The following is a 57671-nucleotide window of genomic DNA, read 5'->3' on the forward strand; positions in this document are numbered from 1 at the left end:
TGAGTATTCCGCTCCGCAGAGCCAGGTCAATCTCCTATTGAGAGCCACCTGTTACGCTGCACGGAGCCGCCCCTAAAATTAAATCCAATACGCTCTAGAGAGCCACTCAGTGTCGCGGTACAATGGACACGTGGAATGGTCCACGAATTCATTGTATAAGGAGTGTGGTTTTTCATGTCCAAGGAAAAAGAGATTCTTCATCGCTTTTTCAAAGGTGAGAGTCAGCGGTCTATTGCCGCTGTTCTCCGGGTATCCCGCAACACGGTGGCTAAAGTCGTCAAGGCTTGCCACGAGCATCCGCTGGATGCGGCTGCTTTGGATGGTATGGATTTGGCAGCATTGCATCATCACCTCTTTCCTGCTGAAGCAGATTTGCCTGGTCAGGTTCAGCCAGACTATGAATTCATTCATAAGGAGCTCTTGAAAAGCGGTGTAACGCTAAAACTCCTATGGGAAGAATATGCAGCAGACTGCCGGCAGGCTAATAAGCTATATTTCATGTATTCCCAATTTTGTAAGCGGTATCGTGATTTTGTCGACCATCACCACCTTACCATGCATATTCATCACAAGCCAGCTGAGCGGCTTATGGTAGATTGGGCTGGTACTACGCTTAAGTTGTATAATCCTGAAACTGGTGCGGTTACGAAAGCGTACTTGTTTGTCGCCACCTTGCCGTTCAGCATGTATTGCTATGCAGAGGCATGCCGTGATATGAAAGAACATTCGTGGATTCAGGCCCATATTCATCTCATGGAGTTTCTTGGCGGCAGCGCCAGATTACTCGTGTCAGATAATCTCCGCACCGGTATCATTTCGCATCGAAAACATGAGGATCCCATTGCCAATCGCTCTTATCAAGAATTTGCAGACCATTACGGGATGGCATTGTTGCCAGCACGTGTGCTGGCTCCAAAGGATAAAGCTGCTGTTGAGGGAAGCGTCGGCCAAGTAACGACTCATATCATTGCCAAACTCCGCAATCGAAAGTTTTTCGACCTTTACGAGATGAATCAGGCAATTCAGGAGGAACTGTACCGGTTCAACGAAGCCCCCTTCCAGAAAAAAGATGGCTCACGCAGTTCTATATTCCATATGGAGGAGTGTCCATTTCTTCGTCCGTTACCGCAGTGCCCATATGAGTACGCAGACTGGAAAAAGGCAACGGTTCAACTCAACTACCATATCACGGTAGACCATCAGAACTACTCAGTTCCTTACGAATATGTCCGCAAGCGTGTGGATGTGCGGCTTACCAGCCATGTTGTAGAGATTTATACAGAAGGGAGGCGGATCGCCAATCACAAAAGAATCGTTGGCAAACGCGGACAGTATTCAACTGTGGAAGAACATATGCCGAAAAATCATCAGCTATACAGCCAATGGGATGGCAATCGCTTCCGTCGGTGGTCAGAAAAATGTGGCGAACATGTCCACACAGTCATCGAGCGGCTGCTGGCCAGCTACCGCGTAGAAGAACAAGCCTACAAGGGCTGCCTTGCTCTCCTGAAACTGTCAGATCAATACGGCATTCCACGATTGAATACTGCCTGTGAGCTTGCACTGCGGCAGGTTCCATCACCTCGCTATAAACTCATCCAAAACATCTTAGTGACTCAGCAGGATATCAAGATTGAGCAGCCTGCGGCGCATTCTCAGAATGCATTTGTCAGAGGAGCAGCTTATTACGGAGGTGAGTACCATGGTAAATGAAACTGTCCGTAAGCTGCAGGAGATGCGTCTCTCTGTTATGGCAAAAACTTATATGGATCAGATGGAACATCCGGAGGAATTTGAATCCATGACATTCAATGAGCGCTTTTCACTCATTGTTGACCGTGAATCTGACGTTCGTTTGAATACCAAGCTGAAAAAGCTCATCACCAGTGCGAAATTCCCCAGCAACACAGCTGATATGGAAGATATCTTGTACTGGCCGGACCGTCACTTGGATCGGGACCTAATTCAGATGCTCCGTACCAATGCTTACATTGACAAAAAGCGGAATGTCATGTTTCTAGGACCGACTGGCAGCGGCAAGACGTTCCTAGCCAATGCGCTTGGAATCAACGCATGTCGTGATGGTTATAAAGTTCTCTATTTGCGCCTGCCGGATTTCTTCGCAGAATATGCAGAAGCAGAAGCCAAAACAGCTCAATTGGATCTTATGAAAAAGTATCAGAAAATCAAAATGCTGATTCTCGATGAGTTTTTGCTAATCCCAATCAATGAGCTTCAGCAACGGATGCTTCTGGAACTTCTGGAGCGCCGCTGGGGGCAATCGGCCACAATCTTCTGCTCACAGTTTGACATTCCTGGCTGGCATAGCCAACTTGGCGGCGGAGCTGTGGCAGATGCCATCATGGACCGTATCATCCCTGGTTCTTATAAAATGAAACTGGAAGGCGATGTATCCATGCGGCAGCGTATGGCTGAAATGGAAGAAGCATAAACCATGGCGGAGTCATCCGTGTCCATCGGAGATGGATGGCTCTGTCTATCATATCGGATGGCTAACGCCATCTATATTAAGTGGCTCTGAGAAGCATATTGATATGCTCTCAAGCGCCGCAGTATTCACCCGGCGATTACATGATCCGCCTTATTTCTCTTGTTATAAAGATTGTACCATAAAAAAGAAAATCAAGCAACTTTTCCCTATCCAATGGCTATACGGGATTACAACAATAACACAAAGGAGCCGCCCTCAATAAGAGAGCGGCTCCTTTGTGTCTGATATGCGTACTCCATGCGTTATGGTGAGTCAAACGATAACGCTACTTAGCATGTTGCATATAGAAATGCGATACTCATTCGCTTATCCGAAATAATCCTGCATCAGCTTTGCCTTTAGCGTTTGCAAAGTTTCTATGCTTTGCTGAATAGACAATTTCGATTTGTCGGTGATGGCTACGAAGTCGGCGAATTGTCCAATATATCCACCAACATTGATTACGAATATTTAATCCGCCATATCGATCTTGCGTTTGTGCATATCATCAAGCATTTCCTTAGTTTTGGTAAGGGTTCCTTCATCCATATTCTCCCAAACTTCAGAATCTCCAGAATGCCCAAAGAGGCCAACACTGCGAACAATATTGCCATCTAATGTAAGTCTCTTCTGTACTTCTATATATTCATTTTTAAATCGCGTGCTGCCGCATAGAGTAATTACCTTAAAATTCCCATGCATTATTTGACCTCTTATCTATCCTTACCATATTTTGAATATAGTCGTTTCCAGTACCTTGACGGATAAAACTTTTCTCTCCGAGGACCATTTTTTGTATAAACAGTATAATACTTTGAACGCATTAATACACAAACACGTTTTGCTCGGCTCACACAGACAAAGCATAAACGATTAGCCTCTGCTAATAATCTAGAATCATTTTTTGCATAATATCTTGGAAAACGGTCTTCTTCCATTCCCATCATGACTATAGCTTCAAACTCCAGTCCTTTTGAACTGTGCCGTGTTGAAATAACAATTTGATTTTCTGGCTTTCCAATTTTAGAAAACTTATCTATTCCATATTCCTGATATTCACTACCAGACATTTCTTTCACCAAATTATCAATATTATCTTTTTCATCCTGAAAATACGTATTTTGTTCAAGATACTTATCAAAGCATAGTGCTTTCCTTACATAATCAAACCACTGTGTCAATGATTTTTCATAGACTTTGCTTCCCACAAGAATCTTATACAGACGTTCCCTGATAATCAATTTTTCTTCATCTGTCAAATATGTTGCGCCATTTACTGTTATCAAAGATATCCAAAAATCCCCTATATCAGAAAACACGATATCTCTATCCCCTTCAATCCACGAAGCACAGTTCTCAACCCACTTAACAAAATCACTTCGATTAAATTGATGTTTTACAATATAGTATGGAATATTCTCTTTCTGACATCTCAATGCAATACTATTACATTCCGAATTATTTTCAACTAGTACTGCTATCTCTTCATAGGGAATATGGTTTTCTACAAGTCCCGGAACAATTCTTTTAACAAAATATTCTATTTGGTCATCCAACTCTTCGCTTACTTCTATAAATTTGTAAACTGCATTTTCATTTTCTCTTGTTTTTGCAACATAACCACGCTGTTGATTTAACACAAGTTCTGATCCGTCAATAATGTCTTGGTTGCTTCTATAGTTATTTAATAAAGTTATTTTCTTAACATCAGGTCTGTCAGCTAGTTCAATTAAATAATCAGGAACTGCTCCCTGAAATCCATATATTGATTGATCCGGATCACCAACAGCAAAGAATTTAATTTTTGTTTTATCTATAAGCGCAAGAACCATTTCATGAAGTGGTCGCCCCAAATCCTGATATTCATCAATTAACAACCACGGATATTTTGCTGCTATACACTCTCTAACATAAGGTTTTTCCTGCAGTAACTTTGTAGACTCTATAATAATTGTTTCATAATCAATGACACCGGCCTGATTTAAAAGTTTTTCATATTCGTCAGCTATTATCTCTGCGATTTTATCTCTGTCAACACTAATATTACTTACTCCAGAAACACTTAGCATTCTTGTACAATTCATTCTCCCAATTTTAAAATATTTGTTATCACACTCAACATTTTTCTTTGCTGTCTCAAATAATTGTGTTCTTTGTTTTTCTGAAGCAATTCTTATCGGCGTTGGGATATTTAATGAATATACATCACTAAATTTGCCAAGTATCTCCGTGAGACAAAATGAATGTACAGTACCAAGAAATATGTTATTCCCCCTTACTAAGCCTAATTCTTTTAGTCTCTCTGTAAATTCTCTTGCAGCCTCTCTACTATATGTTAAACATGCTAAACCACGAGGTTCAGCAATTACACTATTTAACAAATGCATGGCTTTTAAAGTCAATACAGTTGTTTTTCCACTTCCCGGACCAGCTAATACAACTGTATTACTTTGACTTTCAAAAGCAGCCTTCTGGTATTCATCTTTTTCAATTCTACTTAATTTTTCAATATAGGTCGTCGTACTCATTCATCTACTTTCGTATAAATATATTCAATGGCATTCTTTACATAATCCGGACAGTTATCAGCAACACATTTTCCTGAGAAAATCTGAGCAAATCTTCCCTTTCCAACACTCTGGTCTTCGATTCGTCTTAAGCAGAACTCATAATCTTGATTCCTCAATCTATTTTTAAAGTTATTCTGCTTTCGATTGCTTTCAACTAACTGATTAAAAGTGTCGGTAAAAGCTCTTTCACCATCTTCTGTAGACGTGCATTCCATCATGTCAACCTCAAACGTATATTTACCAATAAAATATCCACGTTCTGAAAAATGTAAATCTAAATCAGTATTTTCCGGCACACTATCATTCAAAGCTTCAAACGTTTTAATGGCATTTTCCATTCCGAGTGATCCATATGTATCATTATCTTTTACATCTTTTTCCATTACATGATAGTTTCTAGTCGACTCCTCTCCATCCTCAGTATTTTCAATATAGAAATCACCATCTGTTATAACAGAATACGGTATACTAAGAGACTTTAGCATCTTCATATACGGTTTGAAATTTGTACAATTAATATTACAAACTACTATTCCCTTCTCATCCAGCGGTTTGCCTATTAATTCAGCAAATTTAGGAATAATGTATTCTTCCGCAATACCTTCGACAAGTATCACGCCTTTTCCTAAAAATATTTCACCACGTTTAACGTCGAGATAACGCTCAACGTCTAAAAATTCTCCGTCTATCATAGGCATACTTGCTGTAGAATGAGCAACTGTGCTCCCTGACTCTTGATGCAAATGTACCAATGACTTAATTGGAGCTACCGAAGTAATATGCGTTGAATGTGTAGTCAAGAGAATAGGAAATCCGTTTCGATTAATAACATCTTTATATATTAACCGCTGATAAACTGGATGAAGATGTGCTTCAGGCTCCTCGATGGCTAACAGAGTAACTGCATTATTTCCATGTCCATTGTCTGTCATAAATGTATACAATGCAGCATAATTCTCTTCGCTTATGTCAGTTCTTAACACATAATTTCCGCCTGCATTTGGAATATAGCATTCACCTAATATTTCACTATTTTCCTTTGTTAACAGTTCCGAATATTCTATACCAGAAACAAAAGTTGGCACCGTTTTGTCCTTCAGCATCTGAAGAACCAGCGAAATATATAAAATATTATCTAGTCCCAAACTAGAATCTGATACAGAGCGATTTGCCATCAACATTTTCAGGGAGCCTAATACCCTTGTTGGGTCCACCTCCATAGCCTGTAACGAAATATCATAGTCATGATTTCCAAGAATTTCCGAAAAACGTTCATTGATATGCATTGTCATATCATTGATTTCATCTAAGTTTAAAACACGATCGCCACATTCTTTATATTCACTTGCTATATTTTCAAGAACTTCTTTACTGATTTTATAATCATCAAGCATCTTTTTTACTGGAGATTTTTTGCTATTTCGTAAATCTACTTCTACATCTCTTAGTGCCTTAATAACTTTTATATTAAGATACTTTCTTTCTCTCGAACCAAATTTTCTCGACATATTATCACGCATATATACTTCATATTGGTATTCTTTATTTCCAAAATCATCAATATGTGGAAAGAACTTATAGCTTAATAACAGGGCCTCATTTCCTTCGTCATCCAAAACAGTTGCATCAGATAACATTGTCATTACTGCAACATTTCTTCTGTAATTACTAATATAAATCTGAATTAAAATCTCCTGGTTGTTCTCCATAGGATTTTCAAGAGAATCATTAAAATCACTTTCAGACAGCATTCTATCTTCATCTGAAAGTGAAGGATCTAAAATCAGCTGCAAAGCTCTGATAAAATTAGTTTTACCAATATTATTCTCACCAACGATTACTGACTTGTGCTGCAAATTAACATCTAAGTCCTTAAAGTTTCTATAATTCTTTATGACCACTCTAGATATATATAAACTGTCCATTATCATCCCTCAATTCGTCGTTATATTTAGGTTAAATATCTTCTTATGCGCATATATTACACAATCAATTCACTCAATCCGCCATAGCATGTCACGCATGCGCTTTTTCTTGCTCTTATAAGCGCAACATAAAGCAGACACTTCTCTCCTGTTCTGAATTCCTCAAGAGAAATATCATCTTCAAAGTCTGCTCTTGTTCCAAAAGGAAGTACCTTTTTGTTTACTGCTACCGCAAAGACATGATCGAACTCAAGGCCCTTTACTCTATGCATGGTTGCAATTCTTACACCTCCAAGAGAGCGATCATCAGTCTTGTTTGCCTTGATTTCAAAGGACTTAATTCCAGCCCTCTGCAATCCTGCAATATAGTTATCAAGCAATTTGTGAGTTCTTGCTACGATACAGATATTTTTCTGCTCTACGCCAGTAGATTCCAATTCATGGATTCTTTTTACCAAGTAATCGAGTTCTTCCTCCGGAGTTGCAAACTCCTTAATCTCAGGTTTATCTCCATGCGTAAGAGACTGTCATCCCTTACTGTTATCATAATCCTCATCTAAATCATCAAAAGAAACTCCATTAAGCAATCCAAATGCAAACTTACGGATTTCTTCTGTAGTTCTATAATTGATTCTCAAATAGCTACTTCTTCCACGGACATTGATTCCACATTTTGAAAGAACAGCCTTATTTCTATAGATTCTCTGATGTGAGTCACCAACAATGAAAATATCATTCTGGTGTTCATCTCCTGCAAGCGCTATGAGCAATCTATATGCACTTGGGCTAAGATCCTGACCTTCGTCCACGATAATAGATGTATACTGGCCTGTAAGTTTTTTGTTTTCAAGAATCTTTCGACACTCATACATAGCAGTCTCTACGTCACGCTGCAGCTTTTCGTTCATGATATTTTGATATTCATCAAATACATCCCATATCTGCATACGAACTTTTCTATCGAGACGCACTCCTCTGCCAATTTTAGGAGCTTTGCAGTATGATACTTTGTCATATACTTCCTGAGCTTGAACTACCTTAACCCACTCATCTTTATAGAAGTTTTCTACAAAGCTTAGGTCTCCAATGCCTTGACTATGGTGGACTGATAGTATTTTAAGGTTCGTTCACTACAACCTTCTACCTTTTTAGCCGCAATAAACATTTCCACAAACTCATCATTGCTTGTCCCCGTATCATTATCTACCATACTACCATCTGTGACTACTTTATTCGACAGGCATTCGGTCAATTTTTCACGGAGGCGCATCAACTGTGCATTATCCAAATAGGGAAGCATCCCCTGCACAATTTCGGTGATAAGGTAATCTTTCATATAGACTTTTCCTTTCCACCAACCTCCGGCACCTCTTAATCCGTTACAATCATGATATTCAATTAGCCAAAATAATCTTGCATAAGTTTTGCCTTTAGCGTCTGTAACGTTTCAATACTCTGCTGAATAGCAAGTTTCGATTTGTCGGTGAGTTCGACAAAGGAAATATATTCGTTTTGAAGTTCACGAGGCGGTACTAACACTTTGAGGCTCTTAATAGCATCAAAGTTTAACCCTGCTTTTACAGCCGATTGATTTTTTGTATCAAATTGCCGTTTTCCTGCATCGCTTTCCATAAAATAAGAAACATATCCCGGATTGATTTCTTCTTTCTTCAATCGTATGCACGTGAGATGCTGATTGATGTATGCTCCGCGTTCTTCAAGCTCTTTAGATACAACTCCAGTTCTCCCTAAATCTGCCGTAATGCTTATAAGCAAGTCACCTTCACGAACCTTTGTCCGTTTCGCCTCAGCATTGTCTGGTGGAGTCACATATTGCACATTTTCCAAGGTAATACGATTATTTTTCACATTCTTGATGGTAATGAATATCTCCCCGTTATCAGAGAAATATTTTGACCAGCCTCGTGAACCAGAGGTTAGAAATTCTATATATTCATCGAGAGTGTGCTCTGCCCATCCCATCGGATTTGTCACCGGGTCACCAAACATCTCAACAAACCGTGATTTGACAATATCTTCCATCAAGGCCTGTTTTAGCTGATATTTACATATTAAAGCATCAACTCTATCTAAGATGTTAACTTTTTCCCGTTGTTCATCTAATGTGCAGATATGAATATCAGCGTCAGTAATATTCGATAGTTTTATATACTTAATAACTCCGCCGATAGCATCACTTCTAAGCCTCTCAACATACTTTTCCATAAATCTATACAGATATGGCACCAAAAGAACATTTTTGTCATTGCTTTCAATAATATATGTTCGTTGGTAGGCATTGAATTTACCATCATAATATTTTACATTTAAGTCACCATTTCCTGCAACCAATACACATTCACAATCGTAATCATATCTATTAATTCTCAGACTATTAACAGAGCAAGTAAAAAAGGGATATTCCCCATTTTCATCAGCTGCATTGGCATCCAATTTGCCTGTTTTTACTGATACATAATCTCCTAAACGCATTTCTTCTCCTCTATCATTACATCTGGCTATGGTTCCCTACTCTACAGAAATGCCACCTTGCCAAAAGTATTATCACGCTGGGTGCACCCCCGAGCGTGGCAGGCGACAACTGACTGTAGCGTGGAGCACAGGGCGTTAAGAAACTGTTTTTTGCCATACCTCTGCTCTAGCGGGAAAAGTCTACTGTTTGAGCATAGCGAGTTTTGACTTTTCACGCTAATTAATTAAGGGCAAAAAACAGTTTTAGCCAAGGGCTCAAGCGAAAGGCAGATGCCGCCTGCCACGCGCCCAACTGCCTCGAACCAGTCCCGCGTACTATTTCAGCATCTCCCGCAGCTTTTCCATATCCTCACTGATGGACAAACTAAGCTCGTCCAACTTCGTCATCAATTCCAACGTACTGGGATATTCCACCGGCACATACTCAATTTCCTTATACTTATTGATGGACAAGTCATATCCATTCTGCCGGATCTCCTCCACCGGCACAAAGAAACTCTGCTCCGTGCGCTTGCGGCCTTCTTCCTGTTCCAGATTCTTGAACCGGGCGATAATGTCAGGAATATCGTTCTCCTCAATCTCCTGCCGCTTGTCATCAAGGCTGTAGCCGTCTGCCTGCATATCGTAGAACCAAACCTTGTCCGTACCGCCTGCATTTGTCTTGGTAAAGAAGAGTATTGCCGTGGATACCCCTGCATAAGGCTTGAACACGCCGCTGGGCATGGAGACCACTGCCGTCAATTTGTTGTTATCCACCAGTTCCTTGCGCAGAGCCTGATGAGCCTTGGACGAACCAAAGAGCACGCCATCGGGGACAATAACCGCCGCTCTGCCGCCCAGCTTCAGGATACGCAGGAACAGGGCGAGAAAGAGCAGCTCTGTTTTCTTGGTCTTGGTAACGCGCAGCAGACTTTCCTCCACGGTTTCATTGTCCAGAGAGCCTTTAAATGGAGGATTGGCCAGACAAAGGGTATAGAGTTCCTTATCGGGATTATGCTTGGAAAGGCTGTCTTTATAGTCAATGCTGGGATTTTGCACACCATGAAGCATCATGTTCATAGTACCGATGCGCAGCATGGTGGGGTCCGTATCAAAGCCATTGAACATGGTCGTATTGAAATGCTGGGCCTGTTCATCATCCAGCAGCATATCCCCATGATGTTTACGGATAAATTCTTCTGCGGCTACTAAAAATCCTGCCGTGCCCATCGCCGGATCTACCACAATATCCGAAGGCTGCGGCGCCGCCATCTCCACCATCATCTTGATGATATGGCGCGGCGTGCGGAACTGGCCGTTGATTTTGGAAGAAGCCAGCTTGGACAACATGTACTCATACAGGTCACCCTTGCTGTCTTCTTCATTCAGTTCCAGCTTATCGATGCCCTCAATGATCTTCGCCAGTTTGTCCGGTGCAGAAATCTGGAAGGTCGCATCCTTCATAAAACGGGTGTAGGAAGCATCATCATCGGGATGCAGATTCTTGATAAAAGGGAAAATCTCATCCTGCATGAGCTGAAACTGTACGGCCGGCGCTAAATTCTTAAACTTGCTCCAACGATAATTCTGCTGCTCCGGGCCAAAGATTTTCTCCTCATGCTCAAAGCCCAACAGCGCCGCATTTGCTTCGTTCTCTGTCTCTATATCATCAAGCTGCTTGATAAACAGCAGGTAAGTAAACTGCTCGATAACCAACAGCGGATTCGTCAGTCCTCCCGTCCAGAAGGTATCCCAAATCTGGTCTACTTTATTTCGCTCTTCGCCTACTAACATTTCTTATCCTCCCACGTTCATACCAATCTCTTTTTATTGTATAGTTTATGAGCATAGATGTCAAAAACAGCCTTGCCAAAGACGATTGTCCCAGTAAGGCTGTTCTTTAATATTTGACATGTCAATTTTTGACTGGTCAGATTTGCTGACAGGTCAACTTTGTATTACTTTCTTTCTCGGCCGCAATCAGTTCCTGTGCCGCTTCGAGCTGGCGTTCTACCTGCTTATCGGAAGTGCCGCCCAAAGAGTTGCGCTGGTTGACGCAGGTCTCGGGCTTCAAAGCTTCGGCAATATCGGATTCGAACAGCGGCGAAAGCTTCTGCAGCTCGGGCAAGGTCATATCGGCCAGGTACTTGCCCTGGGCAATGCACTCATGAACAGCCGTACCAGCCACCGCATGGGCCTGACGGAAGGGCAGGCCCTTCTTGACCAGGTAATCGGCCAAATCCGTAGCGTTGGAGAAGTCCTCCTCGACGGCCTTGCGCATGACGTCTTTCTTGACCTTCATGCCGCGAATCAGCTGGGCATAAACACCTAAGCTGAATTTCACCGTATCGATGGCATCGAAGATGCCTTCCTTGTCCTCCTGCAAATCCTTGTTATAAGCCAAGGGCAGGCCTTTTACGGTGGTCAGCATAGCCATCAGGTGGCCGATAACCCGGCCGGTCTTGCCGCGTACCAGTTCGGATACATCGGGGTTCTTCTTCTGCGGCATCATGGACGAGCCCGTGCAATGGGCATCGTCAAGTTCCACAAAGGAGAACTCCCGGCTGCACCAGAGGATGGTCTCTTCCGACAGGCGGGAGAGATGCACCATTAGAATGCTGGCTGCGGACAGGAATTCCATGATGTAGTCACGGTCGCTGACCGCATCGAGGCTGTTGCCGTAAATCTGCTCGAAGTTCAGCTGCTTAGCCACCAGTTCCCGATCAATCGGGAAGGTAGTGCCAGCCAAGGCACCTGCGCCCAAAGGCATAATATCCGCCCGTTTGTATACGCCCTCGAAGCGGGCATAGTCACGGGAGAGCATGCCGAAATAGGCCAGCAGATGATGCGCAAAGAGAATGGGCTGTGCCCGCTGGAGATGGGTGTAACCAGGCATGATGACATCCTGATTTTTCTTGGCCAGCTCCACGAGGGCTTCCTGCAGGTTGATGATTTCCTGCTGGACAGCCACGACTTCCCGGCGCACATACATATGGGTATCGAGGGCCACCTGGTCATTGCGGCTGCGGGCGGTATGGAGCCGCCCGCCAGCTTCGCCAATGGCCTCGGTAAGCCGTTTTTCGATATTCATATGGATATCTTCAAGATCCACGGAGAAGTCGAAGTCCCCCGCTTCAATCTGCGCTTCGATATCCTTGAGGCCCTGCAGGATTGCCCCGCAGTCGTCCTCAGAGATGATGCCGCACTTGGAGAGCATGATGGCATGGGCGATGGAGCCCGCAATGTCCTCATGGTACATGCGCTTGTCAAAATTTATGGAGGCCTGGAATTCATTGACCATTTCATCTACGGTCTTGGTGAAACGGCCTCCCCACATGGCCTCGCTCATTTACCCGTCTTCTCCTGCATCAGGGCACGAACCTTGAGCGGCAGGCCGAACAGGTTGATGAAGCCCGTAGCATCTGCCTGGTTGTATACGTCATCATGCTCGAAGGTCACAAATTCCTGGCTGTACAGGGAGTACGGGGAAGTGGAACCAGCGGAGATGATGTTGCCCTTGTAGAGTTTCAGTTTGACCTGACCAGTCACGGTCTGCTGGGTGCTGTTGACGAATGCATCCAGTGCTTCGCGCAGCTGGCAGAACCACATGCCATCGTAAACGAGTTCGGCATAACGGATGCCAACCTGCTGCTTGTAGTGATAGGTGTTGCGGTCAAGGCAGAGGTATTCCAGTTCACGGTGTGCATAGTAGAGCAGAGCTCCGCCCGGGTTCTCATAGACACCGCGGGACTTCATGCCCACGAGACGGTTTTCGCAGATATCCACGATACCAACGCCGTTGCGGGCACCAATCTTGTTGAGTTCTTCGAGCAGTTCCACAGCGCCCATTTTCTTGCCGTTTACGCCTACCGGTTCGCCCTTTTCAAAGTCGATGGTCACGTATTCCGGTTCGTCCGGAGCATCCTTCGGAGCCTTGGAAATCAGGAACATGCTGTCATGCGGCTCGTTGGCCGGATCTTCGAGGTCTGCGCCTTCATGGGACAGATGCCAGATGTTACGGTCCATGGAATAGGTCTTGTTTTCCGTAGCGATGGGAATATCATGCTTCTTGGCATATTCGATTTCAGCGGAGCGGGAATCGAGGTCCCATTCACGCCAGGGAGCAATCAGAGTGATGTTCGGAGCCAGAGCCTTGACTGTCAGCTCGAAACGAACCTGGTCATTGCCCTTGCCGGTAGCGCCATGAGCGATGGCATCCGCGCCTTCCTGCTTGGCGATTTCCACCAGTTTTTTGGCAATGATCGGGCGGGCAAAGGAAGTGCCTAAGAGGTACTTGTCTTCGTAAACAGCACCGGCCTTCAACGTGGGCCATACATATTCCTTGAGGAATTCTTCCTTGAGGTCTGCAATATAAACCTTGGAAGCACCGGATTTCAGCGCCTTATCATGAACGGCATCCAGCTCATCGCCCTGCCCTACATCGGCGCAGCAGGCGATAACTTCGCAGCCATCATAGTTTTCCTTGAGCCAGGGAATGATAACGGAGGTATCCAGACCGCCGGAGTAAGCCAGAACTACTTTTTTAATCTGTTTAGCCATAATATTACTTCCTTTCTATTGTAAAAAATTACACCTCATCCGCCCCTGACGGGGCACCTTTCCCTCAAGGGGAAGGCTTTTTAACCCATAGTCAAAGCCATAATGGCCTTCTGGGTATGGAGGCGGTTTTCTGCTTCGTCAAAAATCACATGGGCATTGGCTTCGAGGACTTCCTCGGTGATTTCCTCGCCGCGGTAAGCCGGCAGGCAGTGCATCACGATAGCCCGCTTGTCTGCATGAGCTAGAAGTTCCTTGTTGACCTGATAAGGCGCGAAGATCTTCTTGCGCGCATCATGCTCCTCTTCCTGCCCCATGCTGGCCCAAGTGTCCGTGACCACGATATCGGCGCCCTTGACCGCTTCCACCGGATCTGTCACGAGTTCAATGCTGGCGCCCGTGAGCTTGGCATCTTCTTTGGCCAGCTTGGTCACGGTAGCATCAGGCTTGTAATCTGCCGGCGTAGCTGCCACAAAGGTCATGCCCGCTTTGGCACAGCCATACATGTAGGAATTGGTCATATTGTTGCCATCCCCCACATAGGCCATCTTGAGCCCCTTGAGGTTCTTGCCCTTATGCTCCTGAATGGTCAGCAAATCCGTCAATACCTGACAGGGATGGAGCAAATCGGTCAGGGCATTGATTACGGGAATATCCGCGTATTTAGCCAGTTCCTCTACTCTATCGTGCCCGTAGGTACGGATCATAATGCCGTCCAGATAACGGGAGAGCACCCGGGCCGTATCCTTGATGGGTTCGCCGCGGCCCAGCTGCAAATCGCGGTTGGACAGGAACAATGCCTGACCGCCCAGTTGGTACATGCCCACTTCGAAGGAAACTCTGGTTCGCGTGGAGGATTTTTCAAATATCATGCCCAAGGTCTTGCCTTTAAGCAGATGATGTTCGATCCCCGCCTTCTGCTTGGCCTTGAGTTCATGCGCCAAAGCCAGGATTTCCTGCACTTCATCCACGGAAAGTTCGTGGATGGATAACATATCGCGTCCTTTTAACATCCAAAGCCCCCTTATTCGGCATATTTGCCGATTACTTCGTCCATTACTGCAAATGCTTCATCAATCTGTGCCGTGGTGATGATCAGTGGCGGGATAAAGCGCAAAACCTTGCCAGCCGTGCAGTTGATAATCAGACCTTGCGCCAGGCAGTCATTGACAATATCCCGGCCATGGTCGGCCTCTTTGAGTTCTGCACCGAGAATCAGGCCCTCGCCACGCACATCCACGATATAGTTTGGATATTTGTTGGCTAATTCCTGCAATTTATCCTTAAAATATTTGCCCACAGACTGAATATTTTTAAGGAAGCTTTCCTGCGGCACCGTATCAAGTACCACATTGGCTGCGGCACAGGCCAGCGGATTGCCGCCGAAGGTCGTGCCATGGTCGCCGGGCTTAAAGGCCTTGGCTACCTTGTCGGTAACGATGAAGGCACCGATGGGCACGCCGCCCGCCAAACCTTTGGCCAAGGTTACGATATCGGGTTTGATGCCGTAGTTCTCATAGGCGAAGAACTTGCCGCTGCGGCCGATACCCGCCTGAATCTCATCGAGGATCAGCAGAGCGCCGTGCTTGTCACAAAGGGACCGTACCTGTTTGAGGTAATCTGCATCCGGCGTATGCACGCCGCCTTCCCCCTGAATGGTTTCGAGCATCACTGCCGCAGTCTTGTCGCTAATCTTTTCTTCGAGCTCGGCAATGTCATTGTAATGCACATAGCTGAACCCCTCAGGCAGTGGCCCGAGGCCCTCATGGTAATGGGGCTGGCCCGTAGCCGTCAGCGTGGCGATGGTACGGCCATGGAAGCTGTCCCAGGCGGAGATAATTTCCGTCTTTTCGGGATTGATGCTATAGCCATACTTGCGGGCAATCTTGATGGCCCCTTCGTTTGCCTCCGCGCCGGAGTTGCCGAAGAAGGCTTTATCCAGGCCGCTGAGTTTCACAAGCTTGGCCGCCGCATCGGCCTGTGGCTGGGTGTAGTAGAGGTTCGAGCAATGGATGAGTTTTCCTGCCTGCTCCGCTACGGCATCAACCAGAGCCTTATTGTTATGGCCCAGCACATTTACCGCAATGCCCCCCAAGAAGTCCAGATACTTCCTACCGTTAATATCCCAGACATAGGCGCCATCGCCATGGTCGAGGACGATCTTATAGCGGTTAAAGACCGGCAGGTAACTTGCCTGGTCCTCCGCAAAAATTTCCTGTTCCTGCATAATTTCTCCCTTTTATTCAACGCACCACCTGGGTGCCAATGCCCCGGGAGGTAAAGATTTCCAAAATGATGGAGTGCGGCAGGCGCCCATCGATGATATGCGTCTTGCCCGTGCCCTGCTCCAGTGAAGTCAGGCAGGCTTCCACCTTCGGAATCATGCCTCCAGCGATGATGCCTTCTTTGATATACTGGCGGGCATCCGGCAGATGCAGTGTGGAGATGAAGCTTGACTTGTCGTTGAAGTCCTTATAGATGCCTTCAATATCCGTCAGCAGCAGTAATTTCTCCGCCTGCAGGGCGCCGGCAATCTCGGCCGCCACATAGTCAGCATTGATATTGTAGCTCTCGCCGTTATCCCCTACACCAATCGGTGCGATAACGGGCACATAGCCCTGCTTCAGTAAGTCTTCGAGGATGCCTGTATCCACCTGCTCCACTTCGCCTACATAGCCGATATCCACAGATTTAGTGTCCTCGCCCTCGTAGACTGTGGCCAGTTTCTTACGGGCCTTTATAAGACCTGCATCCTTGCCGCTGAGCCCCACGGCCCTTACGCCGCGGCGGTTCAGCAGGTTGACGATTTCGGAGTTGACCTTGCCATCGAGCACCATTTCCGCAATCTCGATGGTTTCCTCATCGGTCACCCGGAGGCCGGCTACGAAATCCGACTCCTTGCCCACCTTCTTGAGAAAGCCCGTGATATCCGGGCCACCGCCATGGACGATGACCGGGCGGATGCCCACGTATTTCATCAGGGCAATATCCTGCATGACCTTTTCCTTGAGGTCATCGTTAATCATGGCGTTGCCGCCGTATTTGATGACGATGGTCTTGCCGTAGAACTGCTGGATATAGGGCAGGGCCTCCACCAGGATGGCCGCTTTGTCCTCTGCTGTAAACATCGCCCTGCCTCCTTAGGTGTGGTATTCGCCGTTGATCTTCACGTATTCGTAAGAGAAGTCGCAGCTCCAGATGTCAGCTTTAGCATCGCCCTCGCCCATGTCGATACCAATCACGATATCGTGGGCTTCCATGACCTTGCGAAGTTCTGCTTCATCATATTTTGCGCCGACACCGTTGGCATAAACGGGAATGCCACCGAACTTCACCACGGTCTTATTAGGATCCATGGGCACGCCGGCATACCCCACGGCACAGATAACTCGCCCCCAGTTGGGGTCCTCGCCGAAGAAGGCCGTCTTTACCAGCGGGCTCTTGGCTACGCTCATGCCAATGGTCTTGGCATCGGCAAAGCTCTTGGCGCCGCTTACGGAAATGGTCAGGAACTTGGTTGCGCCTTCGCCATCGGCCGCAATCTTCTTAGAAAGTTCCTGGCAGATATCCTTGAGCGTGCTCTTGAAGAGTTCATAGTCTTCATTTTCCTCGGTGATCTTGGCATTGCCAGCGGCACCGTTAGCCAGTACGATGACCATATCGTTGGTGCTCATATCGCCGTCAATGGAAATCATGTTGAAGGAAACTTCCACGATTTCCGACAGGGCTTTCTGCAGAAGCTTGCTGTCAATGGCTGCATCCGTCGTGATAAAGCAGAGCATGGTGGCCATATTGGGCTGGATCATGCCGGAACCCTTGGCGATGGCACCGAAGCGCACTTCCTTGCCGCCCAACGTGATTTCCGTAGCGCAGGCCTTGGAATAGGTATCCGTCGTGATGATGGCCTTGCCGGCATTCTCGCTGCCCTCGCTGGACAGTTCCTTGATGGCCTGCTTGATGCCCGTTTCCATCTTGTCCATGGGCAGGTTCACGCCGATAACGCCCGTGGATGCCACAACTACATCATCGGCCTTGCAGCCCAGAGCCGTAGCCGTGATATCCTGCATGGCTGCAGCGTCTTTCTCGCCCTGCTCCCCCGTGCAGGCATTGGCGCAGCCTGCATTAGCCGTGATGGCATGGGCCATGCCCGTAGCCACAACCTTCTTGGAAGCGCGGACCGGCGCCGAAGCTACCGCATTTTGCGTGAAGGTGCCGGCAACTGCCGCTTCCTTCTCCGTATAGATAACGGCTACATCGAGATTACCGCTCTTCTTGATGCCGGCCTTGACGCCAGCAGCCTGGAATCCCTGCGGGTAGGTAACCCCCGCTTTTTTATGTGCATCACTAAACATGAATATTCCTCCCAAAAATTCTTATCTATTGCTTCAATCAGGGATAAAGGGGTACGAAATCCAATCCCATACGTTCCTCAAAGCCGCAGGCGATATTGAAATTCTGTACTGCCTGTCCCGCTGCTCCCTTCACGAGGTTGTCGATGGCCGAGAGCACGATCACGCGGCCCGTGCGCTCATCCACATGCCAGGCGATATCGCAGAAGTTGGAACCGCGCACTTCCTTGGTCGAAGGATAGGCCCCCGCTCCGAGCAGGCGGATGAAGTATTCCTTGCCATAAAGCTTTTCAAAGGCGGCGCTGACCAGATCAGCCGTTACGCCCTCTTTGAGATTGGCATAGCAGGTGGAGAGAATCCCGCGGGACATGGGCACGAGATGCGGCGTAAAGTTCAGCAGAACCTTTTCCCCGGAAAGATCCGTCAGCGCCTGCTCAATCTCCGGCGTATGTCGGTGCTTGGCCACATTATAAGCCCGGAAGTTATCATAAAGCTCCGGGAAGTGGTTGGCCTGCTTGGCGCCGCGCCCTGCTCCGGACACGCCGGACTTGGCATCGACGATGATGGTGTTGACATCGATCAGATGCTGCTTGGCCAATGGCGCCAGAGCTAAGATGCTGGCCGTTGTGAAGCAGCCGGCATTGCCGATGATCTTGGCGGATTTTATCTGCTCCCGATAGAGCTCTGCCAGACCATAAACCCGTTCGGCGTCCTGATGGGTATGCGGCACATGATACCAGGCCTCATAGATTTCCGTATCAGCGAACCGGTAATCCGCACCTAAGTCGATGATGCGCACCGGCATCCCTGCCAGTGCCCGTCCGACTTCCATGGCATGGCCATGGGGCAGGCCGATAAAGACGAAATCGCTATCCCTGCCAATGCGCTCGATATCCTTCATGCTCTCCAGCTCCATATCATAGAGCCCGCGCAGATGCGGATAAAGACTGGCAATCTTTTCGCCGGTATGGCTTTCGGAAGTGATATGGACCACTTCCGCCTGCGGATGCTGATAGAGCAAGCGCAGCAGTTCAGCTCCGGCATAACCGGTAGCTCCGATAACGCTGACCTTCATAGAGAAATCCTCCTCTGGTATCATTTTGACCTGTCAACACGGATTGACTTTCCGTTATTTTCGATTTATCAACTGTACCCTGTAAACTATGTTTATAATTATACAACTATCATGCATAAAATTGCAACCCCTATTTATAAAAAAACATGCTATACTGTAATTGAATGTTTTACTAGAGGTGCATTATGAAAAAACATAAAAAACGACGAATTTACCGAAAATTTTTCCGCTTTATTTTTCTTTTAGCGTTGGTCTTCTTCCTGGCCTTTTTCCTCGCGGGCGGTTTCACCTTCTTTGCGCCGCGTACCTGGCAGCATGTAGGTGATTTCCTGCCCAGACTCGAAGCCGTGCTGCCTGCCAATCAACAGACGGATGCTCCCCAGGAAATCTCCACCATCGACCGCCTCAGCCGCATGATTTTCCTCAAGCGGGCGGTAGACGCGCGAATTGACAAAGAACACTATGTCAAACTGCGGGATATTCCCGAGGATATGCAGAATGCCATCATCGCCGTGGAAGACAACCGCTTCTACAGCCATTATGGCTTTGACGTGCAGGGCATCATGCGGGCCACCCTCGTCAATCTGCAATATGGCGAAGTCACCGAAGGAGCCAGCACCATCACGCAACAACTAGTCAAGAATCTCTTTCTCTCACATGAGCAGTCCTTTGGCCGCAAAGCCGAGGAACTTTTGCTTTCGCTGGATATGGAAGCGAACTACAGCAAGAGCGAGATCCTTGAGCTCTACCTCAACACCATCTACTACGGTTCCAACTTCTATGGCATCGGCCCGGCAGCCAAAGGCTACTTCGACAAGAAGCCCAGCGATCTCAAACTGCCGGAAGCGGCTATGCTGGCGGGCACGCCCAATGCCCCCTCACTCTACTCACCCTATGTGGATTTCATGCTGGCCAAGAAACGGCAGTTCATCGTGATTGACGCCATGGTGCGCAATGGCTATATTGATAAATCCACTGCCGAATCCGCCAAGATAAAGCCCATCTATCTGGCTAAGCCAAGTGAATAAACGAAAAAAGGAGACAAAGCCCCAAAAATCTGGAGCCTGTCTCCTTTATTTTATTTCTTTTTGCTTTCGGCTTTAACCTGTTCCTCAGCGCTGCGGTCTAAATGTTTATAGAACTGTTCGCAGAGATTGTTGAAGGTATTCACCGTATCGCCTTCGCTCTTGTTAGCACGGATCTCATAAGTGTAGAGGAGTTCGTTCGTGCCGGATTTGAACACGTCAAAAAAGAAGGCCGTGCGGCTATTATTGGCTACCGTCAGTACCACATAAGCATCGGCATAATTTGCTACATTTTCCTTGTAGACCTTGGCTGCCTGACGGCGGTCCAAAGACTTGATGTCCACATTGGTAGCCGTCTTGATGCCCTCAGCCACTGCATCATAAGAAATCACATAGCTGCGGGACACGCGGCTGGCGTCCGACACAATCTGCGTCAGCATATCCTTGTTGGGAGCCTTGTCATCTCGCGGCATATACAACGGCGCTGCTACAGCAATACGCTTCACAGCCGTGATATCTGCACCTTCCTGTACCGTCACCTTATCGGCATTGGCAAAAGCAACCTGAGCACTCAGCACAACCATGCAAAGAGTGAGCAACATCTGAACAATTTTTTTCATGGATTGTTTCCCTCCACACATATAAAATTTCGCGAAAAAATCGCACCTCTAATATTGTACACTATTTCGGATAATTCTGCTAGTGTTAAACCAGCAAAAACTATAACAAATACAACAAATGCCAGACTTAGAAAAAGCCTGGCATTTGTCATGAAGTCTGTTATTTATTGTCAGCTACGACCTTGCGTACCACTTCAGTCACATGGTCAACCGTGAAACCGAACTTCTCGAAGAGAACACCAGCCGGTGCGGAAGCGCCGAAGCCCTTCATGGAAACCGTAGCACCATCAAGGCCTACGTATTTGCCCCAGCCAAAGTCACCGAGAGCTTCCACGGCTACGCGGGCACGGACATTTTTCGGCAGGATGCTGGCCTTGTATTCAGCACTCTGCTGTTCGAAGAGATCCATGCAGGGCATGGAAACGACGCGGACATCCACGCCTTCACCAGCCAGTTTGGCCTGAGCTTCCACAGCCAGGGAAACTTCAGAACCCGTAGCGATGATGATGCCATCCATGTTCGCAGCATCTTTTGCTTCGGATACGACATAAGCACCCTTGAGTGCTTCTTTGGAGGAACCAGCCAGCTGCGGCAGATTCTGACGCGTCAGTACCAGAGCCGTCGGCGTCTTTTCGCTGGTCACAGCCAGATACCAGCCAGCAGCCGTTTCCGTAGCATCAGCCGGACGGAATACGTTGACATTCGGGGTGGAACGCAGCATAGCCAGCTGTTCGATGGGCTCATGCGTTGGGCCGTCTTCGCCAACACCGATACTATCGTGCGTGAGGACATAGGTCACAGGCAGGCCCATCAGTGCAGCCAGGCGTACCATCGGCTTGATATAATCGCTGAACACGAAGAAGGTAGCCACATAGTTACGCAGACCACCATGCAGCGTGATGCCGTTCGCCATAGCGGCCATAGCCAGCTCACGCACACCGAAGTGCAGGTTGCGGCCAGCATAGTTATCCTTGGAGAAGTCGCCGGCATCCTTCATATCCGTCTTGTTGGACGGAGCCAGGTCAGCACTGCCGCCGAAGAGGTTCGGCAGGATGTCCTTGAGGCGATTGATCATGGTGCCGGAAACAGCACGGGTTGCCTGTGCTTTATCTTCATAAGCCCAGAATTCTTCGTTGTCCAGCAGAGCCTTGGCATCAACCGGTGCATGGAATTCATCCCATTTCGCCTTGAGTTCCGGGAACTTCGCGCAGTAGTCAGCAAAGAGCTTGTTCCAAGCTTCTTCTGCAGCAGCACCTTTGGCAGCCAGTTCCTTATAATGGTCATAAACATCCTGCGGGATGTTGAAGCTCTTGTCCGGTTCCGGCCAGCCCAGGTTTTCCTTGAGTGCCTTAACGTTGTCCACGCCCAGCGGCTCACCATGGGCGCTGGCTTTGCCCTGCTTAGCCGGGCAGCCATAGCCGATCTGCGTCTTGACCGTGATGAAGGACGGATGCTCTTTATCAGCCTTGGCTGCTTCGATAGCCTTGCCGATGGCTGCCAGGTCATTGCCGTCTTCAACCGTCAGCGTCTGGAAGCCGAAAGCCTGCATGCGTTTTTCCACATTTTCCGTGAAGGCGATATCCGTGCTGCCTTCGATGGAGATGTTGTTGGAATCGTAGAGGATGATGAGTTTGGAGAGACCGAGAGTACCTGCCAGAGAGAACGCCTCGGAGGAAATGCCTTCCATCATGCAGCCATCGCCGCCCAGTGCGAAGGTGTAATGGTCAACCACATCATAGCCCGGCTGATTGAACTCAGCAGCCAGATGTGCTTCAGCCATAGCCATACCTACAGCCATGCCCATGCCAGCGCCCAGCGGGCCAGTCGTAGCTTCAACACCTACCGTATGGCCGTATTCCGGATGACCAGGAGTCAGCGAACCATCCTGACGGAAGTTCTTCATGTCGTCCATGGTCAGGCCATAACCAAAGTAATGGAGCAAGGAATAGAGCAGCGTAGAACCATGTCCGCCGGACAGGATGAAGCGGTCGCGGTTAGCCCACTGGGGGTTCTGCGGATTGTGGTTCATATGGTTAGCCCACAGCTCATAAGCCATAGGAGCACTGCCCAGGGGCAGGCCCGGATGACCGGAATTTGCTTTCTGTACAGCGTCAGCTGCCAGAACGCGGATAGCATTTACACAAGTAGTATCGATGTTACTCAATGTGTCTCTCTCCTTACCTGTAACAAGATTGTTTATTCACAAACATCATTCTACAAAAAATAACGGAAAATGTACAGTCCCTTTGCGCATTTTCCATTAATTTTTTTTATGATGTTTTAAGAAACGATTATATATAATTACGTTTTCTCAAAATGAAGCTCAGAAGTTTCGCAAATCCGGGCGCAGCTCCTGTGCTTTGCCCATATAAACATGCTGGATGTCCGCCTGCTTGATATCCGTATCCACCAACAGCAGTACACGGATGCAGCGTTCCATAGCATCGTCTACGTCCGGCACACGGGTATCAAACAGTGGCACCTTGTCAAATCCCTCCATCTGGCGGGCTCCCGTTGCCGGAAAACCTGCCGTAAGGTCACTGGTGCAGCTGAAGATGCAAGCTCCGATATCCTCCGGCTTCACCTTATTGCGCCGCAGGATCTGGGACAGCAGCATCTTTGCCGCCTGCCAGATCTCTTCCTTCTTGTTCTCACCTACACCAATTGCTCCACGAATTCCTCTCATAAGTCATTCCTCCTATGCGCCCCTGTGAATTTCCCATATAATCCTCAGACTAAGTATAAAGGCTATCAAATATCCCAAGAATCCCAATAAGGGAATCTCCATGATCTTTGGTGTCATCTGCGTCGTGCAGATCGTGCTTGAACCCAAAAGCAATGCCGCCACCAAAAGTGCCAGGATCAGCTTGTTGATCATGCGATCCAGATGCCGCAGCGGCTCTTCTGAACCCGTCACATCCAGATTCACCTTGGTCTGGCCGCTCATGGTCATCTTGAGGATGTCCGAAATCTGCTCTGGCAGCTGGGCTGATTTCTTCAAGAGCATCAGCCCTTCCTGCTTGGCCTTTTCCAGCTCATCCTTCCAGTCAAAATTCTTCTTGTAATCCACCGCGAGACTGCGGGCAAAGATTTCCACGAAACTAACCTTCGGACAGCAGAGGCGCATAACGCCTTCCACTGTCAGCACGCCCCGGGCGAACATGGACAATCCCTGCGGGCAGACAATATGATGCACCCGCATCAGATTCATGATCTGACGTGTCAGCACCCCCATCTGCAATTCACTGAAATCCAGGGAACTATACTGCGCCAGCATGGCATCGATATCCTGATAAAGGGCCGTATGATTGATCTTTCCCCTGACAACCCCCAGGGAAAGCACTGCGGCCTTCATCTCAAAGGTATCGTGATGCGCTAGCGAGTAGACTGCCTTGCGGATAGCTGCCCGATCCCGGCCAGAAAGGCGTCCCATCATGCCCAAGTCCAGCCACACGATCCGTCCATTGCGAATCCAGATATTCCCCGGATGGGGATCGGCATGAAAAAAGCCATCCTCAATGATCTGCCGCACGTAGTTTTCGCCCAGGCGCCGGCCTAAGGTGTTGATATCATAGCCCCGCTCCCGGAGTTTGGCAAAATCATCGATGCAGATGCCATCCACATATTCCATGACCAATATATGCTGCATGGACAAGTTGCGGTAGACCTTCGGACAGGTAACATAGTCCACATCCTGATTGAGGTGTGCAAATTCCTCGATATGGTCAGCCTCCATGAGGAAATCCATTTCCTGCTTGGCAATGGTCCACATTTCATCGAGCACCATATTGAAGTCAATGACATCCTGGGAGCGGCTGACCACCTTCAGGAGGGTGGCCGCCCGCTTCAGCAGGACGATGTCCTTGCTCATGATCTCATAAATGCCCGGCCGTTGTACCTTCACCACCACTTTCTCCCCGGTGGTCAGCACAGCCTTATGCACCTGCGCGATGCTGGCTGAACCGATGGCCTCCTCATCGATATAGGAGAAAACCTGATTCCAGCGCCGGTTATACTCCTTCTCGATCACCCCGAGGATCGTGCTGTAAGGCATGGGCTTGGCTTCGGATTGCAGCTTCATGAGTTCATCGCAGTACTCCGGTGGCAAAAAGTCTGGACGCATGCTCATGACCTGGCCGAGTTTTACAAAGGTCGGGCCAAGGTCTTCGAGGATCTGCCGCAGTTTCTCCGGCGTCATCCCCTTGACCACTTCCCGCTTGCGGAGCACTGCCACCATTTCCTTCAGCCGATCCGCAGTCCCGGCATCTTCCGTTTGCGTGTTAAAGAATTTTCCCAGCATAGCACTGGCTCCTTTATCTTTGTCCGATTCTGAGTTTATTTCTTGCCGTATTTCTCTGCTAATTGCTGTTTGACCGTTTCATTGGCCAGGAAGTCATCATATGTGGTCACACGGTCTACTACACCATCCGGCGTGATATCGATGATGCGGTTGGCAATGGTCTGCACGAACTCATGGTCATGGGAAACGAACAGGGCCGTACCGCCAAAGGAAATCAAGCCGTTATTGAGCGCCGTGATGGATTCCAGATCCAGGTGGTTGGTGGGCTCATCCATCAGGAGGACGTTGGCACCGGAAAGCATCATCTTGGAGAGCATGCAGCGCACGCGCTCGCCACCGGAGAGCACCGAAGCCTTTTTGAGGCTCTCCTCACCGGAGAACAGCATGCGGCCTAAGAAACCGCGCACAAAGGTCTCATCCGGATCCTTGGAATACTGGCGCAGCCAGTCCACGAGGGACAGGGACACGCCATCGAAATAAGCGGAGTTGTCTGCAGGCAGATAAGCCTGCGTCGTCGTCACGCCCCACTTGAAGGTACCTTCATCCGGTTCTTCCTCGCCCATGAGGATCTTGAACAGCATGGTCTTGCCGATGCCGTTGGGGCCGACAAAGGCCACCTTATCGCCGCGCTTCAGCGTGAAGCTGACGTTCTTGAGTACCTGTTCGCCATCGACGGTCTTGGAAATGCCATCCACCTGCAGCAGCTGGTCGCCAGCTTCGCGGTCCGGCGTAAAGGCAATATAGGGATAACGGCGGGAAGACGGTTTGATATCTTCCACCTTGATCTTATCGAGGAGTTTCTTGCGGCTCGTAGCCTGCTTGGACTTAGCAGCGTTAGCCGCGAAACGAGCGATGAAGTTCTGCAGTTCCTTGATCTTTTCTTCGGCCTTCTTGTTCTGCTCTTTCTGCAGCTGCAGAGCCAGCTGGCTGGACTGATACCAGAAGTCGTAGTTGCCGGCATAGAGCTGGATTGCACCGAAGTCTACATCGCAGATATAGGTGCAGACCTGATTCAGGAAGTGACGGTCATGAGATACCACGATAACCGTATTCTCAAACCCGGCCAGGAAGTCTTCCAGCCAATTGATGGACTCCACATCGAGATGGTTGGTCGGCTCGTCCAAGAGCAGGATATCAGGATTGCCGAACAGGGCCTGCGCCAGCAGGACGCGTACCTTTTCCTTGGCCGTGAGCTCGGCCATCTTCATCGTGTGCTCATTTTCCGGAATGCCCAGACCATTGAGCAGGCGGGCTGCTTCGGATTCTGCATCCCAGCCATTGAGCTCAGCAAATTCGGCTTCCAGTTCCGAAGCCTTCATGCCATCCTCTTCGGAGAAATCCGGCTTGGCATAGAGCGCATCCTTCTCGTCCATGATTTCCACCAGGCGCTTGTGCCCCATGATAACCGTGCGCAGCACTTCATAGTCATCATAAGCATAATGGTCCTGCTGCAGCACAGCCAGACGCTCACCCGGCGTAATCTCGATGTTGCCCCCGGTCGGCTCGATCTCCCCGGACAGAAGCTTCAAGAACGTAGACTTACCCGCACCATTGGCGCCGATAATACCATAGCAGTTCCCCGGCGTAAACTTTAAGTTTACGTCCTTATACAAAACACGCTTACCAAATTGCAAACTAACATTATTAGTCGTAATCATAGATAAAATAAAATCCTCTCTCTATAATATCGAATCCATACCGGCCTAGCGCCCAAGGACGGGCGCTCTGCGGACGTAAATTCCCGAAAGGAATTTCAGTCCGCTGTTTCTTTTGGTACTTTTCTTTGCACCAAAGAAAAGTACATCACCACGCATTAACGGGAAAGCATCTCCCTAAACATACTCATAATGCTCTGTCCATAGGAGTACCCCGGCACTGCCCATCTGCCATTGAGGTCAGACCAGCTGCTGAGCGTCCGCGAACCATAAGAGCTGCGTACCAAAGAATACCGCGGATCTACCACTGGTTCTGACGGCTGACGGGTGGACGCATAGGCCAGCAAATGCTGGATTTGCGCACGCACGCCAAGCTTCGCCGAGCTGAAATATGCCCCTTTTACCTCGCTGCTGGTCGTCCCGAGCCCGCAGTAATTGTTCTGGTCCGCCGTCACGGTTCCCCCATAACGGAAGAAACCCGTTTCCTTCAAAGCCTGGGCAAAGGCCACATCCGGGCGGATGCCCTCTCTGGCACCTTCTTCATAATAGTAGGAAACCAGCTCTTGCGGCGAAACCGAAATATCCGGACGCGGGTTGACACTCAACAGATATTTCACGCACTGTTCCTGACTGGCAAGCGCCGTACCGATAATGGAATCATCAAAAGCGGACACCGTCTGCGGGACTTTCATCCCGATTTCCTTTTTCTCCACAGGCGGATGCAGGATTGCATCCACGCGGTTCTCCAGGCTGTTATGGCTGCCGCGCTCTACTACGCGGGAGCCGCCGCCTATACGCAGGGAATGATTGGTATCCACCTTGGTTTCCATCTCTGGCTGTACCGCCATATGCCGGGCCTCTGCCGCATTAGACCATCCTAAGGCAAAACCTCCCGCCAACAAACCAGCCAGCACAAATCTCGAATAACGGTTAAACAACACGAACAGTACACTCCTAACTTACTCTCTACTTACAATCCTGCACAGTGCATAGATGATGGCCGCAGTCCCTATCGCAGCCGCAAAATCCCCCGTCAGGGAGAGTATCATCACCATTACCAGCACCGTCAACAAATCTCTCCGCTGCAGGGTATCCCCCGCAGTCATAGGACAATCGCGCAGCGCCTCCAGCAAGAGCAGGAAGCCACCGCCCACCAACACGGGCACCACCATCGCCGGAAAATCAGCAATAGCAGCCAGCACCGGCTCACAAAACAAGGCCAACGCCAGCACTGCGGCTGCCACAAGGCCAGCCCACTTCGCACGCACAGCCTCGCGATTCGCCGCCACCACCGGGGAAAGTACCAAAGGCGTCATACCCAGCAAGGCCCCCAGCGCATTGAAAAGCAGCAGCCGCTTCACGCCAGCAGCAACCTGCTGCCCCTTGAGGAAAGCTGTCCAACTGCTGGCATGAATGGCACTCAGCATGACAGCAAGGCTGAATACCGTCAGCCCATAGAAAGCTGCATCTGCTCCTGCCGACGGCAGGGCTAGCATGCCAGACACCTTCTGCAGGCCTTCCGGCTGGAAAAACGGCGCCGCCGGAATAATCCAAAAGCCTTCCGCTAAAGTGGCCACCGCCGTGACCAGCATGCCGGCGAAAAGTGCATACTGTCTCCTGCCAGCTAACAAGACCACGGTCACCGCCAGACCTGCCATGCTCCAAAAAAACAAAGGATCTGCCATATCTCCCAGCATGGTGACCTGCCAGGGCGAGGTGATGATGATCCGTCCCAGCTTCAACCCCAGGAAGACCAGGAACACCGCCAACGACAGTTTGATTCCCCAAGGAAAGATCTGCGGTACAGGCGGGAACCCCAACCTGTGCCCTGCCTGCCAAAAGACAAAGCCCAGCAGGGAAGCGAAGAAGCAGATCCCTAAGATAACCTGCCAGCCCATGCCATGGGATATGGCCACGATAAAGACAAGATAACCCGTTACCGTAAGCGAAGGGGAAAACACGGCCGCCTGTCCACGCCAGACCAGCCACAAGGTACCCAGCAGGGCAAGGAGCACGCTGGCCGTAAAACAGCCGGCAAAGTCCATGCCAGCCATCGATAGCATACTGGCCGCTGCCGTAAAAGATGCCAACGCACATACGGCCATCGTCACACCAGTAAAAATATCCCGGCCTAAATCCATGCCTTTTCCAACCTCCACACAGTATATCAATTCTATTTTACCACAGGAATATGAAAATTGACAGGTCAGAACCCGATTTTTAATCCGCCTTTGTTGAACAAATCACTGGCCCCCTGATACCAGGTAATGGCCTCGTTTTCCAGTTGCTCATCCTCCGGCACCGTCTTGTAGATACTGTTTTGCCAATCGGTTATCTCATAGGTGACCGCCCGGCGCCCCGGCTCCAGGATTACCAACTTATCCCCACGGATATAGCCCATGCTCTGATAGGTACTGATAAAGATGCGGTCGGCCTCCGGCGGCGTATGGAAGATATCGCGCCCCATAAAGCGGGAATCATAGGACAGCCCCAGCATTCCCATAAGGGTGGGTGCCAAATCCATCTGACTGATCAACCGGTCATTCTGTCCGGGTGCAATCATGCCAGGAGCATAAATCATACAGGGAATATGATAGCGGTTCACCGGCAATTCGGTCTTACCGGCCGCCCGGGCCTGATGGTCCGCCACAATGACAAAGACCGTGTCCTTGAACCAAGGCTTTTCCTGCGCCCGCCGCAGAAAGTCGGCAATGGCCCAGTCCGTGTAACGCACCGCACCTTCCCGTTCACCCTGCTGGGCCTCCACTCGGCCCTCAGGGAAAGTATAGGGGCTATGGTTGCTCGTGGTCATCACCATTTCCATGGCCCGCTCCCCTTTGGCCGCATGTTCATCCATAGATTTCAATACCTGGTTGAAGAGCACTTCATCGGCTACCCCCCAGGCCGTTTCCTGCACGATCTCTTCGCTGGGGATCTCCACGCGATCTTTGATGGTATAACCATTGCTGCCAAAGAACTCATTCATATTGTCAAAATAGCCATAGCCGCCATAGACGAAATCCGTCTGGTAGCCATTCTGCCGCAGGGCATCTCCCAGCGTGGCCAGATTATCACAGTTCTGCCGCCGCAGGATGGACTGCCCCGGTGTCGGCGGCACCGACAAGGAAATCGCCTCCAAGCCGCGCACCGTCCGGGTGCCCGTGGCATACATGCGGGAAAAGACATAGGAATCAGCAGCCAGCTTATCCAATTCCGGCGTCCAGGAATCCTGCGCGCCAAAAGCGCCGCAGTAATCAGAGCTGAGGCTTTCCACGGTAATCAGCACGACATTGGGTTTACGGGCAGTGAGTTCATTTCCGTTCTGCACCCGTCGCCCAATGCCGTTATCTTCCTTGAAGCTGACATTATCTGCGGCAAGCAGGCCGCGCAGGTTCAAAAGCACGGTATTTTCACCGGCTTCCTTGTAGAACTGATGGTAGTTCAGTTCATTGCTGAAGAACGCATGCACAAAACCATAAGGACCATTGCCCGCCAGTTCGATATTGTATTGATTAGGGCTGACCTTTTCCCGCCATTCATCCCGGCTGCTGGATGTGATCAGCGACAGCACGACGACCGTCAGGACGATTTCCAGCAGGAGCCGTCCCTTCTGCTTGGGATTGAAAGGCGGGCAGAGGAAGCGGCTCTGCCCATAGGTCATAGCCCCTGCTGCCAGCAGCAGGGCAGGAATGATGACCCACATGGGATAGGCTTCCACGATATTGCCAATCATTTCCGTGGTATAGATCAGGTAATCCACGGCGATGAAATTGAAATTGGTATGGAACTCCTGCCAGAAAAAAAACTGGGCCGCCGTAGAGAAGGCCAGCAGGAAATTCATCAGGAACGCCGCCGCCAGTACCACCCACTGTCCCCATTTCCGATTCAGCCAACGGGTAGGCAATATCAACAATAACAAGGCTAGCGGCAGACAGAAAAAAAACGCCGCGCAGGCATCGTAAAAAGCCCCCAGTGCAAAGGTACGCAACACATCCAGTACCCCCAAAGACACTGTTGACAGCGTAATGGTAAACAAGAGCAGGCGCAGGGCTGATTGCGTCCCCATAAAGGTCGCAAACAGACTGCCCAGATAGCGCATCCGATGAAACTTCATAATTCGGCCCCCAAAACTTCTAAATTCTCACAAGTACCATCCATTATACAAGAAAAAATGAGCCGTGACAATCAAAAGAGGGAGCACCCCCCGCCCGGGCTGCTCCCTCCTGCAACGTCATGCCTGTTTATTTTTCTGCTGTTCTTCGATGATCTTTACGGCTTCCCGTTCCGGCACCGGCTCATAGCGGGTGAATTCCAGGCTGTAGGCGCCGCGCCCCTGCGTCAGGCTGCGCAGGTCCGTCGCGAAACGGTAAAGCTCAGCCTCCGGAATCAAGGCGGAAATCTCGCTCATGTCCTTGCCCTTACTGTCTACCCCCAGGATATGGGCTCGCTTGCTGTTGAGCTTCCCCATCACATCGCCCATATAGTATTCCGGCGTGGTCACGCGGATGGTATCAATCGGTTCCAAAAGGATTGGCGATGCGTCCATGATTCCCTTGCGGATGGCAATGCCGGCTGCCGTCTTGAAGGCCGCTTCTGAAGAATCCACCGAATGATAGGAACCATCATAGAGATTGACCTTGACATCCACCACGGGGAAACCGGCCATCACACCTGCCGCCAAAGCCTCTTCCGTGCCCTTCTCCACCGCCGGGATATACTGCCGGGGCACGCTGCCGCCGAAGATATTCTCCGTAAAGACATTGCCCTCGCCAGCCGGCTGCGGACTGATCTCGAGCCAGACATCGCCAAACTGGCCATGGCCGCCGCTCTGCTTCTTGTGGCGACCCTGTACCTGCACGCTCTTGCGGATGGTTTCCCGATAAGCCACCTTAGGCTGGGACAGCACCATTTCCGCCCCGAATTTCCGCTGCAGCTGTTCGGCGAGGATTTCCAGGTGCACCTCGCCTACGCCCTTGACCAAAGTCTCCTTGGTCTCCGGACGTTTCTGCACGACGATGGTGGGATCTTCATCCTGCTGCTTGGCCAGCGCCCCGAAGACCTTGTCCTCCTCGCCCTTTTTCTTCGATGTCACCGCCATCTCCAGCATGGGCTCAGGGTAAGTGATGGCTTCGTACTGGATAGGATTGTTCTTGTCACAGAGGGTATCACCGGTACGCACCTGCTGCAGCTTGGTCGTGACCACGATATCCCCGGCAGCCACCTGCGAGAGGTTCTCCTGCCGCTTGCCCTGCATGGTGAACAGCGTGCCAATGCGTTCCTCGTCGTTCTTGTTCACATGGAGATAGCTGGCATCGCCTTTCATCTCCCCGGACAGCACGCGAATAAAGCTCTGCCGTCCCACGAAGGGATCCACGGTAGTCTTGAACACCTGCGCCGAAAAGGCATCTTCCGTATGACGCTCCTTGATCTCGCCGCTGGCCGGATCCGTACCGATGGATACCTTGAAATACGGTGTCGGCATGTATTCCACGAGATCGTTCATAAGCTGGCGGATGCCGATATTCTGTTTGGCCGATGCACAGAACACCGGGAAAATCTTGCCTGCCTGAATGCCTTCAATCAGGGCAGCGGCCACTTCCAGCTCAGTGATTTCCTCGCCTTCGATATATTTTTCCAGAAGTTCGTTGTTGAATTCAGCCACGGCCTCAATCAATTTCTGTCGGGCAATCTCCACATCGCCCTTGATGTATTCCGGCACTTCATCCTTCACCACTTCATTGTCATGGGTGACGATCTTCATATGCAGGGCCAGCAGGTCAACCACACCCTGGAAGGCTGCTTCCTTGCCGATGGGAATCTGTACCGGCACGACGCCATCACCAAAACGTACCCGCAGTTCTTCCACGACGCCATCGAAATCGGCGTGTTCCCGGTCCATCTTGTTGATCAGGAAGGCCCGGGGCAGTTCATTCTCCTCGGCGCAGAGCCAGGCACTTTCCGTCCCCGATTTGATGCCGGACGAGGCCGAAATCACGATCAAGGCACTATCGGCTGCCACCATGGCGCCCTTTACATCACCCACAAAATCGGGATAGCCCGGTGTGTCGATGAAGTTCAGCTTGAAGTCCCGCCATTCGCAGGCCACCAGTTTGTCACCAATGGTCATCTTGCGCTTGCTTTCCTCGGGATCATAATCCAAAGCACTGGTGCCGTCTTCCACGCTGCCCAGCCGCTTCACCACGCCTGTATTGAACAAGCAGGCGTCCAACAGACTAGTCTTGCCAGTTTTGCCATGTCCAGCTACTGCAATATTGCGGATATTGGTACTCTTGTAGTTCTTCATCGACAGTCCCTCCATTTCATGTACTGTTTTCTTTATTCTCTGAAAACATTGTAAATCCTGCAAGAAGATAAAAAAACCGCCCCCACTTTCGTGAGGGCGGTCCTGCCGTCAAATTAGTATTTAACGCTGGATTTGAATGCGAGGCTGTCGCTGGCAGCGATCTCGATGGTCTCACCCGTCTGCGGGTTGCGGCCAGAGCGTGCATTGCGATGAGCCTTCTTGAACGTACCAAAGCCGATCAGACGGATCTCTGCATCAGCCTTTACGCTTTCTTTTACCGTTTCGAGCAGTGCGTCAACAACGGCTTTCGTGTCTTTCTTGGATACACCGGCAGCTTCAGCAACTTTGTCAACTAAAGCAGTCTTGCTAATAACTTCTTTTGCCATAGTAGTAATCCCCTTTCTCGTTCTTACACGACGTATTATAGCGGATAAGCACGGGTTCGTCAACAATTTACGCAGATTCTCTGTCTATCCGGCCGCTCAGCCATACAATTTCTGCTCTATTGCCTGCGCCGTTTTCGTCACGGCCAAGCCGCCTTCACTGGTTTCCCGCAGGCTCTTGGGCAGAGCCTTGCCGATGCGGTTCATGGCATCGATCACTTCATCCACGGGGATAACGGAGTCAATGCCTGCCAGCGTCATGTCCGCCGCCAGCATGGCCACGATGGCCGCAAAGCCATTGCGCTTGACGCAGGGAACTTCGACCAGGCCTGCCACCGGATCACAGACCAAGCCCAAAAGATTCTTGATGGCCAAAGCCACGGCATTGCCGACCTGCGCCGGCGTGCCACCGGCAAGTTCCACCAATGCGCCTGCCGCCATGCCTGCCGCCGTGCCGCATTCAGCCTGACAGCCGCCTTCGGCTCCGGCAATCGAGGCATTCTGGTCGATGACCATGCCAATGCCCGCCGCCGTAAATAGTGCCCTGACCATCTGCTCATCGGTCAGCTTTCGTTCCTGCTGGGCCGCATAGAGGGCCGCCGGCACGATGCCGCAGGAACCGGCCGTAGGACAGGCTACGATCCGCCCCATCACCGCATTGACCTCACTGATGCCCACCGCATAGGCCGCAGCCGCGAGCACCTGTTCGCCCATATAGCCCTGCCGGCGGTAGGCAAACAATTTCTTGGCATCGCCGCCTGTAAGACCGCTCAGGGATTTTTCCGTATTGCTGATACCGCGCTCAATGGACGCCTTCATCGTCGCCCAATTCTGCCCCATACTTTCCATGATTTCATTCCGCGGTGTTTGACTGACATGACATTCACGCTGGATGACAATCTCATGGATAGGCTGCTGTGCCTCTGCTGCCAAAGCCGCCAGTTCACCGATCGTATTAAAATTTACCATGCTTTCCTTATCTCCCCTTGTAGATCTCAAATAGCCGGAATGGCAAAGGCATACTGCACTGCAGCGGCCTGCTGGCATTCAGCAATGACCTCCGGTGCCGGCTGCTCATCGAGCTCCATGATCATCATGGCCGTTTCGCCGCGGTTCTGCCGCGATACCCGCATGAAGGCGATGTTCACCTCGGCATGAGCCAGTATCTGCGTAACCTTGGTGATCACGCCGGGGCAGTCATGGTGAATGGTGATCAGTGCCGGATATTGACCGGTCAATTCCACCTTGTACCCATCGATGTTGCTGATGACGATATTGCCACCGCCTACCGAGGCCCCGGTCACCCTTGCCATACGCCCGGACTGACCGGTCAGGAAGATCACCGCCGTATTAGGATGCGCTTCCTCCAGATTCACGGTCTGGAAGCTGAAATCCAGCCCCTTGTTCCGTGCAATATGCAAGGCCTCGCGAATGCGTTCATCCTCCGGGGCAAAGCCTAAGATGCCGCCAATCAGGGCCTTGTCGGTACCATGGCCACGATAGGTACGGGCAAAGGAACCATGCAGATTGATCTCTGCCTTTACCGGCTCCTCACCCAAGATCTTCCGGGCCATCAGCCCCAGCCGTACCGCGCCAGCTGTATGGGAACTGGATGGACCGATCATGATGGGGCCTACAATATCAAATACTCCGTGCATAATTTTCCTCTCTTTGGCCAAAATAATCCCGCTGATAGCAATCAGCGGGATTTGCGTTAAACCTGAATTATTTGATCAGCCCATGTCTGCGCAGAGCAGCCTCGAGCTTTTCCTCATGCTGGGGTTCCATCTCGCAGAGCGGCATACGCAGGGGACCTGCAGCATAGCCCAGCTTGCGCATGGCAACCTTGACCGGGATCGGATTGACTTCACAGAAGAGTGCATCGATCAGGTCTGCATACTCGATCTGCATCTGCTCCGCCTTTTTCGTGTCCCCATCAAAGAATGCCTGACACATATCATGGGTTTCCTGCGGTGCCACATTGGAAAGCACCGAGATAACCCCCTGACCGCCCAAGGACAGGATCGGCACGATCTGGTCATCATTGCCAGAATAGAGCACCAGGTCATCGCCCACAGCCGCCCGCAGGCGCAGGATCTTGGACAGGTCGCCATTGGCTTCCTTCACTGCTGCGATATTCGGATGCTTGGCCAGTTCCACATAGGTCTCCGTCGCAATGCCCACGCCCGTACGAGACGGCACATCATAGAGGATGATGGGGATGTTCACGGCATCGGCAATGGCCGTATAATGCGCGATCAGCCCCTTCTGCGTGCATTTATTGTAGTAGGGAGTCACCACCAGCAAGGCATCCGCACCCACGCTTTCCGCATACTTGGACAGTTCCACTGCATAGCTGGTCTCATTGGAACCCGTACCGGCAATCACGGGAATCCGGCCTTTTACATGATCCACAGCAAATTTGATGGCAGCCCGGTGTTCCTCATCGCTCATGGTAGCCGACTCGCCCGTCGTGCCCGTGATGATGATAGCATCGGTATGATTCTTTATCTGATCATCAATGATGCGGCCCAGTTCCGCAAAATTGATTCCGTCTTCCGTATACGGTGTGATAATGGCTACGCCAGCGCCACGAAAAATCGGTTTTTTCATGAAAAAGCCCTCCCAGCAAATTACAATATTTGCGATTTATTTCAACTAGATTTTATTATCCCATGGACAGCAGTCAAAGTCAACGCTTTGACCGTCAATCTGCACAGATTGCGTCAAAAAGCACATTTCCTGCTCAGTTGGCCGCTACAGCAGCCATTGCCTCGCGGACAGCGGCCTCCGGCACATCATTGCGGCAGATCACTTCACCGATGGACTTCATGAGTACCCAGGTGACCTTGCCGCCTATGGTCTTCTTGTCATGGAAGATATCGACGTACATATTGTCCACGGTCACCCCGGCCGCCTTCAAGGGCAGCTTGTAAGCGGCCACGAGCTTCTGCACCCGGTCAAATTCCTGTGGCCCGATCAAGCCCAACTTCTCGCTGATATAAGCCGCCCCCACCATGCCGGTGCCCACGGCTTCGCCATGATTGTAGCGCACATAGCCTGTTTCTTTTTCGATGGCATGACCGATGGTATGACCAAAATTCAGGATGCGGCGCAGACCTGCTTCCTTTTCATCCTCGCTGACCACTGCGGCCTTGATTTCGCAGGAACGCGCAATCATATGCGTCAGGGCTTCCGGTTCCAAAGCCAATACCTTTTCCTGATTTTCCTCTAAAAAGCGGAAAAACTCCTCATCATAGATGATGCCGTATTTGATGATTTCCCCCAGCCCCGTGTAGATTTCCCGCTGCGGCAGGGTGCTCATATAATCCAGTTCCATAAAGACAGCCTTGGGCTGATAGAACGCACCGATAAGGTTCTTGCCCAACTCATGGTTGACCGCCACCTTGCCGCCCACGCTGGAATCCACCTGCGCCAGCAGGCTCGTGGGCAGCTGCACAAAAGGCACGCCGCGCATATAGGAGGCCGCCACGAAGCCGGCCAGATCACCGACCACGCCGCCGCCCAGCGCAAATACCGGTGATTTGCGGTCCAGTCCTGCCTCGATTGCTCTGGTGAAGAGTTCATTGGCCACCGTCAGGCTCTTGGACTTTTCTCCGGCGGGAATCTGCACCAGGGTTACCTCCAGCCCCGCCTGTTCGAGGATTTTCTGCATTTTCCGGCCATAGAGCGGGCCTACATTGGTATCGGTAATCAACAGCCCCTTCTGCGAGAAACCCGCCTGCCGCACAAAGTCTATGATTTCCTGCTCAATACCATAACCAATCACGATATCGTAGCTTTTTTCGCCTAAATCCACCCGCACCTTACGCATGGAGTGCCCCCCTTGTCTTCAACGTCTTGACGATTATCTCTACCACCTGCAAAGGCGACAAATCACTGGTATCCACGGCAAAATCGGCCTGGGCATAGAGGCTTTCCCGCTCAGCCAGCAATTTTTCCACCGCCTGCCGCCGGTCGCCCGTATCTTCCTTATCCAGGACCGGCCTGGTGCCCCGGCAGCGCGTACGCTGCAGCACCGTATCTACATCCGCCTGCAGGCAGACAACCGTGCCGCCCTGCTTCAAGGCCTCCATGTTCGCCGGGTTCTTGACCGTGCCGCCGCCGGTGGAGATCACCGCATTGCGGCGGCTGCCGAGCCGCACGGCCAGCTCATGTTCCAGCTTCCGGAAATGCGCTTCGCCAAATTTAGCAAAGATTTCCGGAATGCTCATACCGGCTTCTTCTTCAATCTTGACATCCATATCGATAAAGGCACAGCCAAGTTTCTGGGCCAGCATCTTGCCCGTGCTGGTCTTGCCCGTGCCCATAAAGCCAATCAGGATCACATTACGCATGCAGCCACCAGTCCTTTGCCAGTCGTTCATTGTAGGCCTGCAGCGCTGCTTTGACATCCGCCAGGGCATCCCCGCCGAATTTCTCACAGATTGCCTGCGCTATGACAAAGGCCGTCATGGCCTCGCCCACCACGGATGCGGCCGACACCGCACAGGTATCGCTGCGCTCCTTGCAGGCCAGCACTGCCTCGCGGCTCTTGATATCAATGGATTTCAGCGGCGTCATCAAGGTCGGGATCGGCTTCATGGCCGCCCTCAGGACGATTTCCTCCCCATTGGTCATGCCACCTTCCAGACCGCCTGCGCGGTTGGTCGTGCGATAGACCTTGCCCGCTTCATCCACGAAGACCTCATCATGGATCTCACTGCCCGGAAGCCTGCCGCAGTCAAAACCGGCACCGATCTCCACGCCCTTGATGGCCTGAATGGACATCATGGCCGCAGAAAGCCGCGCATCGAGCCGTCTGTCCCACTGGATATGGCTGCCCAACCCCATGGGCAGGCCCCTGACGATAATCTCAAAGATGCCTCCCAAAGTATCCCCGGCAGCCTTGGCCTCGTCAATGCGTTGTTTCATCCGCTGTTCAGCTTCCGCATCATAACAGTTGAGTTCTGAGCCAATATCTGTACCTATCTTTGAGCGGTCAATCTTTGACAAGTCAACATCGACACCACCAATCGTGGTCACATGCGAAATCACTTCTATGCCCAGTTCCCGCAAAAAAGCCTTGCAGACCGCGCCCACAGCCACCCGCATGGTGGTCTCCCGGGCGCTGGAACGCTCCAGTATATCCCGGACATCCTGACGGTCATATTTCATCACACCGGTCAGATCTGCATGACCGGGGCGGGCCGCCGTGACGCTTTCCCCCTCCGGCTCTCCAAAGGCCGCCATGCGCCCGTTCCAATTGGCAAAATCCTTGTTGATGACCTGCAGGGTTATCGGGCCGCCCAGCGTTTCCTGGAAGCGCACACCTGAGAGCACTTCCACCTTGTCTGTCTCTATCTTCATGCGTCCGCCACGGCCATAGCCCTGCTGGCGGCGGGCCAGTTCCTTGTCAATATCCGCCTTTTCAAGCCGCAGGCCCGCCGGCAGGCCTTCCAAGATAGCCGTCAATCTCGGTCCATGGGATTCCCCGGCCGTCATAAAACGCAATTCACTCATAAGCACACCTCAATTTGTAGCAAATTTAAACAGTTATTACTAGTTTAGTGTATCATAGTGTATAAATCAAGGTGTCTTTGTTGTATTTTCATCCATTTTTGTCTACTTGTCAGATACAGCAAAAATATTCACCGCTAAATCCGTCACCAATTGCTGCCCCTCTGCATGAACGGCCAAATTATGTACCACCACGATCCGCTCCCCCTCCTGCAGGCCCCGCATGAATCTCAGCAGGGAAAAGTAACCGCCCTGAAGCCGCAAGTGCAGGGATAGACCATCCTTCTCCCCCTCTTCTCGCTTTGACTGCGGACTTACCTGCTGCAGCTGTATCCGGCTTTGCTGTGCCAGGCGCTCCACATACACGATGAATTTCCCCTGCTCCAAGCTGTCAGGCACGGCCCTGTGCGCACGTTCCTGACGTTTGTTCAGCTCTGCCAGATACGCCTTGCGATCCAGATGGGCATTCTGGAAATTCCCGACTGTCACGATCTCGGCAGCTGCCTCTGCGGCTTCACTGCGATACTCCTGTGCAGCCCGCTCCAAAGGCAGGTGTACCACCAGCAGGAAGATTACCAGCAAGGCTATCGTGCCGCCAAATCCCAGCCACAGTATGGCAGCTACCTTATGACCATTATGATATGTTTTCCACTTTGCCAGCAGCTTTCTCATCATTTATCTGACTCTCCCAATCTATCGTCAGGGAAAATTTCACCATCCCTTTGTTTTCCTGCGAACGGCCCATGGTTTCAGAATCCTGCAGCCTTATCCCCTGCGGGAAAAAATCCCGATCCTGCTCCAGTCCATCCACGAATTCCGCCAGGGCATCATAACTTACCGCCTGCCCCTCCAGCTTCAGGCTGCGGCCATCATCATCACTCACCATGCTGGTAATAAAGACGCCCTCCTTGGTATTCGCCCCCAGATGCACCAGGACACTATACCATTGCGGCCCCTTTCCCTGCAGTTCCTGCATCAGTGCCTCCCGCGCCTCGATCTGCCGGCATTCCTTCTCCACCGCCAGCATCTCCTGCCGTTCCGGTGCCAATCTGAACAGTTCCGTCCTTTGTGTTTCTGCGGCTGTCTTGGCCTGCTCATAAGCATAAATATCCATCGTCACCCATATAAGCAGGATTGACACAAGCAATCCCAGCCAACAGACAGCAATACGCGGCCAGTCCAGCTCAACGGCCTGCCGCTTGCAAAATCCATGCGTTTTCCCTGCCTGAGACAAATATCCGGCCAAACGGCTTTGCACCTCCTGCTCTCCCCCGCCGGCAATGATGTCCGTCAAAGGCAGGTCCGCAGCCGAAAAAGCCGCCTGCACTTCCTGCAGATACGCCTGACGCACGCCCAATATCATGCATTGATTTTCAGCCGTCTCCTGCCCCAACGGTTCACACAGACAGGCAAAGGCCTCTGCGCTCAGCCCCTTGGCCGCCAGCTTGTCATCCAATTCCCAATAAGCTGCCTCAGCCTGCTGTGCAGGCGTCAGATTCGGCGGCAGGCTGATGGCATAGCCGATAAGCTCCTGCTCCGGAAGCACATAGATAAGCCCGGCCTCCTGCCAGCCCCGTTTTGCCAGTTCCATCGCCGCCCAGTCCGCCAGGTTCTCCAACCCGCTCAGCAAAGTACCATCTTCCGCTGTCCCATCTGCGCAAAATCTGTTTGCCACGAGGGATACACCTTCCTCGGCTAAATACCAGCCATTTTCCTCCCGCTTGTAGCAAAGCAGGCCGCATTCCCCATTTTCAGCCGGCACGATGGCGGCACAAAGTTTCTCCTGCCGGCAGAAAAACTGTTTAAGCCGTCCAGCCCAGCCATTGATAATATATTTTCCCATCTCGTGCTTTAATCCTTTTTATTTCTGCCTTGAGCCTGACATGCGGCTCCATTTTCTTTTCCCAATCACTGACCCGCCGGAAAGCCACAGCTACCAGATACATTTTCTTGTTTTGGGCTATGACATAGGTATAAGTTTCAAAATCTCCCGCTCTGCCCTGCGCCAAAGAAATTTTGTCTCCATCCTGTAATTTTTCCAGTTGGACGTCATACTCGTCCAACCTTTTCCAGCTGCTTTCCAGTGCGCCTTCTGCTGACAGGCGCAGCTGTGTCTCCAAACTGTATTGCCTGATATTCTCTGCCTCCTGGCGGGCAAAACTGAGCAAGCCTCTGCCCAAAAACAGCAGAATAAACAGCATACAGAGCAGGACAAGCGAAACCATACCCTGCTGGCTTTCCCCTCTATGGCGCCGGCACGAAGACTGCGCTGCATAAGCTATATTCATGCTTGGTTACCCCGCTTTTTCCCGTCAGCCGCAGATGATAAACCCCCGGCTGATGTTCATCCTCGTTTATTGCAAAATCCGTTATATCCACAGGCGCCAACGCATGATTTCCGGTCAAAGGTGCTCTTACCCCGCCGCAAACCAGCTTTACCACCCCATCCACTTCATTCAGGCAATACGTGACGGAAAATGTTTCCTTATCAGGCTTCTGAGGTTTCAGCGGATTATTTTTCTTGACAATCTCATATCCTTGTTTTCCAGGCATTTTTTCGATCCGCACAGCAGACATAGAATCCTCCAACAGCTCCTGAAAAGCTATCTCTACTTCCTGTTCCAACTCGCCATCTGCTATTTGCATAAAATACGTTTTTATGCCCCAAAGAAATACGGCCATCGCCGTCATCGCCAGCATAGCGATAATGGGAATGGACACCGCAGCCTCATAAATGATCATCCCCTTCTGCTTCCAAGTCCTTATGTCTCTGCAGCAAGCGCATAAACACCATCTTCTTCTCGTCATTCCGTACATTCCAGATGACCTCCACCTGTAACTGCCAGCCATCATCCTGCCGATTGCAGATACTATTCAGCTGGTATTCATAACCATTCTGCAGCAAATCATCAGCCGGTCCCTGATAGGGCATCTCGGCAGGCAGCACGCCTTCCCTCTCCAGCCTGCTTTGCGCATAAGAGAACTGTGCCCGTGCCAGACAAACAGCCGGTGCCTGCGATGCAGATATATCCTTCAGCATCACCGCTTTGACGTATAGATCAGCCATCCCCGCCAAAAGCAAAAGAAAGATGCCCGTCAGCAATGCCTCCCAAAGAAAAAACCCCGTCTCATCGCTCCGTTTCAACTTCCACCACGCTCCATCCGGATCCGGCCACCCTTGCTGATTATTATCCGGCGTCCTTCCCGGGGATATCCTTCATAATACACCAGCAGCGTCATCGGCCCCATATCCTGTTCCCAAAGTGTCCTGCCATTCACTTCAAAGGAAATCTGCGTTTTCTTATCTTCTATGGGCAGATTCCCCTGCTTGGTTATTTTACCGACATGCACACCGGGATAATACCGACGATGGCTCAGAATATACCTATTTCCCGCCGCTAATGTATTTCCCTCCGATAAGAGATCCAGCCAGACAAATTTTTCTTCCGGTCTTTTCGCACCATATTTCCAAACATCCTCAGCCAAAAGCCGGTTGAGATTCTGGCAATGCCTGATATCCGCCAGTAAACGCTCTGCCTCATACTCCACCACCATCTGCCGGTAAAGTTTCAATCCCCGGGGAATGGCCTGGGTGGAAAAAATCAACACTGCCATCATGGCCAGCATCACGCCCCATAAGACAAACCCCGCTTCCTTTCCCTTTATGGATTCCATAGCCAGGCCTCCAGCAATCCTGCACAGCTGCTGCCAGCCACAAAAGCCACGACAGCTCCCAGCGCCAAAAACGGGCCAAAGGGTATCAATATATGTTTCACAGTTCCTCTTCTCAGCCATACCCAGAAACCGTACAATCCTCCGCTGATAAAGGCAACGTAAAAACAAACCGCCATTCCGGCCAAACCCAGCCAGCTCCCCAAAACAACAGCCAGTTTTATATCCCCCCAGCCCATACCGCCGGGCACCATGAGCCGCAATCCGCCCAGAAAACCGCCTCCGAGCACTGCTCCCCGGCAGGCATCTTCCCATGAAATCCTGCCCAGCAACAGCGGCAGTATTCCCAAAACCAGCAGGGCCAATACCAGCTTATCGTAGATCAGCAGATACCGGCAATCCAGCAATGCCAGCAAAACCAGCAGGGCCGAAAAGAGCAGCCCAAGGACCATATCGGAAAATTCCATTGTCCAAAACGATGCCAAAATCAGCAGCATGCATATCAGCCACGTTTTCCGAACCTGCCAGCATAATGACCAGGAAAATGCTTGCGGCGCGGATAGATCAGCTTGCTGGTTCACTTTTAACACCACCATGTCCAAACTCTCCAGAAGTGTGCCCCTCACAGGTCGCCCGCATATTCTCTATGTTTGTCCCCTCTTCCTTCACCTTCTTGAGTTCATATTTTCCGGACGTCATCGGCAGCACTGTGCCATCAGATAGCTTGCAATCTCCATGTGGGGGCTTTAACCTGCCAATATCGCTGATATATTCCTTCAAGTCAGATACCGCCTGCGGATCTTTGCCATTTTCGAGCTGATAGACAGCAATCGCAGCATCCAGCGCAGCCAGGTCACTCTGTACCTTGGCAGTATTCGCTGTGGCTATAGTCGCCGCAAATCTCGGTACAGCCATGGATGCCATTACAGCCACAATGGCCACGGCAATCAGCACGCCCAGTAAAGAAAAACCATCCTGCTCACGCATACAAACCCCTCCCATTCTTCTAATCATCAGATGTTTTTATGGAAGTTCTTCTACATGTGAACTTCAACTCCTGCCTAAACTAATAATTTATAAAAAAAAAGCCAGCCAAATTACTTGGCTGACCATCCTTATTCCTGCGCGGTCAAATATATACCTCGCAGTCATCCTCAACGCGCTGGCAATTGGCACGAACCTGCTCCATCACGGCTTTGATATCCTGTCCCTCTTCAAACTCCACCTTCATTTTCAATGCCATGAAATTCACCACAGCATCCTTGACACCGGCTGTATTTTTGGCTGCTTCCTCCATCAGATTCGCGCAGTTGGCGCAATCCACCTCGATCTTGTACGTCTTTTTCATCAAGTTTCACCCTTTCAGTAAACAAGGCCCGCACGGCATTCAATACCGCCAGTACCATCACACCCACGTCAGCAAAGATTGCTGCCCACATATTGGCAAGTCCCAGAGCACCTAAAACCATCACCAGGACCTTGACACCAATGGAAAAGTAAATATTCTGCTTCACGATCCGCAGCGTCTTGCGGGCAATCCGCTGTGCCACGGAAATCTTCAGTGGATCATCATCCATCAGCACGATATCGGCCGCTTCGATTGCTGCATCCGAGCCCATGGCCCCCATGGCAATGCCTACATCCGCTCTGGATAATACCGGTGCATCATTGATGCCATCCCCCACAAACGCCAGTTTTCCCTTCTGCTGATGCGTCAGCATCGCTTCCACCCTGGTTACTTTATCCTGCGGCAGGAGTTGGCTGTAAACCGTATCAATGCCCAGCTCAGCTGCCACCGTGTCTGCCACCTTCAGGGAATCACCGGTCAGCATCACCGTCTGACGAATGCCATTGGCCCGCAGCGCCCGAATGGCCGCCGGAGCATGGTCCTTCACCACATCCGCGATGATGATATGTCCTGCATACTCACCATCCACGGCCACATGGATTATCGTGCCCACAGCATCACATTCATGCCACTTGACGCCTATGGCCTCCATCAATCTGGAGTTACCTACGCATACGCTCCTGCCATTCACTCGGGCGCAGATTCCCTGTCCGGCAATCTCTTCCACGGCCTCCACCTGACAGCCATCCGCCTCATCTCCATAGGCATTGCGCAGGGATTCCGCAATCGGGTGCGTGGAATAGCGTTCCACATGCGCCGCCAGATGCAGCAGTTCATCACCATTGAGTTTATCCGTATGGATGGCACTTACCTGAAATACGCCCTTAGTCAGGGTGCCGGTCTTATCAAATACCACAGTATCCACTTCGGCCAGGGTTTCCAGATAATTCGAACCCTTGACCAGAACCCCCTGCCGGCTGGCACCGCCGATGCCGGCAAAGAAACTCAGGGGAATGCTGACCACCAGAGCGCAGGGGCAGCTGATAACCAGGAAGATCAACGCCCGATAAAGCCAAGTTCCCCACTCCGGCGCCATATCCAAGGCCAGCAGGCGCACCAGCGGCGGTAAGAAAGCCAGCGCCAGCGCCGCATAGACCACGATTGGCGTATAGATGCGGGCAAATCTGGCAATGAAATGCTCCGACTTTGACTTTCTGGAGCTGGCATCTTCCACCATTTCCAAAATCTTTGACGCGGTTGACTCGTCAAATTCCTTTGTTGTCTTGATCCTGAGCAGGCCATTTAGATTGACACAACCGCTGATTACTTCATCACCGGCTTTGACATCGCGCGGCAGTGACTCACCGGTCAATGCTGTCGTATTCAGGCTGGAAGCACCATCGATGACCAGGCCATCGATGGGAATCTTTTCCCCAGGCTTGACCACAATAATACTTCCCGGTTCCACTTCATCCGGTTCCACCTGTTCAAGCTGTCCGCCGGCCGTCTCGATATTGGCATAATCGGGGCGGATATCCATCAGCGCGCTGATATCCCGGCGGCTGCGCCCCACGGCATAGCTTTGGAAAAGTTCCCCCACCTGATAAAACAGCATGACGGCAATGGCCTCAGTATAATCACCATCGTCACAGACTGCCAAAACAATCGCTCCGATTGTAGCAATTGACATCAGCAGATTCTCGTCAAATGCCTGCTGATTTCTGACACCCTTTATGGCCTTGTACAGAATATCATAGCCTATGATAAAATACGGAATCAGATAGGCGACAAAACGTGATATACCTGTTATCGGCATATATGACAGCATCACCATCAGAAGCGCCGCCATTATGATGCGACAGAGATTTTTTTTCTGCTTCCTATTCATGCCAAACCTCCTCCAAAACAACATATATGAACAACTATTCATTTGTTGTTTTCATTCTAGCACAAGCAGCCAGCAGCGTCAAGAATCAACACGCAAAAAATGACCGGTCAATATTTGACCGGTCATTTTATCGACAAATCTTTATTTATTTGCCAGCGAGTACCTTGTAGCCTTCATAACGGCCCTTAGCATCGTTCTGCGTCTTTTCAAAGAGTGCCTCAGCAGCTTCCGGGAAGGAACGCTGCAGGTTGATGTAGCGGTTTTCGCCCATCAGGAATTCCTGGAACTTGTCGAAGTTCGGTTCCTTGGAATCGAGGCTGAACGGGTTCTTGTCCGTGCCCACGAGCTGCGGGTTGTAACGGTAGTTCACCCAATAACCACACTCAACAGCAAGTTTTGCTTCGAGCTGGCTGTTGCCCATGCCCTTGCGGATACCGTGGTTGATGCACGGTGCATAGGCGATGATCAAGGACGGGCCATGATATGCTTCTGCTTCCGTGATGGCCTTGATGAGCTGGTTGTGGTCGGCGCCCATAGCCACCTGAGCCACATAGACATAGCCATAGGACTTAGCCATCATGCCGAGGTCCTTCTTCTTGGTCTTCTTACCAGCAGCAGCGAACTGTGCGATAGCTGCAGCCGGCGTGGACTTGGAAGCCTGGCCGCCCGTGTTAGAGTAAACTTCGGTATCGAAGACGAGAACATTGACATCTTCGCCGGAAGCCAGGACATGGTCGAGGCCGCCGTAGCCGATATCATAAGCCCAGCCGTCGCCGCCCAGGATCCACTGGGAGCGTTTCACAAAGTAATCCTTGTTGTCATAGAGCTTGTTCAGGACTTCATCCGTGCCTTTTTCTGCTTCGAGCAGTGCCGTCAACTTGTCAGCACGATCGCGGGAGCCTTCGCCCTCGTTCATGTTGTCCACCCATTCCGTCAAAGCGGCCTTGAGTTCCTCGCTGCCCTTGCCCATTTCTACAGCAGCCTTGGCATCCGCTGCCAGGGAGTCACGGACAGACTTCGTACCCAGGAACATGCCCAGACCGAACTCAGCGTTATCTTCGAACAGGGAATTTGCCCAAGCCGGGCCATGGCCCTTGTGGTTCTTCGTGTACGGCATAGCCGGAGCACTGCCGCCCCAGATGGAAGAGCAGCCCGTAGCATTGGCCACCATCATGCGGTCGCCGAAGAGCTGCGTCAAGAGTTTTGCATACGGCGTTTCGCCGCAGCCTGCGCAGGCACCGGAGAATTCGAGCAGCGGCTGTTCGAACTGGGAACCCAGAACCGTCGTCTTCTTCATCGGGTTCGTCTTAGGAGCCACCTCCTTGGCATCTACGCCATAGTCGAAGAATACCTGCTGAGCCTTGAGCTCGTCATCCAGAGGCTTCATATCGAGAGCCTTCACCGGGCAGACCTGAGCGCAGTTGCCGCAGCCCAGACAGTCCATCGTGGATACAGCCACCGTGAAGTGGTAATCCTTGATAGCCTTCGTCTGCTTGGAGGGGAAGCCTTCCGGAGCATTCTGCAGTTCTTCTTCCGTCGTCAGTACCGGACGGATAGCAGCATGCGGGCAGACATAGGAGCACTGGTTGCAGCCAATGCATTTGTCCGTATTCCAGACCGGCACATTGATAGCCGTGCCGCGTTTTTCGTAAGCAGCGCCGCCAACCGGGAAAGTACCGTCTACCATTTCGCCATTGAACTTGGAAACAGGCAGTTTATCGCCTTCCTGACGGTTCATGACTTCCTGGATTTCCGTGATGAAAGCCGGAGCGTCCTTCTTCTCGACCACATCGTCAGCTGCATCAGCCCAGGAAGCCGGAACTTCTACCTTGTGCAGGGCTTCGATACCCTTGTCGATAGCGCCGTTGTTCATGTTGACGACTTTTTCGCCCTTCTTGCCGTAGGACTTGACCACGGCATCTTTGAGGTATTCCACAGCCGTTTCCAGCGGGATGATAGCCGCAATCTTGAAGAACGCAGACTGCATGACCATGTTGAAGCGGCCGCCGAGGCCCAGTTCCTTCGCGATATCCACAGCGTTGACCGTGTAGAACTCAATCTCGTTCTTGGCGATATAGCGTTTCATGGCAGCCGGCAGATGCTTGTCGAGATCTGCATCGGACCAGACCGTATTGAGCAGGAACTTGCCGCCCTTCTTGAGGCCTGCCAGCAGGTCATACTGATAAACATAGGACTGCTGGGAGCAGGAGATGAAGTCTGCATTGTTGATGAGATACGGGCTCGTGATGGGCTGCTTGCCGAAGCGCAGGTGGGACATGGTGATACCGCCGGACTTCTTGGAGTCATAGGCAAAGTAAGCCTGTGCATACATGTCCGTCTTATCACCGATGATCTTGATGGCGCTCTTGTTGGCACCAACCGTACCATCGGAACCCAAGCCCCAGAACTTGCAGGCCGTCGTGCCAGCCGGGGTGAGGTTCACATCGCTCATAGTCGGTACGAGGCTCGTATGGGTTACATCATCATCGATACCGATTGTGAAGCCATCCTTCGGTGCATCCTTCTTGAGTTCTTCAAATACAGCGAAGATCTGATCCGGCGTCGTGTCCTTGCCGCCGAGACCGAAACGGCCGCCCACGATGATTGGGCTAAGCTCGGAATCATAGAATGCGGACTTGACATCCAGATACAGCGGTTCACCCAGGGAGCCGGGTTCTTTGGTATGGTCAAGAACAGCGACTTTCTTGACCGTCTTCGGCATGAACTGGAAGAAATGCTTGATGGAGAACGGACGGTAGAGGTGTACGGACATCAGGCCGACTTTCTCGCCCTGCTTGTTGAGATAATCCACCGCTTCCTGCACAGCCTGGCAGACGGAACCCATGGCGATGATGATGCGGTCTGCATCTTCGGCACCATAGTAGTCAAACAGATGATGCTCACGGCCCGTAATCTTAGCCATATCTGCCATAGCCTCTTCGACGAGTTCCGGCAGAGCTTCATAGTAAGCGTTGGAAGCTTCGCGTTCCTGGAAGTAAACATCCGGGTTCTGTGCCGTACCGCGGATAACCGGATGATCCGGGTTCAGCGCGCGGCGGCGGAATTCCTTCACTGCTTCCCAATCGAGAATCTTGCCCAAATCATCATAGTCCACTACTTCGATCTTCTGAATCTCATGGGAAGTACGGAAACCATCGAAGAAGTTGATGAACGGCACGCGGCCCTTGATAGCAACGAGATGTGCTACAGCAGCCAGGTCCATGACTTCCTGCACGCTGGCTTCGCAGAGCATGGCGCAGCCAGTCTGGCGGGCAGCCATGACATCCTGATGGTCGCCAAAAATATTCAGGGAGTTTGCGGCCAAAGCACGGGCAGATACATGGAATACGCCCGGCAGCAGCTCACCAGCCACCTTGTAAAGGTTCGGAATCATAAGCAGGAACCCCTGGGATGCGGTATACGTGGTGGTCAAAGCACCAGCCTGCAAGGAACCATGCACAGCACCAGCGGCGCCAGCCTCCGACTGCAGTTCGATCACACGAACTTTCTGACCAAAGAGATTGGTCTTGCCTTTCGCTGCATCTTCATCCACATGTTCAGCCATCGGCGAAGACGGCGTGATGGGATAGATTGCAGCAACATCCGTGAAAGCATAGGAGATGTATGCGGCGGCCTGGTTGCCGTCCATGGTTTTCATCTTTTTGCTCATGTTGTTTATTGCTCCCCTCTAAAATAGAATACGTAATATGATTTGCAGGCTTTCCGCCTGCGCACAATCCCTATTATACACCGCCACAAAACAATTGTAAACAAAGCCAATTTTCCATTATTATAACTATTGGTTATTTTATCATAAATATCTCATTATTTTCTCACACCAGCAGGAATAACCACCCCTTTGTCGAAGTATTCCAATAAATCATGGGATTAGTTTTGCCGTAAGTGAAAGGGATTTACTGAACAGCTTGGGAGTGTGATTCACAAATGATCAAAAACATCACCATCTATGTCATCATGAAGTTGGAATATGGCAAAGGTCAGGAAAATGTCTACTCCAGCATCCTCAATGTTTCCTCCAGCAAAAGTACTGCTGAAACCTTCAAGGAACATTACGAGGAACAGTTCGCCGACGAAATCCAGAATGAACACGATGGCCGCTTCGTATCCATCCATATGCACAAAGCACTGATTCAGCTGGATGATGAAATCATCGCGCCAGATATGTTCATTCGCTTTATCGGTGACAAAAAAATAAAAGACCGTTACTAAATAAATGATAAAGTCTCATTTATCAAAACGATAAACAAAAAATATGAAATAAAAAATCTCCGCTGAAATTTTTTCAGCGGAGATTTGTCATTTTAAAATAATGGTCGGGATGACAGGATTCGAACCTGCGGCCTCTTCGTCCCGAACGAAGCGCGCTACCAAACTGTGCCACATCCCGGCAACGAATAATAGTATAGCGCATACCGACACACAATGCAAGTACTTTTTTTACTTTTTTGCATTATTTTTTAATTTTTTTTCTGCCATTACCTCTTTCAGGCCATAAACGGCCCCAGCAAAAGCAGCGCCCATGATCCGCGTTTCATTGTCCGGCTGCTTCCTGAGTTCATTCATGCGGGCATGAAATGAATCCTCTGCAATCGCTATGTTCAGATAGATGGCCAGACTGAGTTTGTCCTGCAGATCCTGGGACGTCAGGAAACCTGCCACCAGTTTGCCGCGGCGCTTGGGTTTCTCGGCAGCCGTCAACGCATTGGAAACAGCCTGAATGATCGGATCATGGAACTGATCTGCCACCCGCCAGGCTGACATGCAGGCTTTTTTCATCTTCATGCCATCCCTGACCAGGAAGAAAATGATCAAAGATGCCATGGCCAATACGCTTTTATTGACCGAAGCCCGCTTATTGCAGGATTCATACAGTTCCACGGGATCTGCATCCGTCCGCAGCCCCAGATCTATCGCCTGGGAAATATCTTCTGCGCCTGGCTGAAAGAAGAGCCCCGCCGCCGTCATACAGCCACGGGCACGCTCTACTGCGTCTCTATCCATGTTCATCACCTCGGCGATTTTTGCCATCCTATTCTAATCCTGCACTTCTCGTGGCAGCCGTTCTGCACATCGATTGCAGCATCAGCATGACCGTGGTCGCCCCCGGATCCTGATGACCGATACTGCGCTCACCGATGTAGGCGGCCCTGCCCTTGCTGGCCTGAATCGTCTTGGTATATTCCACGCCTTTCCCAGCCGCTTCAGCACCAGCCTGGAGAATCTCCACGAAGCCATGCCCCTCTTCCAAAGCCTGCTGCATGGCTCGGACAGCCGGAAACAAGGCATCCAGCATGGTCTTTTCCCCTTCCGTGCTCCTGCCAATATGTGCCACGCCCATAGCACCTTCCTCAAAGGCTGCCACGAGATTTGCCTCTTCCATTTCGAGATTGTCAATCTTGATCATGCCAGCCTGCAGATAGAATTTGCCAAACAAGGGGCCAGCGGAGCCGCCGATTTCCGTGATACAGCGCATCCCTACATGCTGCAGGATCTCTCCCATATTGTCTTTATTAGTTTTTAATTCCGGCAGATCCCGCAGGATGATGCGGGCAAAGCGGGCCATATTCGTGCCATGGTCGCCATCACCGATGACGTTATCCAAATGATTCAGTTCTTCCTCATGCTCGATGATATCCCTGCTGATTGCCTCCAGGGCATCCAGCATATAATCCTTTCCAAACATACAGACGTCCTCCTTTAACGCCTGATAACGGGCGTTGCCGCTACCGCATCATAAAGTGCTTTCAAATGCGGATCCAGGCGCATCAGGCTGATTGAAAAACCGCCCATTTCCATCGAAGTCATATAGTTGCCAATCATCGTGTCGTAAATCACGATTCCCTGTTCAGCCAGGTACTCATGCACAAATTCATTGATCACATAAAGCTCCATCAATGGCGTACCACCGAGACCATTGATCAGCACCACCACTTCACTGTTCTCATAGTTGCAATCGAGCAGGATAAGCTCGAGCATCTGCCGCGCCGTCTCCCTGGCATTCATCATTTCACAACGCACGACGCCCGGTTCACCATGCAATCCCATGCCGATTTCCATTTCCCGCTCCCCCAGCTCAAAACTGGGCTCGCCATCTGCTGGAATCACGCAGGGACGGCAGGCAACGCCCACCGTACGCAGTCCGCAAGCTGCCCATTCTGCCACTTTCTTTACGCCGTACAGATCTGTTCCCATTTCCGCTTCGGCTCCGGCAATCTTCAGGATCAGCACCACGCCAGCCAGACCGCGCCGCCCGACAGACTTGTTTTTCTGCGTAGCTACGTCATCGGCTATGACAACGGAATCCACCGCAATGCCTTCCATCTGTGCCAGTTCCATCGCCATGCGGAAATTCAGCACATCGCCGGTATAGTTCACGATAATGCAGAGCACACCTGCTTCCGTCTGTACTTCCCGGATTCCCTTCAATATCATATCCGGTGTAGGCGAAGAAAAAATCTTGCCAGGAATGGCTGCATCGAGCATTCCATAGCCCACATAACCGCTGGGAGCCGGCTCATGGCCGCAGCCGCAGCCAAAGACCAGCGCGACTCGGTCCGTTTTCAGCTTCTGCCTGACCATGACATTACAGTCCGGCAGCTGACGGAGAATCCCTGGCTTTGCCAAAGCCATTCCCCTTGCGACTTCAGCTTCCAGATTTTCCGGCTCGTTGATAAACTTCTTCACGATCTCACCTCTTTATACGCATCAGACAGAATTTTATCAATGTTCATTATTCGTGCCCAAACGCCTTATTTCCTGCTTGCCAAGCGACACAGGAAAAAGAAAAATCCTGACCAGAATCCTGGTCAGGATTTTTCTTTTAGCCTACTAATTCATAACCGGCTTCTGTGATGACCTGGGCAAATTCCGACTCGGGAATTTCCCGGTCCGCTGTCACGGTTGCCGTACCAGCTTCCAAATTCACCGTCACCGCCGTAACGCCTGCCATCTTTGCCAGCGCATCGTTCACATGCTTCTGGCAATGGGCACACATCATCCCTTCAATCTTCAATTCTTTCTGCATCGTCGTTTCTTCCTTTCTGACAGTTTCCTGTCCTTCCTGTTTATCTATATCTGCCGTCTTGAATGACCGCAGCCGCAAAGCGTTCATAACCACACAGACGCTGGACATGCTCATGGCCGCTGCCCCAATCATCGGCGACAGCTTGATTCCGAAAGCCGGATACAACAGCCCTGCCGCCAGAGGGATGCCAATGATGTTATATATAAAGGCCCAGAAGAGGTTCTCCTTGATATTGCGGATGACCGCCCTGGACAATTTGATGGCACTTACCGCATCCAACAGATTGCTGCGGATGAGCACTGCATCCGCACTTTCTATGGCCACATCCGTACCTGCCCCGATGGCAATGCCGATATCGGCCCGGGCCAGTGCCGGCGCATCGTTGATGCCATCGCCAACCATAGCGACCCTGTGCCCCTGAGCCTGCAAAGCAGTAATATGTCTTTCCTTGGCCTCGGGGAGCACCCCAGCGATGGCCTGTGTGATTCCCAGACGCCGGCGCACCGCTTCAGCTGTGCGCTCATTGTCTCCGGTCAGCATGATGACCTCCAGCCCCATTGCCGTCAATTGCCCGATAGCCTGTACACTGGATTCCTTCTCTTTGTCTGCCACAGCGATGATGCCCAATAGTTTTCGCTCTCTTGCAAAGAGCAACGGTGTCTTGCCCTCATCTGCCAACCGCCTCAATTCCTGCTGGCAGTCCAAGATATCCACGCCCTGTTCTGTCATGAAAGCCTCATTGCCAGCCAGGCATAACGCATTTTGGACACTGCCCTGCAGGCCACGGCCGACCACGGCCTGAAAATCACTTATTCCTGCAGGCGTGATCCCCTTTGCCTGCGCATAAGCCAGCACTGCTTCGGCCAGTGGATGCTCGCTGTTTTTCTCCAGCCCTGCAGCCAGGGATAAAAGCTCTGCCTCCGGCACAGACAGCGCCAGTATATCCGTAACCTGCGGCCTGCCCTCGGTAATGGTTCCCGTCTTATCCAGCACCACGGTATCCACGGCCTGCGCAATTTCCAACGCCTCACCGGATTTGATGAGGATGCCATTTTCCGCGCCCTTGCCGGTACCCACCATGATAGCCACGGGCGTAGCCAGCCCCAAGGCGCAGGGACAGGAAATAACCAGGATGGAGATAGCGATGGAAAAAGCAAATTCCACGCTTGCACCCACGGCCAGCCAGATACCACCCGCTGCAAGCGCAATCAGGATGACCACCGGCACAAAGATGCCGGCAATCCGGTCAGCCAATCTGGCCATAGGAGCCTTGCTCGCACTGGCTTCCTCCACCAGCCGGATGATCTGGCTGATGGCCGTATCACTGCCGACCTTCTCCGCCCGGAAGTGGATAGCGCCTGTCTTGTTAAGCGTGGCCGACGTCACCTTATCGCCCGGTTGCTTGAACACTGGCAGGCTTTCGCCAGTGAGTGCAGATTCATCGATACTGGTCTGCCCGGCAAGCACCGTTCCATCGGCCGGCAGCCGCTCTCCAGGACGCACGATGATCTCATCCCCGACCAATAAATCTGCCACTGGCAGGGACAATTCCTGCCCATCCCGCAGGACAGTGGCTGTCTGCGGAGCCAGTTCCATCAGTCTGGCCAAGGCTTCACCGGTCCTGCCCTTGGCTTTGGCCTCCAGGAATTTGCCCACGGTAATCAGCGTGACGATCATCCCTGCCGATTCAAAATAGAGATTGCGGCTGTATTCTGCCACCAATGCCAGCTCACCATGACCGAGCCCCCACCCCATGCGGAAAACGGCGAAGGCACCAAAGAGTGCCGCAGCCATCGAGCCCATGCCGACCAGGCTGTCCATATTGGGCGCCCCCTGCCAGAGATTACGGAAGCCGTTGCTATAATACTTCCGGTTGAGATACATGATGGGCAGGATCAGCAGGAACTGGGCAAAAGAAAAGGTAATGGCATTTTCCGGACCGGCAAAGAGGTCCTGCAGCCAAGCCGGCACCGGAATTCCCAGCCAGCCCAGGACCATCTGATGCATGGCAATGAACATGACCGGCAAGAGAAACACCACCGACCATAACAGCCTGTACCGCATGGCCGCAACCTCCCGTTCCAAAGGAGCGGTTTTGGCTTGCATGGACGCTTCTGCCTTTTTTCCTTTGACACTGGCACCATAGCCTGCCTGTTCTACGGCCCGAATGATCTGCTCTGTATTGAGCACCGCTTCGTCATAGGCCAGCTGCATGCTGTTGGTCAGGAGATTGACACTGACCTCCGCTGTCCCCTGCAGTCGGCCTACCGCCTTCTCCACGCGCGCCGAACAAGCCGAACAAGTCATGCCGGTGATGTCAAAGTGTTCTTTTCTCATAAGTCACACCACCTGTCAACGTACCATTTTTCCCAAAAGCGTAATCAGCTCATCTACGACCTGATCATCGCCTTCACGAATATCATGAACCACGCAGCTATGGATATGCTGCGCCAAAAGTTCCTTGTTGAACGCCCCCAAAGCCGCCTGAATGGCGCCGACCTGCGTCATGATATCCACACAGTAACGGTCTTCTTCCACCATGCGACGGATGCCGCGCACCTGCCCTTCAATACGGTTCAGCCGGGATATCAGCCCCTTGTATTCCTTGCCTTCCTTATCACGATATTTATGCCTGACTTCTGCACAACAGCATTTTTCCATGGGAACCTCCTCAACGATACAATATATACCCCATATAGGTATATTATACCCCCACACGGTATATGTCAAGGAACAAAAAACTGCACATAACCTTCAAGCCATGTGCAGTATGCGTTCATTTCCAATGCAGATATACCAAACCTGCCACCTGCAGCAGCAGGATCACCGGCACGCCGTAACGGAATTTCAGATGCCTCGTCTTATGCCGGAAAACCTGCATAGCCAGCAAAGCCCCGATGCTGCCACCCAAGAGGGCCAACAACAGCAGTACTTTCTCCGGCACCCGCCAACTGTCCAGCTTAGCAAAGAGCTTATCGCCGCCGTAAACTACCAGGACCACTATGTTGATGATTGCTAGATACCAGTAAAATATTTCGTGCATGTTCATAATACTATCCTTTATCCACCAAAATAACCAATCTGCCCGACAACATCCTTATTCTTTTCCTTGCATTCCAGGATGCGTTTATACAATCTTTTATAGTATTCCTTGTAAATCGGTTTCAGGGGACTCTCCTGAATGGCGTCCAGGGCTTCCACAAGTTCCAGATCCGAATACTGATGCGGGTGATGCATGACATCCACAGCTCGATGCAAGTCTTTCATGATGCGCTCTTCCTCCTACACAGAAATACACAGCTATCCCTATATTTGAATTCCATACGAGCGCTAAAAGTCCTGCCTGCTCATGCAAGTTCTTTGCTCATTTTGAAGTAATTCATTTTTGTGTGTCATTCTAAAATTTCCACATCAGTCCCAGACTGCCCGTAGCGCCTCTTTTATTGCCACAGGCTGCGGTTGCCCCCAAATTCAGCGTAAGATTGCTGTTTCGTGGCTGATACAGCCAGCCGAGCTCAAATATCCCCCGATTTCCCTTGAGACTGGGAACAGCTGTACTGTACCCTGCTATTGTGGCTCTGGCATCCCCAGCAAATTCGCGCTCGTAGTAAGCACCAATATAGCCCTTGCTGTACGGCTGTAAAAATATTTGAGGAAAACATCCAGCTCATTGTCCCCCGCCAGCCTGAGAACCTTGCCCATTCCGAGATGCGCCCCCCAGTAATTACTGCTGGTATCATAGCCAACGGCTGTTCCCTCATAGCCCGTAAAATTGCGGGAACTATAATCTGCCTTGGTTCTGCCGGCACGGAGACTCCCCTCGTAATACAAGCCTCTGTTTTCCTTCAAGCGGACAAATAGTGCACCTCCAGCATAGTCGCTATCCCCTTCGCCGTTCATATGCCCGTAATAGCTGTCATAGCTGCCTTTTCCGTATTCTCCCACCAGGCCATAAAGCAATGTCCCTCTGTCCTTTTTGATTTCCCTGGCGACGCCAAGAATGCCGCTGAAGCCGCGGCTATCCACATGGGAGCCGGTCTGATAGCGGTACTTGCCGCCCTGCCTCAACGTCCCTGCTGTCTGGCTGCCATAGCTCAGCGCCCCCTGCGAGGAAATGAGATTTATGTTCTGACCTCGAGAAATAGGCGCATCTCCCGCCGCAGACAAGACTACGTTTGTGCGCGTCAGGTCGGTACTGAGCGGATGTCTTGCCATGCCGCCGGGCGATTTCCTTGATGGTTTCATTTTGCAACACTTTCTGCGACAACGGATACCGCCTTGTGCGTTTCCGCTCAAACGTAATACACTCTGTCCGGCTTGTACTTGCGGATGCTTCTGCGCTCAAGAATGTTCTTCATCGTCTCGTTCATACTGGAATCCTCCCCTGTGCCTCAGCGTATGAAATGTGTATGCGTAATCTTCTCGTATTCCGGGGGTGCGCCTCCGGCTTTGATTCCATTCAAAAGCCACGC

General features: G+C 50.9%; 54 protein-coding genes, 1 tRNA gene and 1 pseudogene (1 of these 56 running past the window's edge). 4 read left to right on the forward strand and 52 right to left on the reverse strand.

Features of this window, described 5'->3' with window-relative positions:
- Window positions 1-174 precede the first annotated feature (174 nt).
- Window positions 175-1713 (forward strand): IS21 family transposase, encoded by a 1539-nt coding sequence (gene istA / locus BLQ59_RS09430; RefSeq protein ID WP_074572192.1) that lies wholly within the window; start codon window positions 175-177, stop codon window positions 1711-1713.
- A complete protein-coding gene (locus tag BLQ59_RS09435; RefSeq protein ID WP_074572193.1) occupies window positions 1703-2452 on the forward strand; it encodes an ATP-binding protein in 750 nt (249 codons plus the stop codon). Before istA ends, BLQ59_RS09435 begins: the two co-directional genes overlap by 11 nt.
- Before the next feature lie 510 nt (window positions 2453-2962).
- Here the strand turns inward: BLQ59_RS09435 and BLQ59_RS15790 are convergent.
- The 15 genes from BLQ59_RS15790 to argC all read right to left on the reverse strand — a co-directional run bounded on the left by BLQ59_RS15790 (window position 2963) and on the right by argC (window position 19439).
- A complete protein-coding gene (locus BLQ59_RS15790; protein ID WP_218122894.1) occupies window positions 2963-3193 on the reverse strand; it encodes a hypothetical protein in 231 nt (76 codons plus the stop codon).
- A gap of 11 nt (window positions 3194-3204) precedes the next feature.
- Entirely contained in the window at window positions 3205-5019 is a 1815-nt protein-coding gene (locus BLQ59_RS09445; RefSeq protein ID WP_074572702.1) for an ATP-dependent helicase, read from the reverse strand.
- Entirely contained in the window at window positions 5016-6986 is a 1971-nt protein-coding gene (locus BLQ59_RS09450; RefSeq protein WP_074572703.1) for an ATP-dependent nuclease, read from the reverse strand. Before BLQ59_RS09450 ends, BLQ59_RS09445 begins: the two co-directional genes overlap by 4 nt.
- Window positions 6987-7042: 56 nt before the next feature.
- Window positions 7043-7444, reverse strand: a complete 402-nt coding sequence (locus BLQ59_RS09455) for a 3'-5' exonuclease (RefSeq protein WP_074572704.1) — start codon at window positions 7442-7444, stop codon at window positions 7043-7045.
- Window positions 7445-7513: 69 nt separating this feature from the next.
- On the reverse strand, window positions 7514-7957 hold the full coding sequence (locus BLQ59_RS09460) for a UvrD-helicase domain-containing protein (RefSeq protein ID WP_074572705.1): 444 nt from the start codon (window positions 7955-7957) through the stop codon (window positions 7514-7516).
- A 104-nt stretch (window positions 7958-8061) separates the two neighbouring features.
- Window positions 8062-8322 carry a hypothetical protein gene (locus tag BLQ59_RS09465; protein ID WP_074572706.1) on the reverse strand — a complete coding sequence of 87 codons (261 nt, stop codon included), beginning with the start codon at window positions 8320-8322 and terminating at the stop codon, window positions 8062-8064.
- Window positions 8323-8384: 62 nt separating this feature from the next.
- Window positions 8385-9479 carry a restriction endonuclease subunit S gene (locus BLQ59_RS09470; protein ID WP_074572707.1) on the reverse strand — a complete coding sequence of 365 codons (1095 nt, stop codon included), beginning with the start codon at window positions 9477-9479 and terminating at the stop codon, window positions 8385-8387.
- A gap of 315 nt (window positions 9480-9794) precedes the next feature.
- A complete protein-coding gene (locus BLQ59_RS09475; RefSeq protein WP_074572708.1) occupies window positions 9795-11252 on the reverse strand; it encodes a type I restriction-modification system subunit M in 1458 nt (485 codons plus the stop codon).
- Window positions 11253-11388: 136 nt separating this feature from the next.
- A complete protein-coding gene (gene argH, locus BLQ59_RS09480) occupies window positions 11389-12807 on the reverse strand; it encodes an argininosuccinate lyase (RefSeq protein WP_074572709.1) in 1419 nt (472 codons plus the stop codon).
- On the reverse strand, window positions 12804-14018 hold the full coding sequence (locus BLQ59_RS09485) for an argininosuccinate synthase (RefSeq protein WP_074572710.1): 1215 nt from the start codon (window positions 14016-14018) through the stop codon (window positions 12804-12806). The genes argH and BLQ59_RS09485 overlap by 4 nt, the downstream gene beginning before the upstream one ends.
- An 80-nt stretch (window positions 14019-14098) precedes the next feature.
- Window positions 14099-15028: an ornithine carbamoyltransferase gene (argF, locus tag BLQ59_RS09490; protein ID WP_074572711.1), complete on the reverse strand. Its 930-nt coding sequence runs from the start codon at window positions 15026-15028 to the stop codon at window positions 14099-14101.
- Between the two features lie 11 nt (window positions 15029-15039).
- The gene (locus BLQ59_RS09495; protein WP_081342526.1) at window positions 15040-16242 is read right to left on the reverse strand and encodes an acetylornithine transaminase; all 1203 of its coding nucleotides are present in this window, start codon (window positions 16240-16242) and stop codon (window positions 15040-15042) included.
- Between the two features lie 16 nt (window positions 16243-16258).
- The gene (argB, locus tag BLQ59_RS09500; RefSeq protein WP_074572713.1) at window positions 16259-17143 is read right to left on the reverse strand and encodes an acetylglutamate kinase; all 885 of its coding nucleotides are present in this window, start codon (window positions 17141-17143) and stop codon (window positions 16259-16261) included.
- A 12-nt stretch (window positions 17144-17155) separates the two neighbouring features.
- The gene (argJ, locus tag BLQ59_RS09505; RefSeq protein WP_074572714.1) at window positions 17156-18367 is read right to left on the reverse strand and encodes a bifunctional glutamate N-acetyltransferase/amino-acid acetyltransferase ArgJ; all 1212 of its coding nucleotides are present in this window, start codon (window positions 18365-18367) and stop codon (window positions 17156-17158) included.
- A 37-nt stretch (window positions 18368-18404) separates the two neighbouring features.
- Window positions 18405-19439, reverse strand: a complete 1035-nt coding sequence (gene argC / locus BLQ59_RS09510; protein ID WP_074572715.1) for an N-acetyl-gamma-glutamyl-phosphate reductase — start codon at window positions 19437-19439, stop codon at window positions 18405-18407.
- Window positions 19440-19624: 185 nt separating this feature from the next.
- Here argC and BLQ59_RS09515 point away from each other — a divergent pair, with 185 nt between their 5' ends.
- Window positions 19625-20467 carry a transglycosylase domain-containing protein gene (locus BLQ59_RS09515; protein WP_074572716.1) on the forward strand — a complete coding sequence of 281 codons (843 nt, stop codon included), beginning with the start codon at window positions 19625-19627 and terminating at the stop codon, window positions 20465-20467.
- A 50-nt stretch (window positions 20468-20517) separates the two neighbouring features.
- Here BLQ59_RS09515 and BLQ59_RS09520 read toward each other — a convergent pair whose 3' ends face one another.
- The 27 genes and pseudogenes from BLQ59_RS09520 to nifJ form a co-directional block, all read right to left on the reverse strand.
- Window positions 20518-21084, reverse strand: coding sequence for a coenzyme F(420) biosynthesis enzyme (locus BLQ59_RS09520; protein ID WP_074572717.1), 567 nt, complete (start codon window positions 21082-21084; stop codon window positions 20518-20520).
- Window positions 21085-21244: 160 nt separating this feature from the next.
- The gene (tkt, locus tag BLQ59_RS09525) at window positions 21245-23248 is read right to left on the reverse strand and encodes a transketolase (RefSeq protein ID WP_074572718.1); all 2004 of its coding nucleotides are present in this window, start codon (window positions 23246-23248) and stop codon (window positions 21245-21247) included.
- Between the two features lie 159 nt (window positions 23249-23407).
- Entirely contained in the window at window positions 23408-23770 is a 363-nt protein-coding gene (gene aroH, locus BLQ59_RS09530; RefSeq protein WP_074572719.1) for a chorismate mutase, read from the reverse strand.
- Between the two features lie 12 nt (window positions 23771-23782).
- Window positions 23783-25384, reverse strand: a complete 1602-nt coding sequence (locus BLQ59_RS09535) for an ABC1 kinase family protein (protein WP_074572720.1) — start codon at window positions 25382-25384, stop codon at window positions 23783-23785.
- 35 nt (window positions 25385-25419) lie between these two features.
- On the reverse strand, window positions 25420-27042 hold the full coding sequence (locus BLQ59_RS09540; protein ID WP_074572721.1) for an ABC-F family ATP-binding cassette domain-containing protein: 1623 nt from the start codon (window positions 27040-27042) through the stop codon (window positions 25420-25422).
- Between the two features lie 155 nt (window positions 27043-27197).
- Window positions 27198-27980, reverse strand: a complete 783-nt coding sequence (locus BLQ59_RS09545) for a glucosaminidase domain-containing protein (protein ID WP_074572722.1) — start codon at window positions 27978-27980, stop codon at window positions 27198-27200.
- An 18-nt stretch (window positions 27981-27998) separates the two neighbouring features.
- Window positions 27999-29180 (reverse strand): hypothetical protein, encoded by a 1182-nt coding sequence (locus BLQ59_RS09550; RefSeq protein ID WP_074572723.1) that lies wholly within the window; start codon window positions 29178-29180, stop codon window positions 27999-28001.
- Between the two features lie 65 nt (window positions 29181-29245).
- The gene (locus BLQ59_RS09555; protein WP_074572724.1) at window positions 29246-31153 is read right to left on the reverse strand and encodes an LTA synthase family protein; all 1908 of its coding nucleotides are present in this window, start codon (window positions 31151-31153) and stop codon (window positions 29246-29248) included.
- Window positions 31154-31270: 117 nt separating this feature from the next.
- Complete coding sequence (gene fusA, locus BLQ59_RS09560) at window positions 31271-33343, reverse strand: elongation factor G (RefSeq protein WP_074572725.1); 2073 nt, start codon at window positions 33341-33343, stop codon at window positions 31271-31273.
- 113 nt (window positions 33344-33456) lie between these two features.
- Window positions 33457-33729 carry an HU family DNA-binding protein gene (locus BLQ59_RS09565; RefSeq protein WP_014425160.1) on the reverse strand — a complete coding sequence of 91 codons (273 nt, stop codon included), beginning with the start codon at window positions 33727-33729 and terminating at the stop codon, window positions 33457-33459.
- Window positions 33730-33825: 96 nt separating this feature from the next.
- Window positions 33826-34695, reverse strand: a complete 870-nt coding sequence (gene sdaAA / locus BLQ59_RS09570) for an L-serine ammonia-lyase, iron-sulfur-dependent, subunit alpha (RefSeq protein ID WP_074572726.1) — start codon at window positions 34693-34695, stop codon at window positions 33826-33828.
- A 26-nt stretch (window positions 34696-34721) separates the two neighbouring features.
- On the reverse strand, window positions 34722-35384 hold the full coding sequence (gene sdaAB, locus BLQ59_RS09575; protein WP_074572727.1) for an L-serine ammonia-lyase, iron-sulfur-dependent subunit beta: 663 nt from the start codon (window positions 35382-35384) through the stop codon (window positions 34722-34724).
- Between the two features lie 67 nt (window positions 35385-35451).
- A complete protein-coding gene (gene dapA, locus BLQ59_RS09580) occupies window positions 35452-36339 on the reverse strand; it encodes a 4-hydroxy-tetrahydrodipicolinate synthase (protein ID WP_074572728.1) in 888 nt (295 codons plus the stop codon).
- Window positions 36340-36472: 133 nt separating this feature from the next.
- The gene (aroB, locus tag BLQ59_RS09585; RefSeq protein WP_074572729.1) at window positions 36473-37561 is read right to left on the reverse strand and encodes a 3-dehydroquinate synthase; all 1089 of its coding nucleotides are present in this window, start codon (window positions 37559-37561) and stop codon (window positions 36473-36475) included.
- Window positions 37554-38084, reverse strand: a complete 531-nt coding sequence (locus tag BLQ59_RS09590) for a shikimate kinase (protein WP_074572730.1) — start codon at window positions 38082-38084, stop codon at window positions 37554-37556. Before BLQ59_RS09590 ends, aroB begins: the two co-directional genes overlap by 8 nt.
- On the reverse strand, window positions 38077-39249 hold the full coding sequence (gene aroC, locus BLQ59_RS09595) for a chorismate synthase (RefSeq protein WP_074572731.1): 1173 nt from the start codon (window positions 39247-39249) through the stop codon (window positions 38077-38079). The genes BLQ59_RS09590 and aroC overlap by 8 nt, the downstream gene beginning before the upstream one ends.
- Before the next feature lie 102 nt (window positions 39250-39351).
- Window positions 39352-39921: a type 4a pilus biogenesis protein PilO gene (pilO, locus tag BLQ59_RS09600; RefSeq protein WP_074572732.1), complete on the reverse strand. Its 570-nt coding sequence runs from the start codon at window positions 39919-39921 to the stop codon at window positions 39352-39354.
- Complete coding sequence (locus BLQ59_RS09605) at window positions 39881-41089, reverse strand: PilN domain-containing protein (protein WP_074572733.1); 1209 nt, start codon at window positions 41087-41089, stop codon at window positions 39881-39883. Before BLQ59_RS09605 ends, pilO begins: the two co-directional genes overlap by 41 nt.
- The gene (locus tag BLQ59_RS16040; protein WP_176756779.1) at window positions 41049-41309 is read right to left on the reverse strand and encodes a hypothetical protein; all 261 of its coding nucleotides are present in this window, start codon (window positions 41307-41309) and stop codon (window positions 41049-41051) included. Before BLQ59_RS16040 ends, BLQ59_RS09605 begins: the two co-directional genes overlap by 41 nt.
- 181 nt (window positions 41310-41490) lie before the next feature.
- The gene (locus BLQ59_RS09615) at window positions 41491-41988 is read right to left on the reverse strand and encodes a hypothetical protein (protein ID WP_074572735.1); all 498 of its coding nucleotides are present in this window, start codon (window positions 41986-41988) and stop codon (window positions 41491-41493) included.
- Window positions 41975-42391, reverse strand: a complete 417-nt coding sequence (locus BLQ59_RS09620; RefSeq protein WP_074572736.1) for a hypothetical protein — start codon at window positions 42389-42391, stop codon at window positions 41975-41977. Before BLQ59_RS09620 ends, BLQ59_RS09615 begins: the two co-directional genes overlap by 14 nt.
- Window positions 42388-42921 (reverse strand): pilus assembly FimT family protein, encoded by a 534-nt coding sequence (locus tag BLQ59_RS09625; RefSeq protein WP_074572737.1) that lies wholly within the window; start codon window positions 42919-42921, stop codon window positions 42388-42390. Before BLQ59_RS09625 ends, BLQ59_RS09620 begins: the two co-directional genes overlap by 4 nt.
- Window positions 42909-43385: a prepilin peptidase gene (locus tag BLQ59_RS09630; RefSeq protein WP_176756780.1), complete on the reverse strand. Its 477-nt coding sequence runs from the start codon at window positions 43383-43385 to the stop codon at window positions 42909-42911. Before BLQ59_RS09630 ends, BLQ59_RS09625 begins: the two co-directional genes overlap by 13 nt.
- Before the next feature lie 97 nt (window positions 43386-43482).
- Entirely contained in the window at window positions 43483-43905 is a 423-nt protein-coding gene (locus BLQ59_RS09635; RefSeq protein WP_081342528.1) for a type II secretion system protein, read from the reverse strand.
- Between the two features lie 142 nt (window positions 43906-44047).
- Window positions 44048-44194, reverse strand: a pseudogene (locus BLQ59_RS16405) (heavy-metal-associated domain-containing protein); the annotation flags it as partial.
- A complete protein-coding gene (locus BLQ59_RS09645) occupies window positions 44133-46154 on the reverse strand; it encodes a heavy metal translocating P-type ATPase (RefSeq protein WP_081342529.1) in 2022 nt (673 codons plus the stop codon). The pseudogene BLQ59_RS16405 and the gene BLQ59_RS09645, both read right to left, overlap by 62 nt.
- Window positions 46155-46299: 145 nt before the next feature.
- A complete protein-coding gene (gene nifJ, locus BLQ59_RS09650; RefSeq protein ID WP_074572741.1) occupies window positions 46300-49824 on the reverse strand; it encodes a pyruvate:ferredoxin (flavodoxin) oxidoreductase in 3525 nt (1174 codons plus the stop codon).
- Between the two features lie 275 nt (window positions 49825-50099).
- On the opposite strand from nifJ, the gene BLQ59_RS09655 reads away from it, so the two are divergent.
- Window positions 50100-50384 (forward strand): hypothetical protein, encoded by a 285-nt coding sequence (locus BLQ59_RS09655; protein WP_074572742.1) that lies wholly within the window; start codon window positions 50100-50102, stop codon window positions 50382-50384.
- 101 nt (window positions 50385-50485) lie between these two features.
- Here BLQ59_RS09655 and BLQ59_RS09660 read toward each other — a convergent pair.
- The 10 genes from BLQ59_RS09660 to BLQ59_RS09705 all read right to left on the reverse strand — a co-directional run.
- Window positions 50486-50562 (reverse strand) — tRNA-Pro (locus tag BLQ59_RS09660).
- A gap of 50 nt (window positions 50563-50612) precedes the next feature.
- The gene (locus BLQ59_RS09665) at window positions 50613-51203 is read right to left on the reverse strand and encodes a hypothetical protein (protein WP_074572743.1); all 591 of its coding nucleotides are present in this window, start codon (window positions 51201-51203) and stop codon (window positions 50613-50615) included.
- A gap of 1 nt (window position 51204) precedes the next feature.
- Window positions 51205-51858 (reverse strand): dihydroxyacetone kinase subunit DhaL, encoded by a 654-nt coding sequence (gene dhaL, locus BLQ59_RS09670; RefSeq protein WP_074572744.1) that lies wholly within the window; start codon window positions 51856-51858, stop codon window positions 51205-51207.
- Window positions 51859-51872: 14 nt separating this feature from the next.
- Window positions 51873-52859: a dihydroxyacetone kinase subunit DhaK gene (locus BLQ59_RS09675; RefSeq protein WP_074572745.1), complete on the reverse strand. Its 987-nt coding sequence runs from the start codon at window positions 52857-52859 to the stop codon at window positions 51873-51875.
- Window positions 52860-52995: 136 nt separating this feature from the next.
- The gene (locus BLQ59_RS09680; RefSeq protein ID WP_074572746.1) at window positions 52996-55536 is read right to left on the reverse strand and encodes a heavy metal translocating P-type ATPase; all 2541 of its coding nucleotides are present in this window, start codon (window positions 55534-55536) and stop codon (window positions 52996-52998) included.
- Between the two features lie 15 nt (window positions 55537-55551).
- Complete coding sequence (locus BLQ59_RS09685) at window positions 55552-55860, reverse strand: metal-sensing transcriptional repressor (protein ID WP_074572747.1); 309 nt, start codon at window positions 55858-55860, stop codon at window positions 55552-55554.
- A 115-nt stretch (window positions 55861-55975) separates the two neighbouring features.
- Complete coding sequence (locus BLQ59_RS09690) at window positions 55976-56248, reverse strand: DUF1294 domain-containing protein (protein ID WP_014425180.1); 273 nt, start codon at window positions 56246-56248, stop codon at window positions 55976-55978.
- A gap of 11 nt (window positions 56249-56259) precedes the next feature.
- Complete coding sequence (locus tag BLQ59_RS09695) at window positions 56260-56466, reverse strand: hypothetical protein (RefSeq protein WP_074572748.1); 207 nt, start codon at window positions 56464-56466, stop codon at window positions 56260-56262.
- 300 nt (window positions 56467-56766) lie between these two features.
- Window positions 56767-57444 carry an autotransporter outer membrane beta-barrel domain-containing protein gene (locus tag BLQ59_RS09700; protein ID WP_143005332.1) on the reverse strand — a complete coding sequence of 226 codons (678 nt, stop codon included), beginning with the start codon at window positions 57442-57444 and terminating at the stop codon, window positions 56767-56769.
- A gap of 146 nt (window positions 57445-57590) precedes the next feature.
- Window positions 57591-57671, reverse strand: partial view of a flavodoxin family protein gene (locus BLQ59_RS09705; protein WP_074572750.1) — the end only. The gene runs 510 nt beyond the window's last position; the window shows 81 of its 591 coding nt (coding positions 511-591); its start codon lies beyond the right edge, outside the window — the gene reads right to left on this strand; its stop codon occupies window positions 57591-57593.

The organism is Pseudoselenomonas ruminantium, assembly GCF_900104055.1.
Classification (GTDB): Bacteria; Bacillota; Negativicutes; order Selenomonadales; family Selenomonadaceae; genus Selenomonas_A; species Selenomonas_A ruminantium_C.

Bases quoted from the DNA above. Each gene is read 5' to 3' on its own strand.
- dapA (WP_074572728.1), bottom strand. From the start codon at position 36,339: ATGAAAAAACCGATTTTTCGTGGCGCTGGCGTAGCCATTATCACACCG.
- BLQ59_RS09645 (WP_081342529.1), bottom strand. From the start codon at position 46,154: ATGAATAGGAAGCAGAAAAAAAATCTCTGTCGCATCATAATGGCGGCG.
- fusA (WP_074572725.1), bottom strand. From the start codon at position 33,343: ATGAAGAACTACAAGAGTACCAATATCCGCAATATTGCAGTAGCTGGA.
- aroC (WP_074572731.1), bottom strand. From the start codon at position 39,249: ATGAGTGAATTGCGTTTTATGACGGCCGGGGAATCCCATGGACCGAGA.
- BLQ59_RS09605 (WP_074572733.1), bottom strand. From the start codon at position 41,089: ATGGGAAAATATATTATCAATGGCTGGGCTGGACGGCTTAAACAGTTT.
- BLQ59_RS09495 (WP_081342526.1), bottom strand. From the start codon at position 16,242: ATGCAGGAACAGGAAATTTTTGCGGAGGACCAGGCAAGTTACCTGCCG.
- BLQ59_RS09465 (WP_074572706.1), bottom strand. From the start codon at position 8,322: ATGAAAGATTACCTTATCACCGAAATTGTGCAGGGGATGCTTCCCTAT.
- BLQ59_RS09535 (WP_074572720.1), bottom strand. From the start codon at position 25,384: ATGCTGGGAAAATTCTTTAACACGCAAACGGAAGATGCCGGGACTGCG.
- BLQ59_RS09550 (WP_074572723.1), bottom strand. From the start codon at position 29,180: ATGGATTTAGGCCGGGATATTTTTACTGGTGTGACGATGGCCGTATGT.
- BLQ59_RS09680 (WP_074572746.1), bottom strand. From the start codon at position 55,536: ATGAGAAAAGAACACTTTGACATCACCGGCATGACTTGTTCGGCTTGT.
- BLQ59_RS09590 (WP_074572730.1), bottom strand. From the start codon at position 38,084: ATGCGTAATGTGATCCTGATTGGCTTTATGGGCACGGGCAAGACCAGC.
- BLQ59_RS09635 (WP_081342528.1), bottom strand. From the start codon at position 43,905: ATGCGTGAGCAGGATGGTTTTTCTTTACTGGGCGTGCTGATTGCCGTG.
- BLQ59_RS09445 (WP_074572702.1), bottom strand. From the start codon at position 5,019: ATGAGTACGACGACCTATATTGAAAAATTAAGTAGAATTGAAAAAGAT.
- argH (WP_074572709.1), bottom strand. From the start codon at position 12,807: ATGAGCGAGGCCATGTGGGGAGGCCGTTTCACCAAGACCGTAGATGAA.
- BLQ59_RS09665 (WP_074572743.1), bottom strand. From the start codon at position 51,203: ATGGCAAAAATCGCCGAGGTGATGAACATGGATAGAGACGCAGTAGAG.
- pilO (WP_074572732.1), bottom strand. From the start codon at position 39,921: ATGATGAGAAAGCTGCTGGCAAAGTGGAAAACATATCATAATGGTCAT.
- BLQ59_RS09520 (WP_074572717.1), bottom strand. From the start codon at position 21,084: ATGAAAAAAATTGTTCAGATGTTGCTCACTCTTTGCATGGTTGTGCTG.
- BLQ59_RS09655 (WP_074572742.1), top strand. From the start codon at position 50,100: ATGATCAAAAACATCACCATCTATGTCATCATGAAGTTGGAATATGGC.
- aroH (WP_074572719.1), bottom strand. From the start codon at position 23,770: ATGAGAGGAATTCGTGGAGCAATTGGTGTAGGTGAGAACAAGAAGGAA.
- BLQ59_RS09475 (WP_074572708.1), bottom strand. From the start codon at position 11,252: ATGTTAGTAGGCGAAGAGCGAAATAAAGTAGACCAGATTTGGGATACC.
- BLQ59_RS15790 (WP_218122894.1), bottom strand. From the start codon at position 3,193: ATGCATGGGAATTTTAAGGTAATTACTCTATGCGGCAGCACGCGATTT.
- argF (WP_074572711.1), bottom strand. From the start codon at position 15,028: ATGTTAAAAGGACGCGATATGTTATCCATCCACGAACTTTCCGTGGAT.
- BLQ59_RS09565 (WP_014425160.1), bottom strand. From the start codon at position 33,729: ATGGCAAAAGAAGTTATTAGCAAGACTGCTTTAGTTGACAAAGTTGCT.
- argJ (WP_074572714.1), bottom strand. From the start codon at position 18,367: ATGTTTAGTGATGCACATAAAAAAGCGGGGGTTACCTACCCGCAGGGA.
- BLQ59_RS09485 (WP_074572710.1), bottom strand. From the start codon at position 14,018: ATGGCTAAACAGATTAAAAAAGTAGTTCTGGCTTACTCCGGCGGTCTG.
- BLQ59_RS09540 (WP_074572721.1), bottom strand. From the start codon at position 27,042: ATGATTACGACTAATAATGTTAGTTTGCAATTTGGTAAGCGTGTTTTG.
- BLQ59_RS09555 (WP_074572724.1), bottom strand. From the start codon at position 31,153: ATGAAGTTTCATCGGATGCGCTATCTGGGCAGTCTGTTTGCGACCTTT.
- istA (WP_074572192.1), top strand. From the start codon at position 175: ATGTCCAAGGAAAAAGAGATTCTTCATCGCTTTTTCAAAGGTGAGAGT.
- BLQ59_RS09685 (WP_074572747.1), bottom strand. From the start codon at position 55,860: ATGGAAAAATGCTGTTGTGCAGAAGTCAGGCATAAATATCGTGATAAG.
- BLQ59_RS09695 (WP_074572748.1), bottom strand. From the start codon at position 56,466: ATGAAAGACTTGCATCGAGCTGTGGATGTCATGCATCACCCGCATCAG.
- BLQ59_RS09625 (WP_074572737.1), bottom strand. From the start codon at position 42,921: ATGGAATCCATAAAGGGAAAGGAAGCGGGGTTTGTCTTATGGGGCGTG.
- BLQ59_RS09700 (WP_143005332.1), bottom strand. From the start codon at position 57,444: ATGAAACCATCAAGGAAATCGCCCGGCGGCATGGCAAGACATCCGCTC.
- BLQ59_RS09450 (WP_074572703.1), bottom strand. From the start codon at position 6,986: ATGGACAGTTTATATATATCTAGAGTGGTCATAAAGAATTATAGAAAC.
- nifJ (WP_074572741.1), bottom strand. From the start codon at position 49,824: ATGAGCAAAAAGATGAAAACCATGGACGGCAACCAGGCCGCCGCATAC.
- sdaAA (WP_074572726.1), bottom strand. From the start codon at position 34,695: ATGGTAAATTTTAATACGATCGGTGAACTGGCGGCTTTGGCAGCAGAG.
- BLQ59_RS09435 (WP_074572193.1), top strand. From the start codon at position 1,703: ATGGTAAATGAAACTGTCCGTAAGCTGCAGGAGATGCGTCTCTCTGTT.
- BLQ59_RS09690 (WP_014425180.1), bottom strand. From the start codon at position 56,248: ATGAACATGCACGAAATATTTTACTGGTATCTAGCAATCATCAACATA.
- BLQ59_RS09515 (WP_074572716.1), top strand. From the start codon at position 19,625: ATGAAAAAACATAAAAAACGACGAATTTACCGAAAATTTTTCCGCTTT.
- BLQ59_RS09470 (WP_074572707.1), bottom strand. From the start codon at position 9,479: ATGCGTTTAGGAGATTATGTATCAGTAAAAACAGGCAAATTGGATGCC.
- sdaAB (WP_074572727.1), bottom strand. From the start codon at position 35,384: ATGCACGGAGTATTTGATATTGTAGGCCCCATCATGATCGGTCCATCC.
- BLQ59_RS09615 (WP_074572735.1), bottom strand. From the start codon at position 41,988: ATGATCATTTATGAGGCTGCGGTGTCCATTCCCATTATCGCTATGCTG.
- argC (WP_074572715.1), bottom strand. From the start codon at position 19,439: ATGAAGGTCAGCGTTATCGGAGCTACCGGTTATGCCGGAGCTGAACTG.
- BLQ59_RS09630 (WP_176756780.1), bottom strand. From the start codon at position 43,385: ATGGAATTTTCCGATATGGTCCTTGGGCTGCTCTTTTCGGCCCTGCTG.
- argB (WP_074572713.1), bottom strand. From the start codon at position 17,143: ATGTTTACAGCAGAGGACAAAGCGGCCATCCTGGTGGAGGCCCTGCCC.
- aroB (WP_074572729.1), bottom strand. From the start codon at position 37,561: ATGCGTAAGGTGCGGGTGGATTTAGGCGAAAAAAGCTACGATATCGTG.
- dhaL (WP_074572744.1), bottom strand. From the start codon at position 51,858: ATGTTTGGAAAGGATTATATGCTGGATGCCCTGGAGGCAATCAGCAGG.